This window comes from Streptomyces sp. NPDC008137 (genome assembly GCF_042957035.1).
Lineage (GTDB): Bacteria > Actinomycetota > Actinomycetes > Streptomycetales > Streptomycetaceae > Streptomyces.
The window spans coordinates 56,501-112,734 of sequence record NZ_JBIBHN010000015.1 but is presented as its reverse complement, the minus strand read 5'-3'; the positions used below and the strand labels follow the sequence as shown (position 1 = coordinate 112,734).

Annotated in this window: 48 protein-coding genes and 4 pseudogenes (2 of these 52 running past the window's edge); 22 read left to right on the top strand and 30 right to left on the bottom strand. The window is 71.8% G+C overall.

All coding sequences use genetic code 11. The features are described 5' to 3' along the window. Positions 1-637: the 3' portion of an aldo/keto reductase gene (locus ACFZBT_RS23535; protein ID WP_391106481.1), read on the top strand. Its footprint begins 227 nt before the window's first position; the window shows 637 of its 864 coding nt (coding positions 228-864); the start codon falls outside the window, past its left edge; its stop codon occupies positions 635-637. Positions 638-643: 6 nt separating this feature from the next. On the opposite strand, the gene ACFZBT_RS23530 is transcribed toward ACFZBT_RS23535, so the two are convergent. Next, positions 644-874: a hypothetical protein gene (locus ACFZBT_RS23530; protein ID WP_358609388.1), complete on the bottom strand. Its 231-nt coding sequence runs from the start codon at positions 872-874 to the stop codon at positions 644-646. 180 nt (positions 875-1,054) lie between these two features. Here ACFZBT_RS23530 and ACFZBT_RS23525 point away from each other — a divergent pair, with 180 nt between their 5' ends. Next, positions 1,055-2,776, top strand: a complete 1,722-nt coding sequence (locus ACFZBT_RS23525; RefSeq protein WP_391106479.1) for a hypothetical protein — start codon at positions 1,055-1,057, stop codon at positions 2,774-2,776. A 56-nt stretch (positions 2,777-2,832) separates the two neighbouring features. On the opposite strand, the gene ACFZBT_RS23520 is transcribed toward ACFZBT_RS23525, so the two are convergent. The 6 genes from ACFZBT_RS23520 to ACFZBT_RS23495 all read right to left on the bottom strand — a co-directional run bounded on the left by ACFZBT_RS23520 (position 2,833) and on the right by ACFZBT_RS23495 (position 13,240). Then, positions 2,833-3,474 carry a cutinase family protein gene (locus ACFZBT_RS23520; RefSeq protein ID WP_391106477.1) on the bottom strand — a complete coding sequence of 214 codons (642 nt, stop codon included), beginning with the start codon at positions 3,472-3,474 and terminating at the stop codon, positions 2,833-2,835. Positions 3,475-3,623: 149 nt separating this feature from the next. After that, complete coding sequence (locus ACFZBT_RS23515; RefSeq protein WP_391106475.1) at positions 3,624-4,841, bottom strand: helix-turn-helix domain-containing protein; 1,218 nt, start codon at positions 4,839-4,841, stop codon at positions 3,624-3,626. Positions 4,842-4,963: 122 nt separating this feature from the next. Beyond that, complete coding sequence (locus ACFZBT_RS23510) at positions 4,964-5,920, bottom strand: alpha/beta hydrolase-fold protein (RefSeq protein WP_391106473.1); 957 nt, start codon at positions 5,918-5,920, stop codon at positions 4,964-4,966. 23 nt (positions 5,921-5,943) lie between these two features. After that, a complete protein-coding gene (locus ACFZBT_RS23505; RefSeq protein ID WP_391106471.1) occupies positions 5,944-9,903 on the bottom strand; it encodes a beta-ketoacyl synthase N-terminal-like domain-containing protein in 3,960 nt (1,319 codons plus the stop codon). Then, complete coding sequence (locus ACFZBT_RS23500) at positions 9,900-11,663, bottom strand: AMP-binding protein (protein ID WP_391106469.1); 1,764 nt, start codon at positions 11,661-11,663, stop codon at positions 9,900-9,902. Before ACFZBT_RS23500 ends, ACFZBT_RS23505 begins: the two co-directional genes overlap by 4 nt. Before the next feature lie 50 nt (positions 11,664-11,713). Continuing rightward, entirely contained in the window at positions 11,714-13,240 is a 1,527-nt protein-coding gene (locus ACFZBT_RS23495) for a carboxyl transferase domain-containing protein (protein WP_391106467.1), read from the bottom strand. Between the two features lie 233 nt (positions 13,241-13,473). Between ACFZBT_RS23495 and ACFZBT_RS23490 the strand changes: the two genes are divergently transcribed. Next, positions 13,474-13,725 carry a DUF5133 domain-containing protein gene (locus ACFZBT_RS23490; RefSeq protein WP_391106465.1) on the top strand — a complete coding sequence of 84 codons (252 nt, stop codon included), beginning with the start codon at positions 13,474-13,476 and terminating at the stop codon, positions 13,723-13,725. A gap of 44 nt (positions 13,726-13,769) precedes the next feature. Here ACFZBT_RS23490 and ACFZBT_RS23485 read toward each other — a convergent pair whose 3' ends face one another. After that, the gene (locus ACFZBT_RS23485) at positions 13,770-14,741 is read right to left on the bottom strand and encodes a helix-turn-helix domain-containing protein (protein WP_391106463.1); all 972 of its coding nucleotides are present in this window, start codon (positions 14,739-14,741) and stop codon (positions 13,770-13,772) included. 187 nt (positions 14,742-14,928) lie between these two features. On the opposite strand from ACFZBT_RS23485, the gene ACFZBT_RS23480 reads away from it, so the two are divergent. Together ACFZBT_RS23480 and ACFZBT_RS23475 are read left to right on the top strand one after the other, a co-directional pair. Further along, positions 14,929-15,402: a hypothetical protein gene (locus ACFZBT_RS23480; protein WP_391106461.1), complete on the top strand. Its 474-nt coding sequence runs from the start codon at positions 14,929-14,931 to the stop codon at positions 15,400-15,402. A gap of 149 nt (positions 15,403-15,551) precedes the next feature. Beyond that, complete coding sequence (locus tag ACFZBT_RS23475) at positions 15,552-15,755, top strand: hypothetical protein (protein ID WP_391106459.1); 204 nt, start codon at positions 15,552-15,554, stop codon at positions 15,753-15,755. Between the two features lie 57 nt (positions 15,756-15,812). Here ACFZBT_RS23475 and tgmB read toward each other — a convergent pair whose 3' ends face one another. The 3 genes from tgmB to ACFZBT_RS23460 all read right to left on the bottom strand — a co-directional run bounded on the left by tgmB (position 15,813) and on the right by ACFZBT_RS23460 (position 17,447). Beyond that, positions 15,813-16,796 carry an ATP-grasp ribosomal peptide maturase gene (gene tgmB / locus ACFZBT_RS23470; protein WP_391106457.1) on the bottom strand — a complete coding sequence of 328 codons (984 nt, stop codon included), beginning with the start codon at positions 16,794-16,796 and terminating at the stop codon, positions 15,813-15,815. A gap of 16 nt (positions 16,797-16,812) precedes the next feature. Beyond that, positions 16,813-17,004: a putative ATP-grasp-modified RiPP gene (gene tgmA / locus ACFZBT_RS23465; protein WP_391106455.1), complete on the bottom strand. Its 192-nt coding sequence runs from the start codon at positions 17,002-17,004 to the stop codon at positions 16,813-16,815. A 131-nt stretch (positions 17,005-17,135) separates the two neighbouring features. Further along, positions 17,136-17,447: a DUF1232 domain-containing protein gene (locus ACFZBT_RS23460; protein WP_391106453.1), complete on the bottom strand. Its 312-nt coding sequence runs from the start codon at positions 17,445-17,447 to the stop codon at positions 17,136-17,138. 1,317 nt (positions 17,448-18,764) lie between these two features. On the opposite strand from ACFZBT_RS23460, the gene ACFZBT_RS23455 reads away from it, so the two are divergent. Then, positions 18,765-19,892 (top strand): hypothetical protein, encoded by a 1,128-nt coding sequence (locus tag ACFZBT_RS23455; RefSeq protein ID WP_391106451.1) that lies wholly within the window; start codon positions 18,765-18,767, stop codon positions 19,890-19,892. 3 nt (positions 19,893-19,895) lie between these two features. On the opposite strand, the pseudogene ACFZBT_RS23450 reads toward ACFZBT_RS23455, so the two are convergent. From ACFZBT_RS23450 to ACFZBT_RS23420, 7 genes and pseudogenes are all read right to left on the bottom strand, one after another. Next, positions 19,896-20,366 (bottom strand): annotated as a pseudogene (locus tag ACFZBT_RS23450) (molybdopterin cofactor-binding domain-containing protein); the annotation flags it as partial. Continuing rightward, positions 20,291-21,409 carry a hypothetical protein gene (locus ACFZBT_RS23445; protein ID WP_391106449.1) on the bottom strand — a complete coding sequence of 373 codons (1,119 nt, stop codon included), beginning with the start codon at positions 21,407-21,409 and terminating at the stop codon, positions 20,291-20,293. The gene ACFZBT_RS23445 and the pseudogene ACFZBT_RS23450, both read right to left, overlap by 76 nt. 286 nt (positions 21,410-21,695) lie before the next feature. Next, the gene (locus ACFZBT_RS23440; protein ID WP_391106447.1) at positions 21,696-22,493 is read right to left on the bottom strand and encodes a nitrilase-related carbon-nitrogen hydrolase; all 798 of its coding nucleotides are present in this window, start codon (positions 22,491-22,493) and stop codon (positions 21,696-21,698) included. A gap of 67 nt (positions 22,494-22,560) precedes the next feature. Further along, on the bottom strand, positions 22,561-23,157 hold the full coding sequence (locus tag ACFZBT_RS23435; protein WP_391106445.1) for a TetR family transcriptional regulator: 597 nt from the start codon (positions 23,155-23,157) through the stop codon (positions 22,561-22,563). Positions 23,158-23,176: 19 nt separating this feature from the next. Continuing rightward, positions 23,177-25,240, bottom strand: a complete 2,064-nt coding sequence (locus ACFZBT_RS23430; protein WP_391106443.1) for a discoidin domain-containing protein — start codon at positions 25,238-25,240, stop codon at positions 23,177-23,179. Between the two features lie 184 nt (positions 25,241-25,424). Beyond that, positions 25,425-27,455 carry a glycosyltransferase gene (locus ACFZBT_RS23425; RefSeq protein WP_391106441.1) on the bottom strand — a complete coding sequence of 677 codons (2,031 nt, stop codon included), beginning with the start codon at positions 27,453-27,455 and terminating at the stop codon, positions 25,425-25,427. Positions 27,456-27,572: 117 nt separating this feature from the next. After that, positions 27,573-28,478 carry a LysR substrate-binding domain-containing protein gene (locus ACFZBT_RS23420; protein ID WP_391106439.1) on the bottom strand — a complete coding sequence of 302 codons (906 nt, stop codon included), beginning with the start codon at positions 28,476-28,478 and terminating at the stop codon, positions 27,573-27,575. 136 nt (positions 28,479-28,614) lie between these two features. On the opposite strand from ACFZBT_RS23420, the gene ACFZBT_RS23415 reads away from it, so the two are divergent. The 7 genes and pseudogenes from ACFZBT_RS23415 to ACFZBT_RS23385 form a co-directional block, all read left to right on the top strand. After that, entirely contained in the window at positions 28,615-28,695 is an 81-nt protein-coding gene (locus tag ACFZBT_RS23415; protein ID WP_382487002.1) for a putative leader peptide, read from the top strand. A gap of 205 nt (positions 28,696-28,900) precedes the next feature. Continuing rightward, entirely contained in the window at positions 28,901-30,031 is a 1,131-nt protein-coding gene (sfnG, locus tag ACFZBT_RS23410) for a dimethylsulfone monooxygenase SfnG (RefSeq protein WP_391106437.1), read from the top strand. Between the two features lie 49 nt (positions 30,032-30,080). Then, positions 30,081-31,298 carry an acyl-CoA dehydrogenase family protein gene (locus ACFZBT_RS23405; protein WP_391106435.1) on the top strand — a complete coding sequence of 406 codons (1,218 nt, stop codon included), beginning with the start codon at positions 30,081-30,083 and terminating at the stop codon, positions 31,296-31,298. 11 nt (positions 31,299-31,309) lie between these two features. Continuing rightward, positions 31,310-31,867 (top strand): NADPH-dependent FMN reductase, encoded by a 558-nt coding sequence (ssuE, locus tag ACFZBT_RS23400; protein WP_391106433.1) that lies wholly within the window; start codon positions 31,310-31,312, stop codon positions 31,865-31,867. Next, complete coding sequence (locus ACFZBT_RS23395; RefSeq protein ID WP_391106431.1) at positions 31,864-33,051, top strand: SfnB family sulfur acquisition oxidoreductase; 1,188 nt, start codon at positions 31,864-31,866, stop codon at positions 33,049-33,051. The genes ssuE and ACFZBT_RS23395 overlap by 4 nt, the downstream gene beginning before the upstream one ends. 29 nt (positions 33,052-33,080) lie before the next feature. Then, on the top strand, positions 33,081-34,238 hold the full coding sequence (locus ACFZBT_RS23390; protein ID WP_391106429.1) for an LLM class flavin-dependent oxidoreductase: 1,158 nt from the start codon (positions 33,081-33,083) through the stop codon (positions 34,236-34,238). 84 nt (positions 34,239-34,322) lie between these two features. After that, positions 34,323-35,288: pseudogene (locus ACFZBT_RS23385) on the top strand (BTAD domain-containing putative transcriptional regulator); the annotation flags it as partial. Here the strand turns inward: ACFZBT_RS23385 and ACFZBT_RS23380 are convergent. Continuing rightward, positions 35,252-35,674: pseudogene (locus tag ACFZBT_RS23380) on the bottom strand (ATP-binding cassette domain-containing protein); the annotation flags it as partial. The pseudogenes ACFZBT_RS23385 and ACFZBT_RS23380 overlap by 37 nt on opposite strands. Before the next feature lie 83 nt (positions 35,675-35,757). Between ACFZBT_RS23380 and ACFZBT_RS23375 the strand changes: the two are divergent. Continuing rightward, a pseudogene (locus ACFZBT_RS23375) lies at positions 35,758-36,061 on the top strand (sulfite exporter TauE/SafE family protein); the annotation flags it as partial. Between the two features lie 433 nt (positions 36,062-36,494). Then, positions 36,495-37,445 (top strand): ATP-binding cassette domain-containing protein, encoded by a 951-nt coding sequence (locus ACFZBT_RS23370; protein ID WP_391106635.1) that lies wholly within the window; start codon positions 36,495-36,497, stop codon positions 37,443-37,445. On the opposite strand, the gene ACFZBT_RS23365 is transcribed toward ACFZBT_RS23370, so the two are convergent. Further along, a complete protein-coding gene (locus ACFZBT_RS23365; RefSeq protein ID WP_391106427.1) occupies positions 37,431-38,624 on the bottom strand; it encodes an MFS transporter in 1,194 nt (397 codons plus the stop codon). The two genes, ACFZBT_RS23370 and ACFZBT_RS23365, sit on opposite strands and share 15 nt — an antisense overlap. Positions 38,625-38,841: 217 nt before the next feature. Between ACFZBT_RS23365 and ACFZBT_RS23360 the strand changes: the two genes are divergently transcribed. From ACFZBT_RS23360 to ACFZBT_RS23340, 5 genes are read left to right on the top strand one after another with little or no spacing between them, the layout of a single operon-like run. Further along, complete coding sequence (locus tag ACFZBT_RS23360) at positions 38,842-39,210, top strand: Zn-ribbon domain-containing OB-fold protein (protein WP_391106425.1); 369 nt, start codon at positions 38,842-38,844, stop codon at positions 39,208-39,210. A 29-nt stretch (positions 39,211-39,239) separates the two neighbouring features. Beyond that, positions 39,240-40,430: a CoA transferase gene (locus ACFZBT_RS23355; protein ID WP_391106423.1), complete on the top strand. Its 1,191-nt coding sequence runs from the start codon at positions 39,240-39,242 to the stop codon at positions 40,428-40,430. A gap of 38 nt (positions 40,431-40,468) precedes the next feature. Then, positions 40,469-41,644, top strand: a complete 1,176-nt coding sequence (locus ACFZBT_RS23350; RefSeq protein ID WP_391106421.1) for an acyl-CoA dehydrogenase family protein — start codon at positions 40,469-40,471, stop codon at positions 41,642-41,644. 26 nt (positions 41,645-41,670) lie between these two features. Beyond that, positions 41,671-42,453 (top strand): electron transfer flavoprotein subunit beta/FixA family protein, encoded by a 783-nt coding sequence (locus ACFZBT_RS23345; protein WP_391106419.1) that lies wholly within the window; start codon positions 41,671-41,673, stop codon positions 42,451-42,453. A gap of 25 nt (positions 42,454-42,478) precedes the next feature. Next, entirely contained in the window at positions 42,479-43,435 is a 957-nt protein-coding gene (locus ACFZBT_RS23340; RefSeq protein WP_391106417.1) for an FAD-binding protein, read from the top strand. A gap of 78 nt (positions 43,436-43,513) precedes the next feature. Here the strand turns inward: ACFZBT_RS23340 and ACFZBT_RS23335 are convergent, their stop codons facing one another. Beyond that, positions 43,514-44,008, bottom strand: a complete 495-nt coding sequence (locus ACFZBT_RS23335) for a flavin reductase (protein WP_391106415.1) — start codon at positions 44,006-44,008, stop codon at positions 43,514-43,516. Further along, positions 44,005-45,192, bottom strand: a complete 1,188-nt coding sequence (locus ACFZBT_RS23330; protein WP_391106413.1) for an acyl-CoA dehydrogenase family protein — start codon at positions 45,190-45,192, stop codon at positions 44,005-44,007. The genes ACFZBT_RS23335 and ACFZBT_RS23330 overlap by 4 nt, the downstream gene beginning before the upstream one ends. Before the next feature lie 233 nt (positions 45,193-45,425). Between ACFZBT_RS23330 and ACFZBT_RS23325 the strand changes: the two genes are divergently transcribed. Then, entirely contained in the window at positions 45,426-46,376 is a 951-nt protein-coding gene (locus ACFZBT_RS23325; RefSeq protein ID WP_391106411.1) for a helix-turn-helix domain-containing protein, read from the top strand. A 34-nt stretch (positions 46,377-46,410) separates the two neighbouring features. On the opposite strand, the gene ACFZBT_RS23320 is transcribed toward ACFZBT_RS23325, so the two are convergent. The 7 genes from ACFZBT_RS23320 to ACFZBT_RS23290 form a co-directional block, all read right to left on the bottom strand. Next, positions 46,411-47,277 (bottom strand): 3-hydroxybutyryl-CoA dehydrogenase, encoded by an 867-nt coding sequence (locus ACFZBT_RS23320; protein ID WP_391106409.1) that lies wholly within the window; start codon positions 47,275-47,277, stop codon positions 46,411-46,413. A 160-nt stretch (positions 47,278-47,437) separates the two neighbouring features. Further along, complete coding sequence (locus ACFZBT_RS23315; RefSeq protein WP_391106407.1) at positions 47,438-48,343, bottom strand: LysR substrate-binding domain-containing protein; 906 nt, start codon at positions 48,341-48,343, stop codon at positions 47,438-47,440. Positions 48,344-48,431: 88 nt separating this feature from the next. Further along, positions 48,432-49,541, bottom strand: a complete 1,110-nt coding sequence (locus tag ACFZBT_RS23310) for an alcohol dehydrogenase catalytic domain-containing protein (RefSeq protein WP_391106405.1) — start codon at positions 49,539-49,541, stop codon at positions 48,432-48,434. Positions 49,542-49,579: 38 nt separating this feature from the next. Further along, complete coding sequence (locus ACFZBT_RS23305; RefSeq protein WP_391106403.1) at positions 49,580-50,134, bottom strand: carboxymuconolactone decarboxylase family protein; 555 nt, start codon at positions 50,132-50,134, stop codon at positions 49,580-49,582. A gap of 24 nt (positions 50,135-50,158) precedes the next feature. Next, the gene (locus ACFZBT_RS23300) at positions 50,159-51,163 is read right to left on the bottom strand and encodes a VOC family protein (protein WP_391106401.1); all 1,005 of its coding nucleotides are present in this window, start codon (positions 51,161-51,163) and stop codon (positions 50,159-50,161) included. A 60-nt stretch (positions 51,164-51,223) separates the two neighbouring features. Then, positions 51,224-52,534 (bottom strand): phosphopyruvate hydratase, encoded by a 1,311-nt coding sequence (gene eno / locus ACFZBT_RS23295; protein WP_391106399.1) that lies wholly within the window; start codon positions 52,532-52,534, stop codon positions 51,224-51,226. A 490-nt stretch (positions 52,535-53,024) separates the two neighbouring features. After that, a complete protein-coding gene (locus ACFZBT_RS23290) occupies positions 53,025-54,056 on the bottom strand; it encodes a substrate-binding domain-containing protein (protein ID WP_391106397.1) in 1,032 nt (343 codons plus the stop codon). A gap of 141 nt (positions 54,057-54,197) precedes the next feature. Between ACFZBT_RS23290 and ACFZBT_RS23285 the strand changes: the two genes are divergently transcribed. Continuing rightward, positions 54,198-54,977, top strand: a complete 780-nt coding sequence (locus tag ACFZBT_RS23285) for a fumarylacetoacetate hydrolase family protein (protein WP_391106395.1) — start codon at positions 54,198-54,200, stop codon at positions 54,975-54,977. A gap of 109 nt (positions 54,978-55,086) precedes the next feature. On the opposite strand, the gene ACFZBT_RS23280 is transcribed toward ACFZBT_RS23285, so the two are convergent. Then, a protein-coding gene (locus tag ACFZBT_RS23280; protein WP_391106393.1) for an MFS transporter crosses the window boundary here: on the bottom strand, positions 55,087-56,234 show its 3' portion. 121 nt of this gene lie beyond the right edge of the window; 1,148 of the gene's 1,269 nt are visible here — the last part of the coding sequence; its start codon lies off the right edge, out of view — the gene reads right to left on this strand; the stop codon is at positions 55,087-55,089.

The window sequence follows — 56,234 nt, the reverse complement described above, 5'->3', positions numbered from 1 at the left end:
GCTGATCACCACCAAGGTCGGTGTCGCGCGTACCGGCCCGGGAGGCGAGTGGAAGTTCGACGGACGGCCCGAGATCCTGCGCGACCAGGTCGAGGCGGCCCTGCGCCGGCTGCGGGTCGAGCGGATCGAACTGCTCCAGCTGCACCGCATCGACCCCGACACGCCGCTCGCCGACCAGCTCGGCACGCTGCGGGAGCTTCAGGCCGAGGGTCTGGTCGGACGGATCGGGCTGTCGGAGGTCACCGTCGCCGAGCTGGCCGAGGCCCGGGAGATCGTCGACGTCGTGAGCGTGCAGAACCGCTACAACCTCCTCGACCGGGAGCATGAGCCCGTTCTCGCGGCGTGTGCGGCGGCCGGTATCGCCTTCCTGCCGTGGCGGCCCGTGGCGTGGGGGAAGGCCGGGGCCGAGGCGGAGATCGCCGCCGTGGCGGCCGACCTGGGGGCGACGCCCACGCAGGTCGCGCTCGCCTGGCTCCTCGACCGTGCGCCGGTCGTGCTGCCGATCCCCGGGACGGCCCGGATCGCGCACCTGGAGGAGAACCTCGCCGCTGCGGACCTCGCCCTGACGCCCGCCCAGCGAGACCGCCTCGACGGGTTGGCCGAGGCCGGGCCGGACAAGGATCCGGGCCCTGCCTGAGCAGGCTCACGCCTCGTCGGACGCCCCGTTGTTCCAGTCGTAGGGGCCGCCGCCCTGCCACTCGATCAGCTCGGTGTCGTCGACGGCCGTGTCGGCCGTGGGCAGGCCCTCGCGGTGCAGCAGGTCCAGTACGTCGAAGAGGCTGTAGGCGACGCCCATGCGCTCGCCGTGGATGGTCACCAGTCGTCCGCCGTCCGTCGCGGGCGGCTGCACGACCACAGGGGGTTGACCGTCCATAGCCCCACCATGCTCCCGAAACGACCGGTCCGCAGCTCGGTGGCGTCCAGAAGCGGTACGGACCTCCTCTCGCGCCGGGGCCCGGGCGCGCTGTGCGCCGGTGACAAGCCGCCGTCCGGAAGCTGAGTTCTCATCAGCACTCCCTGAGAGCGGCCGTGCCGCCGCCCTAGCGTCCGTGGCATGGACATGAACCTTGCGTACAGAGGGAAATGGCGCGGTGCAGCGCTCGCGGTACTGCTGACCGCCGGGACACTCACGGCCGCCGCCCCGGGTGCCCGGGCCGACGGGGCGCGGACCGAGACGCCGGTCGAGTCGACCTCCCCCGTCACCGGGGTGACCGAGTCGGTCGTACGGGTGAAGGTGCCGCTGCCGGAGTCGGCCGGGCCTCGTCCGGCCGCGTGCGACTGGCTGTCGTATCTGCGCTACCGCTCGGCCGAAGGGCCGGCCGAGTCGGCCGGCGCGGACCGGATCCTCGTCGCCCAGCCCGGCATCCTGGAAGGAGCCGGGGCGTTCGACAGCGTAGCCCGCAACACCGTCGCCAGGGCCGCGGAGCGAGGCGCGCACATCGAGTTCTGGGCGCTGGACCGGCGCTCCAACTGCCTGGAGGACCGCACGGGCATCGCCTCCGGCGACCAGCACAGCGCCGTCGACTACTACTACCGGGGCAAGCAGGTCGACGGCCGGACCTTCGGCGGCTACGCGGACAACGGTGAACTGGGCTGGATGGCGAAGCTCGGGATCGAGCAGACCGTACGGGACCAGTACGGCCTGCTCACCGCCGAGTTGCCCGACCAGGGCCAGCGCAAGCGGAAGGTGCTGTGCGGCGGGCACTCGCTGGGCGGGGTCGTCACCGGCTACTTCGCTGCCGCCGACTTCGACGGAAACCCGGGTACCACGGCCGACGCCGGGTACAACCAGTGCGCCGGCTACTTCGCCCTCGACACGACCGTCTCCACCTCGCTCGCCGACCTCAGCGGCAACCTGCCCGACGACACCAACCTGCCCGACATCGGCCTCGGATACGGCGTGGTCCAGGCCGGGCTGGACAGCGGACTGCTGTCGCGCACGCTGTCCGCGCCGGTGCTGCTCAACCCCGAGACCATGACGCTGCTCGGCATCGCGGGTCTGGGCGCCCTAAAGGATCTCGACGGTGAGGCCGACCTGCCCGGCTATCTGCCCTCCAACCTCAACATCGAGGCCACCAACCGCTTCCTGTTCGCCAAGGACACCGCCGCGTTCCTCAGCGGCTCGCCGTCCGTGAAGGACTTCCGGCTCACCAACGGGGCGGTGCTCGGGGCGCTGCTGGACGACAACTCCGTGCCGCTGGCGTTCCTGCAGACCAGCGTCGGCTTCTTCGACGGCGGGCCCATCGCCGACAAGAGCTTCCCGGTGGCCAATGGCGGGGTGGGGCAGCCCGGACTGTACGGCACCGCGTACAAGGCCATCCCGGACCGCCCGCAGGGTCCGCTCTACACCTGGCGCGACTACGACCGCGTCGGCGACCCCGACGACCCCGGCTACCGGTCGGCCGACGGCACGCCGTTCACCGGTGCGGGCGAGGAGGTCACCGACATCCGGCAACTGGCCCGCAGCCTCGCCGAGCAGCCGTTGGACTTCACCGAGCAGTACTTCCCGACCAAGCTGGTCACGGACATCCAGCTCTCCACCTCGCCACAGGTCAAGAAGCTCGTCGTCCACCCGGGAGGGCTCACCGCCAACCCGGTGCTCACCGTCCTCGCCGGTGAGGGACTGCTGGCAGGCCGGGTGCCGCCCGAGCTGCGTCCCGTGGTCGCCGACGGCTACCAGCACCTCGACGTGCTGACCGCCGCGCCCGCGCAGAACGACGGCGGGCCCGAGATCGTCTCCACCAGCCTCGCCGGGTTCGCCCGATCACCCCGCTAGACACCGGAACGGGCCCGGGAGGAGACCTCCCGGGCCCCTTGGGCCTGCTGCCGGGACTAGAGCCTGGCCGCGGCGAACGTGGCGGCCGCCTCGGCGTCGTCGCGGTAGCTCAGATGTGCCCCGACGTCACCGCCGCCGTTCTCGCAGACGGGGTCGCCCTGGGCGCAGAGGTCCAGGGTGCGGCTCTGGTAGGTGCCGGTGACGCTCTTGCCGAGGGCCCGGATCGGGTTGCCGAACAGCAGCACCGCGGAGACCTTCGGCTCGACCGCGGCGGGCAGCGTGGCCACGATGGGGCTGCCGACCACCGCGCCGGCGCTGCTGATGCCGATCGAGTTGTCGACGACGTTCGCGCCCTGCGAATAGCCGACGAGAACGAACTTCTGGTTCGGGCAGGCCGCGGCCTGGCTCTTCACATGGTTCACCAGGTCCAGATTGCCCTGCGCCGCGGACGTCGGGGAGAGGTCGGCGGGGTAATTCACCTTGTAGCTGGTCAGGGTTTTGCCCGCTGCTTTCTTCTGCAGCGCGGAAAGCACCGGGTCGCCGACGATGAAGCCGAGCGTCCCGGGCTCGAAGGTGCCGCGTGCCGAGACGAGTTCCACGTCGGAGCAGGCCGCGGCCGAGGCCGGGGGAGCCGAGAGGGTGGCGAGCCCGGCGCCGCCGGCCAGCGAGAGCGCGGCGAGACACAAACGGATACGCATGGGGGATCCTCCGCGGGTGAGGCGCGTGAAGCGCCTGCGAAAAAGGACGGCCCGAACGTATTCGCTTTCCCTCGTCGGGAGTTATGGACGGGATTATGGAATCTCTGCTGTTTTTTGTCGCCGGTTGAGTACGCCGCTGAATGCTGGAGTCAGTTCTGCCGTGTGTACAGGGATTCCGCGCGCAACGCGAGAATGAGGTCGAGGCGGGTGTCCGGATCGTGCAGGGCGTCCCCGAAGAGCTTCTCCAGCTGGCGCAGGCGGTAGCGGACCGTCTGCGGATGGATGTGCAGCCGGGCGGCGACGTCCGGCACGTTGCTGCCGCTGAGCAGCCAGGCCAGCAGTGTCTCGGCGAGGCGCTCGCGCTGCCCCGCCGAGACCGTGTCGAGCGGCGCCAGGACCCGTGACTGGAGCCGCTCCAGCAGCGGCTCGTCGCCGTACAGCAGCAGGGTCGACAGATGGTCGGAGCAGTGCTCCACGCCCTGGCGGGACAGGATGCCACGCCCCATCAGCCCGAGGGCCCGGGTGGCCAGGCGCAGCGACCGCGCGGCCTCGGTGACCGCCACCGTCGGGCCGATCGCGGCGGGCCGGCCGCGCAGGGCGAGCGTGAACGCCCGGCCGAAGCGCCCGGAGCCCTCCGGGTCGGGCACCAGCATGCGCGGCGGCCGGGACTCCATGTCCACCAGCGCGCCCGCCGCCGCCAGCGGCCGGTCCTCCTCCCGCCGGTCCGGCGCCGCCGCGAGCGCCACCACGGCGACCGTCCGGGGCACCGGCCAGCGCGCGCCGTGAGCCAGATCCTGCACGGCCTCCAACGTCACCGGGCCGTCCTCCAGCAGCAGGTCGAGCAACCGCCTGCGGCGGCGCTCCAACTCGTCCGTGCTGCGTAGCTGGGCCTCCGCGTAGCCGGCCGCGGCCGCCTGGGCGACCTCGTGCACGGTCCGGAACGCCAGCTCACCGAGCGCGGCGACGGCAGCGGAGTCGAGGCCGAGCTGCTCCGCCGTGGAGCCCATCAGCCGCCAGGCGTGCAGCCCGCCCACCCGCAGCGCGGACTGCAACGCGTCCAGGCTGCGGCCCTCCAGGGCCTCGCCGCGCCCCAGTTCGTAGTACGTCGCCGCGATCGCGCCCCCGTCGTCGCGGGGATCGGCGATGTGGTCGACGAACAGGGTGAGCGCCTGCACCACCCCGGACCGCAGGTTCCTGCGGTACGTCCCGTCTGCGGGACGCGCGTACTCGGGAACCTGACGGCAGACCTCTTCCTCCACCAGGTCGGCGACGGACGCCAGTTGGGCGCGCAGCAGCTCCGCGAGCTCGGGCGGCACCGGCGGCGTGCCGGGGCGGTCCGGCACGCTGTGCGGGGTGGGCACGGCCATCACGGACACTCCTTTCGACCGGAAGCGGCTCACCCGCGGGCTGTTGCCGGTGGGACGAGTGGGAAGTCCTGTGTTGGACGGACGTCCCCTCCGCTCCGTTCCGTGCCCCGACGGCACCTCCGTCACTCGGGGACGCCCAGCGCACGGGCGAGGATCGGCCACGAGGCTGTGAACTCCGGCTTCCAGTGGGCCCAGTCGTGTCCGCCTCCCCCGTAGAAGTGCGTGGTGGCCGGGACACCCATGAGGGCCAGGGTGCGGGCGAAACCCTGGGTCGAGGGCCACAGGGCGCTCTCCAGAATCCCGGGCAGCGGATCGCCGCCGCCGCCGCCCACACCGCTGCCCTGCGAGACATACAGGGCGGTGCCGCGCAGCCCGGTGGCGCGGGCGCGCGGGTTGAAGTCCCGCCAGGTCAGGAGGTTGAACACCGGATTGCCCCACAGGGACGCGGCCGGCAGGTTCTCCCGGGCCACGATGGCGTCCATGATGGCGGGAACACCGGGGGCCGTGGTGTCGAGGATGCCGCTGTAGGAGGCCGCGGCCCTGAACACGCCCGGGTGGCGGGCCGCGTGGGCCATCGCGCCGTAGCCGCCCGTGGAGACCCCGGCGACCGCCCGCACTCCGGAGGCCCGGTAGTCCCGGGCGAGCAGCGCCGGCACCTCCTCGACCTGGAAGGTCTCGTAGTCGGGGCCGCCGCGCCAGACCGTGGGGATGCCGGTGGGGCCGGCGTCCGGCATCGCCACGATCAGGCCGCGGCCCTCGGTGAAGGCCTCGATGTCCGTCTCGCGGGTCCAGGACGTGTAGTCGTCATGGGCGCCGTGCAGCAGATACAGCACGGGATACTTGCGCTCCGGCCGGGTGCCGAAGTCCGACGGCAGGATCAGCCGGACGGGCGCGCTGCGGCCGAGCGCGGGGGAGGGCACGGACACGTCGAGGGTGCGCGGCCCGAGCCGGGTGGCCGCCCCGGCACGGGCCGTGCCGCTCGCGGCCCCGAACAGGGCGGCGAGGCCGGCGGCGGCCGTCGCTCTGGCGACGGTGCGCCGGGACACTCCGGCGGCGGGCTGCGGCGACAGGTCGGACATGGCGGCTCCTCGGGATTCCGGTTTCAGGGGGCCCGCTCGGCGAGCACCCGGCTCAGATGGGCGGCGATCTCGTCGACGTGCGGCGGGTCGAGCAGCGACAGATGGTGACCGGGCACCGGCACGGCCTCCAGGCGCGGGCACACCTCGTCCCAGCCCAGCGCCTCGTCGTCCCGCTCGTACGCCGGGTCGCGCACGGTGTGCGGCGCGGGCTCGGTGGCCCGGTAGAGGACGACCGGCCCGTCGTAGGCGCCGGGCCGGTGCGACTCCCCGATGCCCAGGTCCAGGTAGGAGGCCCGCTGGTGCTCCAGCGCGGCGGGCGGCACGCCGACGGCCTCGCGCAGCGCCCGCAGCGCGAGGCCGATACGGGCCCCGTCGTCGTCCATGGCCACCAGGTCGTCGTACGGCAACTCCAGCCGCACGCCGTAGGTGTCGGCGACGTGGCGGGCGAAGCCCTCGAAATGCGCCCGGATCCGATCGGCGGGCGTCAGCCCCGGCCGGGGGAGAGGGCGTACGGAGTCGATGAGCACGACCAGCCGCACCTCCCGCCCGGCGGCGGTCAGCTGCCGCGCGGTCTCCTGGGCGACGAAGCCGCCGAAGGACCAGCCGCCCAGCACACAAGGCCCGCCGGGGTGAGCGGCGTCGATCGCCTCGGCGTAGCGCCGCGCCTTCTCCGGCACGGTCCGGGCCTCCTCGATCCGCTCCAGCCCGTGCACCGGCTGGTCGTCCCCGAGCCGTTCGGCGAGCGCGCGGTAGACGGCGACCGGGCCGCCTGCGGCATGGACGAGGAACAGCGGGGGCCGCGAGCCGGTGGCACGCAGCGGGCGCAGCGGGGTGTCCGCGCGGGGGAGGGCCTGCCCGATCCGGGCGGCGGCGTCCTCGACGGTGACGGCGGCGAACAGGTCCCGCAGGGGCAGCGCGACGCCGAACTCGCGCTCCACCGCGGTACGGACGCGGACGGCCATCAGCGAGTCCAGGCCCAGGTCGGCCAGAGCGGTGCCCGGGGCGACACGGGCGGGCGAGTGGCCGGTGACGGCGGCGATGTGCCGGGTCAGCCGGGCCAGGACCGAAGCGGGCTCAGCGACTTCGACCTGAGGTTCGACCGTGACCGGCTCGGCGTGTGCCCGGCCGTCCGTCCACCAGTGCCGTACGTGCCGCCAGCGGGGCCGGGGCAGGTCGACGACCCGGCCGGGCGGCACGGGCAGCCGCCCGCCCGCCACGTACAGGGCGCCGAGCTGTCCCGCGAACGCCTCCGAACCGTCGGCGTCCCGGCGCAGGGTGGCCAGGGCGAGGGCGCCGGGCACGGTGTCGGCGACGGCCCCCGTCAGGACCGGGTGGGGTGAGATCTCGACGAACGCCGTGTGGCCGTCGGCCGCCGCCGAGGCGAGCGCCCGGTCCAGCCGCACGGGCCGCCGCAGGTTGGCCGCCCAGTGCTCCGCGTCGAACACGCAGTCGCCGCGCGGGTCGTCCAGGACGGTGGAGTAGACGGGGACCCGTGGCCGCCGCACCCGGACACCGGCCAGCGCGTCGACGAGCTCCGGCAGCAGCGGGTCCACCTGGGGCGAGTGCCCGGCACCGACGACCCGCATGGCCCGCGCCGCCCGGCCCTGCCCCTCCAGCCGGCGCACGAGCGCGGCCACCGCGGCCTCCTCTCCGGTGACGACCTTCTGCCGGGGCGAGGAGTGGACGGCGACATGCACACCCGGGAAGTCCCGCCCCAGCGAGTCCAGTTCGGCGTCGTCCAGGTCCACCACGGCCATCGCGCCGCCGACCAGCCCGCTCAGCAGCCGGGCCCGTACGGCGATGACCCGCGACCCCTCCGCCACGTCCAGCGCTCCCGCGCACACGGCCGCCGCCACCTCGCCCATGGAGTGGCCGATCACCGCGGCGGGCTCCACCCCGTAGGAACGCCACAGCTCGGCGAGGGCCAACTGCAGCCCGAACAGGACGGGCTGGGCGACCTCCAGGCGGTCGAGACCGGCACCGGACGACAGACGGTCGTACAGGGACAGGCCGCACTCCGGGGCGATGTGCGGGTCGAGTTTCTCGACGGCGGCGGCGAACGCGGGTTCCTCGGCCAGCAGCCGCCTGCCCATGCCCGGCCACTGGCTGCCGTATCCGGAGAAGACCCACACCGGGCCGGGCCCGACGCGGTCGCGGTCACCGGTCACCACCCGCGCCTCCGGCTGCCCGGTCGCCAACGCCCCCAGAACATCGGCCAGTTCGGCACGATTCCGGGCGACCACGGCGGCCCGTACGGGGCCCCGGCCCGTGCGCCCCGCCAGGGTCCGGGCCACGTCGGCGGGGTGCGCGGCGCTGTCGCGCAGCCAGTCGGCCAGTCTGCCCGCCGTGTCGCCCAGACGCTCGGCGTCGAGGTCCGAGAGCAGGTGCAGGCGGGCCGCGGGTTCCTCGGCCGACCGGGCCGGGACCAGGCCGGGCGGCCCCTCCTCCAGCACCACATGCGCGTTGGTGCCGCCGAAGCCGAACCCGGAGACGCCCGCGACAGCGGTGCCGCCGTAGCGCGGCCAGGGCTCCGGCTCGGTCACCACCCGCAGCCGGTCATCGGTGAGGGAACTGCCCTGTGCACAGTGCAGCGAGGGCGGGATGCTGTCGTGATGCAGGGCCAGCACGGTCTTCACCAGGCCCGCGATGCCGGCGGCCGACTCCAGATGACCGAGGTTGCCCTTGACGGACCCCAGCAGCAGCGGCTGGTCCGGGTCACGGCCAGTGCCGAGCACGGCGCCGAGCGCGCCCGCCTCGATCGGGTCGCCCAGCGGGGTGCCGGTGCCGTGCGCCTCGACGTAGTCGACGTGCTCCGTGGCGAGCTCCGCCCGTGCGTACGCGCTCCGCAGCAGCGCCTGCTGCGCGGCCGGGTTGGGTGCCATGAGTCCGTTCGAGCGGCCGTCGGAGTTGACGGCGGTGGCGCGGACGACGGCCAGGACGCGGTCGCCGTCCCGCTCGGCGTCGGACAGCCGCTTGAGGATCACGGCGGCGCAGCCCTCGCCGCGCCCGATGCCGTCCGCGGACGCCGAGAACGGCTTGCACCGCCCGTCCGGCGCGAGGGCCCCCGCGCGCCGGAAGGCGACCGAGACGGCCGGTGAGAGCAGCAGGTTGACCCCGGCGGCGATCGCCGTGTCGCTCTCGCCCGTGCGCAGGCTGACACAGGCGTGGTGCACGGCGACCAGCGAGGACGAGCAGGCCGTGTCGACGGCCATGCTCGGACCCCGGGCGTCCAGGACATAGGAGAGCCGCCCGGCGGCGACGCTCAGGGCGCCCCCGGCCGGCGCCCAGGGGTCGACCGCGGCCGGGTCGGCGCCGGTGAGCTGCCCGTACTCAGGGGCGGAGACACCGACGAACACGCCGGTGGCGGTGCCCGCCAGGGACCCGGCCGGTACGGCGGCGTGGTCGAGCGCCTCGTGCACGACCTCCAGCAGGATCCGCTGCTGGGGGTCCATCACGGCGGCCTCGCGCGGGGTGATGCGGAAGAAGTCCGCGTCGAACCCGGCGATGTCGGCGAGGTAGCCGCCGTACGGGTGCGCGTCCGCGGGCGGGAAGGCGGTGAAGTCGCGCCAGCGGTCCTCCGGGACGCGCCGGATCGCGTCGACGCCCTCGGTGAGCAGCCGCCAGTAGTCCTCCGGGCCGTGCACCCCGCCGGGCAGGCGGCAGCCGACTCCGACGACCGCGACCGGCTCGGCCGTACTGTCCGGCGGCCCGGCTCGGGCGACCGTCTGGGCCTGCGAGGGTCCCGCGTCGCACAGCCGCGCCACCAGTGCCTCTCCGGTCGGCGTCTCCCACAGCAGGGTCGGCGGCAGTTCCCGCCCCGTGGCCCGGGACAGCTCACCGGCCAGGGCGACCGCGTCCCGTGAGGACATGCCGAGGTCGGCCAGGGGCCGGTCCATCGGGACGGCCTCGGGGGACGAGCCGCACCAGGCCGCCAGCCGCTCGGCGATGAGCCGGCGCAGCGCGTCCTCGTCGACGGGCCTCATCCCGCGGCACCCGCCGTCGCCGCCCGGGCCCGGCCGCCGTACGCGCCCTCCAGATACCGGGCCCGGGTCAGCGCCCGCGACACCTTGCCGCTGGAGGTACGCGGCACCGTACCCGGCGGCACCATGACGACGTCGGCGAGCCGCAACCCGTGCCGGGCGGAGACGGCACCGCGCATGGCACGCACCACCGCCGGTACGTCGAGCTCGGCGAGGCGCGCGGTGCGCGCGTGCTCCGCCACGACCACCACCCCCTCACCGGCGCCGCCCGGCACGGCGAACGCCGCAAGCCGGTCCCGGCGCACCGCCGGGTCCGCGTCCTGGGCCGTCGCCTCGACGTCCTGCGGATAGTGGTTGCGGCCGTCCACGATGATCAGGTCCTTCAGCCGCCCCGTGACGACCAGCTGCCCCTCCAGCACCGTCCCCAGATCGCCCGTCCGCAGCCAGCCGCCCGGGCCGGCCCCGGCGTCCGCGAACTCGGCACCGAACACATCCCCCGGCCCCCGGTTCCAGTAGCCGCGTCCCACGTTCGGCCCCTGCACCCAGACCTCGCCGACCTCGCCCTCCGGCAACAGGGTCCGCGTCACCGGGTCGGCGACCCGGACCCGCTGCCCCGCCGGAGTGCCACAGCCCGCCAGCAGCACGGCCCGGGGATCGTCCGGCCGCGCGGGCAGGGCCTTCCCGGCCGCCAGGGCGTCACGGTCGAGCGCGAACCGGGTGAGCGGCTCACCCGGCCGGGCCGCGCAGACGAACACGGTGGCCTCGGCCAGGCCGTACGACGGACAGTGCGTCTCCGGCGCCAGGCCCTGGCCGGCGAACGCCGCGTGGAAACGGTCGGCCGTGCCCGGGCGGACCGGCTCGCTGCCGTTGATGAGCGCGGTGACCCTGTCGAGCCGCAGGCCCTCCTTCTGCTCGTCGGTCACGGTCGCGACGCAGTAGTCGTAGGCGAAGTTGGGCGCGGCGCTCACGACGTCCGGATGCGCGGCGAGCAGCCGCAGCCAGCGCACCGGCTCGTGCAGGAACGCGGCCGGGTCCATGAGGACCGACAGGAGGCCGCGCGTCACCGGGGCCGCGACGCTGAGCACCAGCCCCATGTCGTGGTAGAGCGGCAGCCAGCCCACACAGGTCAGCGCGCGGGCGTCGGCACCGTAGGCGGTCAGCGCCTGGCCGGCGTTGGCGACCACGTTGCCGTGGCTGATCTCCACGCCCGCCGGGGCGCGGGTCGAACCGGAGGTGTACTGGAGATAGGCGGTCGCCCCGGCGTCCGGCGCGACGGGCCGCCAGTCGCGGGCGGCGCCGTCGGGCACCTGGTCCGCCAGGACGATCCGCGGCCCGTCGCAGCCGAGGAAGTCCCGCACCTCGTCCTGGACCCGGCTCGTGGTCACGACCACCGAGGGACGGGCATCCGCCAGCACGCCCGCCAGCCGGTCCGCGTGCCCGGGCAGGTCCGGCGGATACAGCGGTACGGCGACCAGCCCGGCGGCCAGCGCCGCGAGGAAGGCGGTCACGTACTCCGTGCCCTGCGGACACAGCAGTGCGACCCGGTCCCCGGGCCCGGCCCGCTCGGCGAGGCGCGCCGCCAGTGCTCGCACCCGTACGTCCAGACGGCGCCAGGTCAGGGTGCGGTGGACGCCGCGCGAGTGCTGTGCCGGATGCTCGACGAAGGTGAACGCCCGGCGGTCCGGAGTGGTCTCGGCCCAGTGCCACACGTACTCCGGCAGCGTCGGGCACGCGGGCGCGAGCGGGGGGCGGCGGCTGTCCATAGACGGGGCTCCTCACGGCGAGCATCGGCCTAAGAGTCGAAAGGGCGAGGTCAGAGCGGGATGTTGCCGTGCCGTCGTTCCGGCATCGGCGCGCGTTTGCCGCGCAGGGCGCGCAGCGCGCGGCAGACCTGCTCCCGGGTCTCGCGCGGCGCGATGACGGCGTCGACATAGCCGCGCTCGGCGGCGAGATAGGGAGTGCCGTGGGTGCGCTCGTACGCGTCGAGAAGGCGGGCGCGCAGCGCCTCCGGGTCGTCGGACGCGGCGAGTTCGCGCCGGTGCAGCACGCCCACGGCCCCCTCGGCGCCCATGACGGCGATACGGGCGGTGGGCCAGGCGAGGTTGACGTCGGCCCCCAGATGCTTGGAGCCCATCACCGCGTATCCGCCGCCGTAGGCCTTGCGCACCACCACCGTGACCTTGGGCACCGTCGCCTCGGCGTAGGCGTACAGCAGCTTCGCTCCGCGCCGGATGATCCCGGCCTGCTCCTGCCGTACCCCGGACAGATACCCGGGCACATCGGCGAAGGTCAGCAGCGGGATGCCGAACGCGTCGCAGAACCGTACGAACCGTGCCGCCTTCTCCGACGCGTCGATGTCGAGGACTCCGGCGGCGCGCAGCGGCTGGTTGGCGACGACGCCCACCGAGCGGCCCTCGACCCGGGCCAGGGCGCAGATGATGTTCGGCGCGAACAGCTCCTGCACCTGGAGCAGTTCGCCGTCGTCGACGACCGCGTGCAGGATGTCCCGCATGTCGTAGGCCTCGCCGAGCCGGTCCGGGACGACCTCGTCGAGCGCTGCCCCGGTCGGAGCGTGCCCGGGTGCGTACTCCGGTGGCCGTTCCAGGTTGTTGGCCGGGAGGTACGACAGCAGGTCGCGCACCGTGTCGAGGGCGTCCTCCTCGTCGACGGCCAGGAAGTGGGCGTTGCCGTTGACGGTGTTGCTGGTGCGGGCGCCGCCCAGTTCCTCGGCGGTGGTGCGCTCGCCGGTGACCGTCTCGATGACGTCGGGGCCGGTGACGAACATGTGCGAGGCGCCGTCCACCATCACCGTGAAGTCGGTGATCGCCGGGGAGTAGGCGGCACCGCCCGCGCACGGCCCCAGGACGACCGAGATCTGCGGGATCACCCCGGACGCCTTGACGTTGCGGCGCACCAGCTCGGCGTAGAGGGCGAGGGCGGCGACGCCCTCCTGGATGCGGGCGCCGCCGGAGTCGTTCAGGCCGATCACCGGGCAGCCGGTCTTCAGGGCGAGATCCATCAGGGCGACGGTCTTCTCCCCGAAGGCCTCGCCCATGCTGCCGCCGAACACCGTGGAGTCCTGGGCGAACACGCACACCGGGCGGCCGTCGACCGTGCCGTACCCGGTGACCACCCCGTCGCCGTAGGGGCGGCGGGCGTCCTGCCCGGCGGGCCGGGCCCGCACGAACAAGCCGGTCTCGGTGAAGGAGTCCTTGTCCACGAGCCGTTCGATCCGCTCCCGGGCCGAGAACTCCCCGCGTCTGCGCGGCCCGCCCGGAGCCACCGCCCGGTCCCTGCGTGCTGCCAGGCCGGCGACGCGTTCCCCTGTGCTCCCGCTCACCTCTGTGCTCACAACCACCTCCGGAGGGGCTGTCGACTATGGCAGTGAGGCGTGGAGGTGCCGGGTGAATCACCGTTCTGTGTGGGGGAGTTGAGTCCTTCGCCATGAGGTTTCATCCCCCGGTGACAACAGACCGATCAATTCCAGTCATTTCCACCCCGCGTGAGTAAAACATGTGAATGTTTCCGCGTGGTTCGGGCATACGGAGCGAAAAACAGAGAGAGGGGCGCTACGTGCTCGTACCGGACCACAAGGTCGTCAGGGAGTTGCTGACGCGGTACGCGTCGCTGAGGATCGCTCAGGCGGAGAGGCACGTGCCGACGGCGGCACGCCAGCTTGAGGACGTCAGCTACACGCTGTGCGTGATGATGGGGACGTCCGTCATCCACGACGCCATCGCCAAGGCCGACGCCCTGCTGCTCACCAAGGGGCGGTCCGAGGCCGCGGAGGCGGACGGGGAGAACGGCTTGACGCTGGTCGGCTGACATCGTGTGAGGCCCGGCACACGGCCGGGTACCGCCCCGGTGGCCTATGGACGGGCCGCCGGGGCGTTCGTCTTCAGGTGGAACGCCGTGCGGTACGCGTACGGCGTGGTGCCCACCACCTTGCGGAACCGCTCCCGGAACGCCGTCGGCGAGCCGAACCCTGCCTGGCGCGCGATCCGTTCGACCGAGTGGTCCGTGTTCTCCAGCAGGTACTGGGCGCGCCGCACCCGCGCCCGCAGCAGCCACTGCAACGGCGTGGTGCCGGTCTGCTCGCGGAAGCGGCGGCTGAAGGTCCGCTCGCTCATCCCCGCGCGCGCCGCCAAAGTGCCCAGCGTCACCTCGTGCGCGAGATGGTCCTCGATCCACTCCAGCAGCGGCTCGAATGCCGACCCCCTGGGCACCGGCGGGTGCTCGTGCACGATGAACTGGGCCTGCCCGCCCTCCCGTTCCAGCGGCATCACCGACATCCGGGCGATGTTCGCCGCGACGGCCGACCCCAGATCCCGGCGGATCATGTGCAGGCACAGATCCAGCGCCGCCGCCGCGCCGGCCGAGGTGAGGATCTGTCCGTTGTCGACGTACAGCACGTCCGGCTCCACCTCGACCCGCGGGAACCGCCGGGCCAGTTCACCCGCGGCCACCCAGTGCGTGGTGGCGCGCAACCCGTTCAGCAGCCCGGCCTCCGCCAGCACGAAGGCACCCACGCACACGGACGCGATCCGGGTGCCGGATTCGGCCGCCCGCCGCAGCGCCGCCAGCACCCGGGCGGAGGGTGGAGCGGCGTCGGGGGAGCAGCCCGGCACGATGACGGTGTCGGCCTCCGCCAGCGCCTCGAGCCCCTGCTCGATGCGCAGGGTGAAACCGCCGTCCGCGCGCACCTCCGGCGTCTCGGCGCACAACCGGACGCGGTAGGCGGGCCGCCCGTCCGGCATATGGGTCCAGGCGAACGTCTGCTGGGGCGCCGCCATGTCGAACGGCACCACTCGGTCGAGAACGAGGATCGCCACGGAGTGCATGCCGGTCACCCTAGGCGGGTTCCCGCCAGCGGTGTGACCCGGGGACGGGGCGGCGCGTGAGGCAGGGGCGCAGGTCGGGAGAGTTGGCGAGAACCCGTTGGAAGCTGTCGTTCCAGCCCATGGGAGTTCACGTCCCGGATCCCTAGCGTGAGCCCGGCATCGTCGATCGCGTCATGAAAGAGTCGTGGTGACCAAGATCCTGCTGTCCCTCCATGTGCTGGCCGCCATCGTCGCCATCGGTCCCGTGACCGTCGCGGCCAGCATGTTCCCGCCCGCGGCGCGCCGCGCGTCCGCCGCGCTCGGAGGGGCCCCCGGCGCCTCGGCGGTCGGTACGGTCGCGCTGTTGCACCGGATCTGCCGCGTCTACTCCGGCATCGGACTGGCCGTCCCGGTCCTCGGGCTCGCCACCGGTGCCGCGATGGGCGTCCTGGGCAGCGGATGGCTCGTCACCTCCGTCGCGCTGACCGCGGCCGCCGCCGGGATCCTGGCCGCCTTCGTCCTGCCCCGCCAGGAAGAGCTCCTCGGCCGGCTGAACGGCGAACAGGCCGTCGAGCATCGGAACACCGTGCAACTCGCCATGTTCACCGGCATCTTCAATCTCCTGTGGGCGACGGTCACCGTCCTCATGATCGTCCGGCCGGGTTCCACCACGGGAGCCTGAGAGACCGAGAGTCCCGTCACTCCGCATGGCACAGATGTCCGTTCTGCGTCAAGTCATCCCAGGGAATTCACACTCCGGGATGCCGGGCCGCCTAGACTCGTCAGTCTTGCCCCCGCACGGGGTCGACGAGCAGAAAGGCACGTTGCCGGGTGTTCCAGGATTCCCCCATCTACGACCGACTCATCGCGGAGTGCGGCGATGTGCCCACCCAGGTTCGCCGGGAGGCCGAACGCGTGAGCAGGGAACTGGAGCTGGTCATGCGGCCCTCGCAGTCCCCCGGCTACGACCGCCCGCAGTCCCCGGGCACGGGCTGGCAGCGCACGGCCATGCTCCCCGCCCCGCGGCAGCCGTGAGCCGGGAGGCCGTGGTCATGAGACCGCCCGGGGCCGGCGCGTGGCCGGACCCGGTGCTCAACGGACCTTCGTGCTCGAGCCGTTGACATGCGATGACCCCTCGGGGACCGGGCGGGCCAGCCACTCGGCGATGGCGCGCGCGATCGGCTGACCCGTTTCCACCTCGACGAACCCGAACTGCCCCGACTGGTTGCACTCGAGGAACCACCAGGTCCCGTCCGCGTCCTCGACGAAGTCGAAGGCGCCGTAGGCCAGTTCGGCTTCGCGCAGGTACGCCTGGACGCCCGCCGCGATGCACGACGGCACATCGGTGGGGCGCCACGGCGAACCGGGCGCGGCGAAACGCACGTCGACGTCGTCCGGGTCCGCGTCCGCGGCGGTCGCCTTGCGGGCGGCCAGCAGCTGCTCACCGACGACGGTGAGGCGGATGTCGGCCCGCTTGGCGACCCGCCGCTGCAACAGCGTCGGCCCGAACGCGACGGCGGAGAAGTCCGTGTCGGGCGCGACCCGGCTGGTCGGCACCGCCCGGGGCGGGTCCTGCGGATGCGCGCCCGACACCGGCTTGACCACCAGGTCCGGGTAGCGCTCGGCGAACTCGCGGGCGGCCCGCGGGAAGGTCGTGATCAGCGTCGCGGGCACGGGCAGGCCGCACCGCTGGGCGAGACGCAACTGCCACGGCTTGTGCCGGGCCCGGCGGGCCGCGTCCGGGTGGTTCATCCAGCGCGCGTCCGAGCCCCGCAGCATGCCGTAGAGCGCCTGGGCGGCCTCCTCGGTCAGCCACGCGGACGGCTGGGCCGCCCGCCCGGCCGGTGTGCCGGGCCGGCGCACCCAGACCGAGCGCAGTCCCCCGATGCTCACCAGCCGCCCCCCGGCGGACAGATGGCCACGGAAACGGCCGTGCACGAACTCGCCGGACAGCGCGACACCGCCGGTCAGGTCGGCGGGATCGACGCGCACCACCGGAACCCCCGTCGCGTTCAGGTGCACGACCACCATGTCCGCGGTCACGTCCTCCTCGCAGGTGAGGATCAGTACGGTCATCTTCGGCGGCCCGCGGTCAGTCGTCGAAGTGGGTCTTGGAGCCCGCGGTGGACGTCGTGGTGCCCACCTCTCTCAGCAGACCGAAGTCGCTGGCCGCGATTCGGCCGTCGAGGAGCACGTTCAACTGCAGTCCGGTGTCGTACGCATACGGAATAGCAGCTTCCAACTCCACTGCCGGGCGCGCGTAGTTGAGCGCGAACGGTTGCATCGTCTCTCCCTCGTCGGTACTGCGCCGACCAAGCGTTGGTCATTGGGCGCGGCCCCCCGGCCGCTCGCTTGTTTCGGCTTCCAGAGACTTATACGAATCGAACGGGTGGTTGGTTTCCTTACTCTCCGTAGTTATTTCGCGGGTTCCTGGTCAGCCCGGCGTGTCGGCCTGCGATCCCGCTCGCCGAGGGAGCCACGGACGGTACGCAGAGCGAGCAGCAGCACACCGATGTCGTCGAGGTACACCGGGTCGGGCAGCACGTCGGCCGGCAGGACGAAATAGACAACCGCGCCCCAGAAGACCCAGCGCGGCCCTGTGGGCAGGCCCGCGCTTCGCAGATCGCGCCGAGTTCGGACCAGTCTCAGGAAGACGCGGACGGCGAGGACGAGGACGAGGGCCGCGAGAATCGCGGCCAGGGTGATCACCGTTGCGGTCGTATCCACGGGTGCCCTCCTCCTGGCGTGCCGCGACACGGGGTGTCCTTACGTGGATTCCCGTTTCCGGCGGCTGTATTGCGGCCGGGGCCCGACATGTCGGCGAGTCGGCGGATTTTCCCCCTGGGGTGGTCATCCCGGTGGCTCACACGAGTGGCACGGGGTGAAGGGGGCGCCTAGTAATGGTCAGCGTAACGTCGCTCGTCACACGACGGGGGGCGCAGGAGCGGCCGCACTCTTCCCATGGAGGCGAGTATGACCACCTGCTCTTCATCACCCCGCTCGAACGGGTCCGCCATAACCGGCGAGTCGAACGGGGCCGCCCAGCCGTCCGCCGAGACCACCGTCGCCACCGGCGCGTACCAGGTGGAGCAGACGAGCACGCAGCCCGCCGCACCCGCGCCCGAGACGTACCGTGCGGGCACCGAGCCTCCCAGCGCGCCTCACCCGGCGGGCCCGCCCGGCCCGGAACCGGCCGCCCCTGGTGGGGACGCGGCGGACCAGGTGTCGGCGCCGCCGCCTGCTTCTGGCGTGGACGAGGTGGCTTCGCCGTCTGCCCGGCCTGTCGCCCCTGTCGTAAACGGGGCCGATCCGGCACGGCCGGCTGTCGCCGATGCGACCGAGGCGGCCCGGCCCGCTGGTCCCGGTGTGGCCCCGGCGGACCTTGATTCCGCGCGCCCTGGGAGTCCTGCCTCTGCGCCTGCGGCCGCTCTTGCCTCTGCTTCCGCCTTGGGGGAGGAGGCTGCTGTGGCTTTCGACCGGTCCGCCGCCCCCGGTTCGGGTACGGCGCCCGAGCGGTCTGCCGTGCGCGGCCCCGGCGGGGCGGATGCGGAGCCCGCGGACACGGAGCCTGCGGGTCCTGCCGCCCCCTCCCGCCCGAACCCGGTGGGCTCGCCGTCCGTCGAGCCGACGGCCTTGGCGCCGCATCACACGGATCGGCCGTCGCCCGCGCCCGGGGGTCCCCCTCCGAACCCGGTGAACTCGTCGGTGGCCGGGCCCGTTGACTCGAGGCCGGGCCAGGCGGACCGTCAGTCCTCCGCGCCCGCGAGCCCTCGCCCGAACTCGGTGAGTCCGCCGTCGGCCGGGCCCGTTGTCTCAGGGCCTCACCAGGCGGACCGTCAGTCCTCCGCGCCTGAAGGCCTCCGCCCGAACCCGGCGAGCCCCCCGTCGGCCGGGCCCGTTGTCTCAGGGCCTCACCAGGCGGACCGTCAGTCCTCCGCGCCTGAAGGCCTCCGCCCGAACCCGGCGAGCCCGCCGTCCGCCCAGCCCGCCGCTTCTGGGCCCCACCGGCCTTCCGCCGCGCCCGCGGGCCACCGCGAGGAACCGGTGAATCCGCCGCACGCCCGACCCGGCGGCCCCGGCCCGGCCCCGGCCGACGCGGTGGGTGAGGCGGAGCCGTCCGGTGCGCGGCCGTTCGTGATCCGCTCGCTGGACGACAATCCGGTGGAGCTGCGGCCCGGCACGGGACCGGCGCCCGCGCCGTACGGTGACGCGGTCAGCGACCTGGTGCACGCCGCCGTGGTCGACCGGCCCCTGGAGGAGGTCGTCGCCCTCATCACCTCGCTGGGGAAGTCGCCCGACCACGCCGAGGCGATGGTCGACGCACTCCGCACGGCCGGTGTGGAGCGGCGCGTGGAGGACGTGAGCCGGATGATCGCGCTGCTGACGAAGCCCCCGCGGGACGCCGACAGCGCGGACGAGGCGATCCGGGCCGCGGCCGCCCACCGGCCGGTGGAGGAAGTGACCCGGCTCGTGACCCTGCTGCACAAAGAGCCGCACATGCCCCACGTCCGCGAGGAGGCACTCCGCGCGGCCGCCACCGGCCGGTCCGTCGGGGAACTGGTCGAGCTGATCGACCGCCTCGGCCTGGAACGGCTGGACCGCAACGGCCGCGTCCCGACCGGCCCCGCGCATCCCGAGACCGAGACCACGCAGCCGCTGACGCCCGTCCGCCCGGCCAGGCGCCGCGAGACCCGCCGGACCCTCGACTCCGCGCCCACGGACCGCGACCGCGCGACGGAGCGGCTCACCAGGTCCATGGCGTGGTCGAGTTGGCTCACGGCGCTGGCCCTGGCCGTGTGCGCGGTGGCCCACTTCCCGCTGCGGCGCGGCGGAGCGTCCCTGGACCTGCACGCCATAGCCCTAGGCCTGTCCGTGCTGTGCACGGTGCTGGCGCTGCTGCTGGCCCTGCGCCCCGTCGCGCCGGTACTGGCGGGGGCGGTGGTGGTACCCACGGTGCTGGCCGGCGCCCAGGCGTACGGGAGTTCCTTCCCGTCGGCGTCCCTGACCCGGGCCGTGGACCTCGCGCTCGCCCCGCCGTGGTTCGCCGCCGGTGCCGCCGTGTGCACGGCGCTGCTGGCCCTGCTCTCGCTGGTCTTCCGCGCGGTGGCGCCCCTCGTGAGCGGACAGTGGGCGCCGCTGCCGGCGACCGAGGCACGCAGTATGGCGGAGTGACGGCTACGACCGCCGTACCGGACCGGATCCGCACGCAGCGGGTCCGGTCCGGTCGTCGTCCGCCGCCCGGCGATCGAGCAGGCCGGCCAGCACCCGGTCCGGCGTGAGCGGGAGTTCCGGAAGCGGACCGCCGGTGGCGTGGTGCACGGCGTTGCCGATCGTCATGCCGCCGACGAACTGGGAGCGTGCGGTGCCGGCGTTGAGGACGCGCCCGGCGGCGTACACCCCGGGCAGCCGGCCGGCCCGGACCTCGCCAATGACGGTGTCCACCGCGACCTCGGCGAAGTGCGCCCCGCAGGCGTGCCGGGCCCCGGCGCTCTCGGTATCCGCCGCGCCCCACTGCCGTACGGCCCGGGTACTCACTTGGCCACGACTGACACGCGCCCCGCGAAGGCTTCCTAGTGCTCGTCCCGGGACGGGGCCACGGGGCGCTGGGACTTTCCCTTGAAGCGCTCGAACGTGCGGGTGAGCTGCTGCAGCGGAGAGCCGGCGGGGGCAGCGGAGGGCTGCTGCCGCGCGGGAAGGGTCCCGTCGGACTCCTGGTAGGCGGTCAGCGCCTCGTGAGCGCGCTCGGCCGCCTCCCGGTACAGGTCACGGGACTTCGTCATGGCCTCCAGCGCGTCGGCGTACATGGCGACCAGACCACGCTGGCGGTCCAGCTCCTCCTGGAGATTCAGCAGGTGCCAGTCCTCCCGCAGCGCGGTGAGGGCGGCCTCGGCGCCGTCGGGCAGGGGCCTCGGCAGCGCGGCGAACCGCTTCACGGCCTCGACGAGGTCGGCGGGCTCCGAGCCGTCCAGGAAGACCGCACGGACCGAGAAGTCCTCGGCGTCGTAACCCTCGGGTGCCGGGGAGCCGGGCAGCACCACGGCACCGCCCCGCGGCACCTGCACGCCGGAGTCCCGCAGGGCCCAGTTGAGCCCTCGCGACTGCTGCGGGACGGCGCGGTGCTCCACCACCCGGTGCCGCAGGCCCGGCGGGAGCCACCGCGCCACCGGCATGCGGCCCTTCTCGTCCGCGGTCATCGCCTCGTGGACGACCACATGGATGTGCCATCCGCCGCGCACCGCGTTGCGGAGCAGGCGCTTCGTCTCCTTGTCGTCCTGGGGGAGCGGATTGACCTCCCGCAGGGACAGCTTCACGGCGGGGTCCTGGTCCCAGGCGGCCTCCGGCTCCTGCGGCCAGAACAGACCGGTCGGCGACGGCCAGTCGTCGCTCCACGGCTCCTCGGCCTCCGCGACCAGGATCCACTCCTGCCCCGCGCTGTCCGGACCGGGCGTCACACTCAGCCGGGCCCGCACGATCACCCCGGCGCCGACCCGCCAGCGGGCCTCGAAGACCCGCTCCGACGGCCCGGCCTCGGCCTCGGGCAACTCCAGAAAGTCGTCGATGTCCTGACTGTCCTTGCGCTGCTGGAGCGAGCGCCTGAGAACGTCTTCCGCGGCGCCGGAGGCATGGCGGCCGCGCGCCAGCCACACCGTGGCGGGCGTCTGGGGGCGGACGGTGGAGGAGATCGGCATGGGTCCATCTGTGAGCTGGGGGCAGGTGTGCCTGCCAGTATCGTCACCGCAGACCGGCCGGGATAACCCGGGGTCACACCTATGGGCGTACCCCTGATGCGCGCTGCCATGTGAGGTGCCCCCGCGCACGGGGTGTGCGCGCCGCGCGCACACCGACGGTTCACACTCGTGGCCCAGCCGAACCGCGCTCCGGACAATGGACGGCACGAGCAGGGCCCGCCCACCATCCGCATCGGGGCGGGTCCTGCTCGCTTCACCCGGACGGGGTCCGGACGGACGGCAGGTGTCACCGCCCGGCGGCGGACCCTATGGCGAGGACACGATCACGCAGGACGGGGAGTTCGGAGCGGATCCGGGCGACCTCGCTCATGTCGGCCTCCACCGTCACCGTCTCCGCCGCGGTGCCGGCCTCGCCCAGGACGGTCCCCCAGGGGTCGACGGCCACGCTGTGCCCGCCCTGCCGCATACCGCCATGGGTGCCCGTGGCGCAGCAGGCCAGCAGGAAGACCTGCTCCTCCAGGGCTCTCGTGCGGGTCAGGAGCCGCCAGTGGGCGAGCCGGGCCGCGGGCCAGGCGGCGGGCACCACGATCAGCTCCGCCCCTTCGTCGATCAGGCCCCGGAAGAGCTCGGGGAAGCGCAGGTCGTAGCAGATGGCGAGGCCGATCACCCCGAATTCGGTGGGCACGGTGACGATGTCGCCGCCCCCGCCCATCATGGTCGCCTCACCCGTGTCGAAGCCGTACCGGTGGATCTTGCGGTAGCGGCCGCGCAGGTCACCGGCCCGGTCGAAGAGGAGCGCGGTGTTGTAGAGGGTCCCGTCCGCGTCCCGCTCGACGATCGACCCGGCGTGCAGCCAGACTCCGGCGGCACGCGCCGCCGCGGACATGGCCTCGGCGGTGGGGCCGTCGATCCCTTCGGCGTCGCGCCCCCAGTCGTCGTACGACCAGGCGCCGGCCGTCCACAGTTCCGGCAGGACCACCAGATCGTCGCCGGTCCGGCCGCGGACCAGCGAGGACGCCCTGCGGCGGCGCTCCTCGGCGGAGTCCGACGCCTCCACGGACAGCTGTATCAGCGAGGCTCGCATGACTGTCACCTCCGGGAAAACCCGCTCCCTACGAGCCTAAGGAGCCGGACGCGCATCCCGCCTGTTCTCAGGGCTCGCGCACCAGGCCCGCGATGTGCGCGACGACCGTGTCGAGGATGCCCGACCAGGCGTCGTCGTCGCCGAGCACGAGGTAGTTGAGGGTCAGGCCGTCGGTCATGGCGGCCAGGTAGCGCGCCAGCACCGGGGCGGGGACGCGCAGGCGCAGGCCCATGGTCTGCCGCAGCCGGCCGATGAGCTCGATGTACGTCTCCGCGTACAGCTCGTACTGGCGCCGCGCCAAATGCTCGAAACCGGGCTGGCGCAGCGCGTACTGCGTGAGCTCATAGGTGAGCATGTGCTCGTCGGGGTGGGCCCGGACATGCTCCCAGTACGCCTGGAAGCCCGCCCGGACGGTCTCCTCCAGGGTGGCCCTGGGCCACAGGGCCTCCTTCACCACCGTCACGTAGTGGCCGGTGATGGTGGTGATGACGGACTCGATCAGCTCCTGCTTGGAGTCGAAGCAGTAGTGGAAGACGCTCAGCGAGACGCCCGCTTCGGCGGCGATGGACCGGGTCGTCGTCCTGGAGACGCCGTCCCGGGCCATCGCCCTGATCGCCGCTTCGGTGAGCTGTCGCCGCCGCTCGGCGGACGGCAACCGTGCCATGGAACCCCTCTCGTGGGTGTCAGCCGCCGTGGACTGCGACCTCGTAGAGCGAGTAGCCCCGGTCGGTGCCGCGTTCCAGCCCCTGGACGCGTACGTACCTGGCCGGTGTGGCGGCGAATCTCGCGGTGTCCAGGCCACCGTCGCCCGCGGTCGTGGACCAGACGGTCCGCCAGTTCGCCCCGTCGGTGGAGAGCTCGACGCGGTACGACTTGGCGTAGGCGTCCTCCCAGTCGAGGGTGACCCGGTCGACGCGCTTCGCGGACCCGAGGTCGAGCCGGTACCACTGGTCGTCGCTCCAGTCGCTCGCCCAGCGGGTGCCGCGGTCGCCGTCGACGGCACGGTGCGGCTTGTAGCTCGTGAACAGGCTCCACTCCGAGGAACTGGCCGACGTGGCCGCGCCGCGCGCGAGATCGGCCCCGGCCTCGTGCCGCTCGGAGGCCCCCCAGGTGTCGAGGTAGGACTCGGCGCCGCGGAAGAGGTCGTCCACCACGTCCTGGCCGCCGACCCGGCGGATGTCCTCGATCCAGTCCGGGACGAGACCGTAGTGGGCGGCTCCGTCGGTGTTCAGGTCCCAGGTGCGCTCGCCGGTGGTCTGCCGGTCGATGACGGAGCCGCCGTCGACGCTCTTGAAGGGGTACGTGACCTTGTTCGGGGTGTCCGCGCCGCGCGGTCCCGGCCACCCGCCGACGCCGTTCATGTCGGTTCCGTAGCCGTAGCCCACGCCGTACTTGTCGCGCAGGGCCTCCGTGCGCTTCGCCTCCGAGATGAAGCCCTCGGAGCCGTGCATGTACTGGGCGATGAAGCCGCCCAGGCCGTAGACCCGCTCGGTCCAGTCCATGTCCATCCAGCTGTGCGAGGAGAGCACGCCGGGGTAGGACTCGGCCTCGAAGATGTCGAGCACCCGGCCGGTGGCCTTGACGCTCATGTGGTCGATCTCCAGCATCATGCCGCGTTGCATCATGCCGCGGACGGCGTACTCGCCCAGTCCCGTGAGTCCTCTGACGTTGCACTGGGCGTCAGTGCTGTACGAGGGGACCTCCTCGCCCGCCGGAAGCTTCTTCTCGGCCGCGGCCGCCGAGGCGTTGCCGATCGGGTTGTCGTGCTGGGGTCCGGTGCACTTCTCCGTCTTCCAGTACGTGCCCGTCGACAGGAACTGGCCGACGTTGATGGCCGTTCCGAGCGAGCCCGAGTCGAAGCGGACACCGCACAGCGCGTTGTCGAACTTGTGGCACAGGAACATGCTGCGCACGCCCAGCGAGTACAGCTCGTCCAGGCCCTTGTCGATGTCGGCCTTGCTGCACTGCGCGATGTCGAGGATCTGTTTGCAGCCGAACGGCTCCGACGTCTCCACGCCGAGGACGACCGCCAGCTTGCCCTGTTCGACGACCTGACGGGCCTGCGCGCTGTCGGTGACGATCCGGAAGAAACCCTTGCCCGGCCCGCCGTAGATCTTGTCGATGTAGGCCTGCATGTCGTACGACAGCTTGGCCTGCAACCGGATGGACGTCATCTCGTCGCAGCTACGGTCCTTGAAGAAGTAGACAGAGCAGATCACGCCGTTGGTGACGAGGTCGTTCACCAGCACCCGCTGGCCGCCGCGCCAGGCCCGCTCCACCCAGGCGTAGTAGTTCTGCTGGTGCGTCAGCGAGTCATGGGCCGGCCAGTCCTTGAAGGTGGGCCAGCCGTTCGGGTCGTGCTTGCCGTCACCGCCGTTGGTGATGAAGTCGAAGATCGCGAGCGAGCCGTCCGGGTAGTGCTCGGGGCAGTCCTTGAGCGCGTCCGCGACGCCCTGCTCGGAGAACGGCTTTCCGCAGATCAGACGGCCGCCGAAGGCCTCGTTGGAGAAGATGTGGTCGTGCGCGTCGACGAAGCCGCGCACCTCGCCCCGGGCGTTGGTCCCGGTGAAGGGCTCCCCCGTGACATTGACCCCGGAGTCCGGCGCGGGCCGCGCGGTCGGGTTCCACCAGTCGGTTCCGGCCGCCGAACTCGGTGTGGGACCGAGCGCGATCGACAGCACGAGCAGGAGGAGCGACACGACGGTGATGTTCTTGCGTCTGCGGTACGGGCGTCCGGAACCGGTCACAGCCCACGTCCCTTGGTCGGCGGGATGGCGCGGTCGACATATCGGGCTGTCCTTGGCCTTGTGGGCCGGGGAGCGACAGCCCGATTGTCATGACCTCGCCCATGGTGCGACGAGGATGGCCACTACCGCCTTACGAGTCAAGAGTCCGGGACGGATGACCTACTGACAGGTCATCAGAGTGGTGTCAGGAGCGAGAGCCGGATGCGTGTCGGCCGAGCCGTCGGCGCAGGGCCGCGGTGAGTCCGACCGGCGCCACGCGCAGCACCACGGCCCCCTTCGAGTCGCGGGGGAGTGGCTTTGCGTAATAGGGACGGCCGAGCCGGGCGGCGCGGAACCATCGGGTGCCGGTCAGGCCCTTCGGGGGCGGGACGGGAATCCGGCTGTGCGGCTCATCCGTACGGAGGGTCAGCGTCCACTGTCCAGGAGGCAGTCTCCTGACCGGCAGGCGGGCGGTGAAGCCGGTGCCGCTGCCGTCCGGCGAGTACCGCACGGGTGCCTCTCGCACCGAGCCCGAGTCGCCTTCGGCACGTAGGGCCGTGGGCCCGGGGCGGCCTGAGGCTTCGTCGGTCAGGCGTCCGGTGACGACGAGCGTGCCGGGTGCGGACGTGTCCCAGGCGATCCCGGTCACCCGGCAGAGCGGCTCCTCCTCGGTCCGCCGGATGTCCAGCGAGAGGTTCCCGTAGGGAGTGAAGAACGGACGCGCGGTCGTGGGCTCGTACCCGGGTGGGGAACCGGTGGCCACGATCTCGCGCCGCGGCGGGGCGGGCCGCTCGCCGTTCGCGTCCGTCCGGGCCTGCCGCAGCCTGACGGTGCGGCTGACTCCCTCGGCCCGCACATCCAAGTGGAGGTCCCACACTCCGGCGCCGAGCGGCACGCCCGAGTCGACGGTGCTCAGGTCCACCTCGGCGAGGAAGCCGGTGGCCCGGTCGTCGGGCTGGTGGGAGGCTGTCCGGAGGGTCACGGGCACCCGGATGTCCGGGTGCGGGAAGCCGCGCGGGCGCAGGATCAGCCGGGTCGTGGGCTCCAGGCCGCCGAGGGACTCGATACGGGCGTGGCCGGTGAGCCGGAGCACACCGCCGTCGCCCGTCCATGCCGCTTCGGCCAGTTCATGACGGACCGGGAGCCGGTCCGTGGCGTCGAAGCAGGCGTCCGGGACCGCCTTCGCGGGGTCCCGGAAGAAGGGGTGGCACCAGTAGACGCGGCCCTTGTCGACGGTGTTGCCGCGCGCCGCGTCCTCCTTGGCGTGCCGGGCCACGGTGAGGAGATCCTCGTACCGGTCCGCGCGCAGCAGGTGGACGATGAGCCGGTCCGGCGGGGCGAGCTGCTGGAAGACACCGTCGGTGACGTAGCTCAGCGCCCACTGCCGGAACTGCGGATAGAAGCGCTCCCGGGCGTCCTCTTCGCTCTCTCTGTGCAGCAGACCGCGCAGGGGCCCGCACAGCTCCCACTCCACATGGCGGCGCATGATCTGGTCCCGGCGCGGGCCGGGCTCCAGATAGCGGGCGACCGTCTCGAAGCACAGCCGGGTCCCGTCCATGCGGTGGACCAGGCCGGCGGCTGTGAGGGTGAGATTGTTGCCGTTCTGGCGGTTGCGCGAGTAGTAGCAGTCGTAGTCGGCCACCACGGAGATGCCGTCGGCGTTGAGGAAGGCCGCGGCGGTGAACGGCTTGTCCTCGCAGTTGCGGTACGGCGGGAACCTCAGGTCCAGCCGCTCGATCAGCGAGCGCCGGAACAGCTTCCAGCAGCCCAGGGTGCGGTAGGCGGCGGAGGAGAAGACATCGGTGCGGGGCTGGTTGTGCGAGAAGACGGCCGTCGGTACGGCACGTCCGCCCACGGACACCATCCTGCCGAGGACCACGTCGGTGCGGTTCTCGTCCGCCATCGCGACCATGCGGCGCAGGGCGTCGGGGCCCAGGTAGTCGTCGGAGTCGAGGAAGAAGACGTAGTCGCCGACGGCCATGTCCAGACCGGTGTTGCGCGGGCCGCCGGCTCCGCCGCTGTTGGGCTGGTGGACGACCCGCAGGCCGGGACAGGAGCGCGCGAGCCGGTCCAGCTCGTCCGCGGTACCGTCGGTCGAGCCGTCGTCGACCGCGATGATCTCGATCCTGTCCATGCCGAGCGTCTGCTCCAGGACGGAGGTGACACACTTCGTCAGTTCCGGCATGGAGTTGTACGCGGGGATGATCACACTGACGCGGGGCGGATTCGTACGCATGACGACTCCAATCTCCTTGGAGCTTCCGGCGCGCCCCGGCCCGGCCGCCCCGCGAGAGGCGTCCTCCTACGCCGACGGAGTGGGTGAACCACCCGTTCGGCCCAGGAGGGCCCCGCGTCACGACGCGCGGTGCGTATCCGCGTTGCGGACGAACAGCGCGTGCAGATCACGCACGGCCCGGGGGACCGAGACGGCGGTGCGGCGCTGCAGCACCAGCAGCACGTCGGTCTCGTCCCCCGCCAGCGGCCGTACCGTCAGGGTGCCGCGCCGCTCCAGGGGATCGCCGAGGACGCTGAAGTCCGGCAGCACCGTCGCGCCCAGCCCTTCGGCGACCATCAGCTTGCCCATCTCGGCGCCGTCGGTGGAGTACGAGAAGGACGGTGTCCGGCCGCGCAGCAGCCGGTGGACGTAGCGGTGCATGACGTAGCCGGACCGCATCACGATGAGGGGCTCGGCGAGGAGGCTGTCCACATCCACCGTGTCCAGGGCGGCCAGCGGGCTGTCCGGCCGTACGCACACCACCGGCCGGCCGCGCAGCAGCTCGGTCGTCTCGAAGCCGGGCGGCATGTCGTCGCCGTGGAGGTAGTTCACCAGCCCCAGATCGAAGGCGCCCTCCAGCAGCCCGCGGTGGATGTCGGCCTGCTGCGCGCCGACCACCTCGACCTGGGTGGCCGGGTGCGCGGAGCGGAACTCCCGCACGGTCGGGATGAGCAGCGGAACGGTGGCCGTGTTGACGGTGCCTAGCCGCACCATGCGGCTGACGCGGTGCTGGTCGCCGGCCGCGTCGCGGAGCCGGTCCACCGCGTCCAGCACCGTCATGATGTGCGGCAGCAGTTCCCGGCCCTCGTCGCTGACCTTCGCCCCCGACCGCTTGCGCTCCAGCAGGTCCACCCCGAGTTCCCGCTCCAGATTGCGGACGGTCTCGCTCAACGCGGGCTGGGACAGGTGGAGTTCCTCGGCGGCCCGCCGCAGCGAACCGAACCGGGTGACGGCGGCGATGTATTCCAGCTGTTCTATGCGCACGACAGGAGAGTGCGTCCCCCTCGAGGCCGGTTCAAGGGAATCCCTGTCACAACCTCGTGAATACCGACTCTCACCATGTGGAATCACGACCGGGTCTTCTTGACCGGCCGGACCCGCGCTTGGTTGGATCGTCGGCATGAAGCGACCGGACCTCACGCAGCGACGCCACGTCGATCTCGCGCGTGTCTCCAGCTCCTGCTGTCGCAGCCGCGTCTGAGCGCAGCGCACCGAGGGAATCCCTCCCACCCGCTTTCCGCGCTCTCCCCCCCCTGTATCTGAATTCCGGTCCCGGACGCTCTCCGTCGTGCTGACGGCTTTCCCGGGACCGTCGCTCCAGCGCGCCTGAATTCCCTTCGCGAGCACGTTTTCCGTGCGACGCCTGTGTCTTTCGCGTGCCTTTCCACTCTTCCCAGGAGTTCCCCATGCCCGTACCACCCGCATCCGACCCCGTCCGCTTCGCCTACTGGGTGCCGAACGTCAGCGGCGGCCTGGTCACCAGCACCGTCGAGCAGCGCACCGACTGGGGCTACGACTACAACCGCGAACTGGCCGTCCTCGCCGAGAACAACGGCTTCGACTACGCGCTCAGCCAGGTCCGCTACATGGCCAGCTACGGTGCCGAGAACCAGCACGAGTCGACCAGCTTCAGCCTCGCCCTGCTGCTCGCCACCCAGCGGCTGAAGGTCATCGCCGCCGTCCACCCCGGTCTGTGGCACCCGGGCGTCCTCGCCAAACTCGGCGCCACCGCCGACCACCTGTCGAACGGCCGCTTCGCCGTCAACGTCGTCAGCGGCTGGTTCAAGGGCGAGTTCACCGCCCTCGGCGAGCCGTGGCTGGAGCACGACGAGCGCTACCGGCGCGCGGAGGAGTTCATCACCGCCCTGCGCACCATCTGGACCGAGGACCACGCCGAACTCGCCGGTGACTTCTACCGGGTGCGCGACTTCTCCCTCAAGCCCAAGCCGCTGAACACCTCCGAGCGCCCGCACCCCGAGATCTTCCAGGGCGGCAACTCCACCGCCGCCCGCGCCATGGCCGGCCGGGTCTCCGACTGGTACTTCAGCAACGGCAAGGACTTCGACGGCGTCACCGAGCAGATCGCCGACGTACGCGCCTCCGCCGCCGAGGCGGGCCGCACACCCCCGAAGTTCGGTCTCAACGGCTTCCTCATCGCCCGCGACACCGAGGCCGAGGCCCGCGAACAGCTTCGCGAGATCGTCGCCCACGCCGACACCGAGGCCGTGCACGGCTTCCGCGACGCCGTCCAGCAGGCCGGACAGTCCACCGCCGACGGCAAGGGTATGTGGCAGGACTCCGGCTTCGAGGACCTCGTCCAGTACAACGACGGCTTCCGCACGGGCCTCATCGGCACGCCCGAGCAGATCGCCGAACGGATCGTCGCCTACAAGCGGCTCGGCGTCGACCTCTTCCTCCTCGGCTTCCTGCATTACCACGAGGAGGTCGAGTACTTCGGCAAGCGGGTGCTGCCCCTCGTGCGCGAACTGGAGGCCCGGCAAGCCGAGTCGGAGTCCTCTGCCGCCGCCCGCGCCTGACCGCCCGACCCGCACCTGACCCGCATCCGAAAGTGAAGGGGTTCCCACCATGAGCACCGCCGCACCGGCCGACTGGAAGACCGCCACCACCCCGAAGGACGCAGAGGGCTGGCTCGCCCGCGCCGCCGAGGTCGCCGCCGTCCTTGCCGCCGACGCCGCCGCCCGCGACAAGGCAGCCGCCACCCCGTACGCCGAGGTCCAGTTGCTGAAGGACTCCGGCCTGGTCACCCTCCTCGGCCCCGTCGAGCACGGCGGCGCGGGCCAGGACTGGACCACCGCCTACCGCGTCGTCCGCGACGTCGCCAAGGCGGACGGCTCCATCGGGCAGCTGCTCGGCTATCACTACCTGTGGAACTGGGCCGCCCGGCTGGTCGCCACCCGCGAGCAGTGGGAGCACGTGGAGGCCGAGGCCGCCCGCAACCAGTGGTTCTTCGGTGGCGCGGTCAACCCGCGCGACGAGGACGTGGTGGTGCGGGACGAGGGCGACACCCTCACCTTCACCGGCCGCAAGTCGTTCTCCACCGGCAGCAAGGTCTCCGACGTCACCGTGCTCGAAGGCGTCCTGGAAGGCACCGACGACCACGTCTTCGCCATCGTCCCGTCCGACAGCGAGGGCCTGACCTTCCACGACGACTGGGACAACATCGGCCAGCGCCTCACCGAGAGCGGCGGCGTCACCATCGACACCGTACGCGTCCCCTGGTCGGCCGCGGCGGGCTACGTGGACAAGCAGTTCCGGCCGCGTATCTACAACACCCTCAATGTGCCGACCATCCAGCTCGTCTTCGTCAACTTCTACCTCGGCATCGCCACAGGCGCCCTGGAGACCGCCGCCACCTACACCCGGACGAAGGCCCGCGCCTGGCTGCACGGCGGCCACGAGCGCGCCGTTGACGAGCCCTACGTCATCGACACCTACGGCGACCTCACCGCCAAGCTGTGGGCCGCCGAAGCACTGGCCGACGCCGTGGCCGCCGAGGGCCAGAAGCTGCACGACGACCCCGACGCGGTCACCGAACAGGCCCGCGGAGAGTTCGAGGTGCGGGTGGCGGCCGTGAAGGCCCGCGCGACCGATGTGGCTCTGGAGGTCACCAACCGCATCTTCGAGGTGACCGGCGCCCGCGCCACCGCCTCCGCCGAGGGCCTCGACCGCTTCTGGCGCAACGTCCGCACCCACACCCTCCACGACCCGGTGGCCTACAAGCGCCGTGAGATCGGCCGCCACGTCCTCACCGGCGAACTGCCGCAGCCCACCTGGTACTCCTGAAAGGTTTTCCCATGGCCACCATCCTCTCCGTCTCCGGCAGCCCCTCCGCCACCTCCCGCACCGCCCGGTTGCTGCGCCACCTGGACGACCGGCTCGCCGCCCAGGGCCACGAGGTGATCCCGTTCGACGTCCGCACCCTCCCGCCCGAGGCCCTGCTGTACGCCGACTTCCGGCACCCGGCGATCGTCGACGCCACCGCCCTGGTCGAGCGCGCGGACGGCATCGTGATCGGCACCCCCGTCTACAAGGCCGCCTATTCCGGGCTGCTGAAGTCCTTGCTGGACCTGCTCCCGCAGTACGCGCTGGCCGGAAAGACGGTCCTGCCGCTCGCCACCGGTGGGTCCGTCGCCCATGTCCTGGCCATCGACTACGCCCTGCGTCCCGTGCTGAGCTCCATGGGCGCCGCGCACATCGTCCCGGGCTGGTTCACCCTCGACAAGGACATCACCGTGGGCGACGACGGCTCCCTGACCGTCGCGCCCGGCACTGCCGAGGCCCTGGCTCAGGTCACCGACCAGTTCTCGCTCGCCCTCGGCGGCCGCCCGGCCCTGCTGGCAGCCACCGGATGACCGCCGTGACCGTGCTCGCCGGCGACGCCGAGGCCCTCGGCGTCGCCGCCGAACTGGCCGCGGACTTCCGCAAGGACGCCGCCGAGCGGGACGCGGGGCGTCGGCTTCCGCACGCGGAACTGGAGCGGCTGTCCGCCTCCGGGCTGCTGGGGGTGACGGTTCCCGCGGAGTTCGGCGGCGCGGACGTCCGTACCGGGACGCTCGCCGAGATCTTCAGGCTGCTGGCATCGGCCGACTCCAGCCTCGCCCAGATCCCGCAGAGCCACTTCGTCTACGTGAACGTCCTGCGCCGCCAGGGCACGCGCGCCCAGCAGGAGTTCTTCTTCGGCGAGGTACTGCGGGGCCGGCGGTTCGGCAACGCCCAGTCCGAGGCCGGTACCAAGCATGTGCAGGACATCCGCACCAGGCTCGCGCTACGGCCGGACGGCTCGTACCTCCTCGACGGCGTCAAGCACTACTCCACGGGCGCCCTGTTCGCCCACTGGATCCCCGTCCTGGCCCGCGCCGACGACGACACGCTGCACGTGGCGTACGTGCCCCGCGACGCCCCCGGCCTGACGGTCGCCGACGACTGGGACGGCATGGGACAGCGCACCACCGCCAGCGGAACGGTCCGCCTGGAACGGGTGTCCGTGCCGGCCGACCGGATCCTGCCCCACCACCTCACCTTCCACGGGCCCCAACTCCACGGTGCCGTTGCCCAGTTGCTGCACGCCGCCATCGACGCGGGGATCGCCTCCGGCGCGCTGGCGGAGGCCGTGGAGTTCGTCCGCACGAAGAGCCGCCCCTGGTTCGAGAGCGGGCTGGAGACGGCCGCCGAGGACCCGCTGCTGATCCAGCGGTTCGGCGAACTCGCGATCCGCCTCCGGGCGGCGGAGGCCCTGTTGCGGGAAGCCGCCCGTGCGGTCGACGCCGCCCGGGGCGACCTGACCGACGACTCGGCGGCCGAGGCCTCGATCGCGGTGGCCACCGCGAAGGTCACCGCCGCGGAGACCGCCGTCGAGACCGGCAGCGCCCTCTTCGAGGTCGCCGGCACCCGCTCGGCCCTCGCCTCCCTGAACCTGCACCGCCACTGGCGCGACGCCCGCACCCACACCCTGCACGACCCGGCCCGCTGGAAGGTCCAGCACGTCGGCCGCTACGTGCTGAGCGGTACCCGGCCGCCCCGGCACGGCCTGCTCTGACCCGCCCCCCTCACGATCGGAGACCCCGCATGTCCCTCACCTTCCACTGGTTCCTGCCCACCAACGGCGACAGCCGCCATGTCGTCGGCGGTGGCCACGGCACCCCGGCCACCGCCTCCGGCCGGGACCGGCCGCCGACGGTCGCCTACCTGAGCCAGATCGCCCGCGCCGCCGAGGACCTCGGCTTCGTCGGCGCCCTCACGCCCACCGGCGCCTGGTGCGAGGACGCGTGGCTGACGACGGCGATGGTCAGCCAGAACACCGAGCGGCTGAAGTTCCTGGTGGCCTTCCGGCCCGGCTTCGTCTCGCCCACCCTCGCCGCGCAGATGGCCTCCACCTTCCAGCGGCAGAGCGGCGGACGGCTGCTGCTCAACGTCGTCACCGGCGGCGAGAGCCACGAGCAGCGCGCCTACGGCGACTTCCTCGACAAGGACGCGCGCTACCGCCGTACCGGCGAGTTCCTGCGGATCGTGCGGGACCTGTGGGAGGGCAAGACCGTCGATCTGCACGGCGAGCACCTCCAGGTGGCGGACGCGACGCTGGCCCGCGTGCCCGACCCGGTCCCCGAGGTCTACTTCGGGGGCTCCTCGCCGATCGCCGGAGAGATCGCCGCGCGGCACGTGGACGTGTACCTCACCTGGGGCGAACCGCCCGCGCAGGTCGCCGAGAAGATCGCCTGGATCAGGAAGCTGGCGGCCGAGCAGGGCCGCACCGTCCGGTTCGGCATCCGGCTGCACGTCATCACCCGCGACACCTCCGAGCAGGCGTGGGCGGAGGCCGACCGGCTGCTCGACGGCTTCGACCCGGAGACCGTGGCGTCCGTGCAGGCCGGGCTCGCCCGCAGTGAGTCCGCCGGGCAGCAGCGCATGCTCGCCCTGCACGGCGGCGGCAACCGGGACGCCCTGGAGATCCACCCCAACCTGTGGGCCGGCATCGGCCTGGTGCGCGGCGGGGCGGGCACGGCCCTGGTCGGCAGCCACGACGAGGTCGCCGAACGCGTCAAGGAGTACGCGGCCCTCGGCATCGAGGAGTTCGTCCTCTCCGGCTACCCGCACCTGGAGGAGGCCTACTGGTTCGGCGAGGGCGTCCTGCCGAGGCTGGAGGCACAGGGCCTGTGGAAGCATCCCTTCCCGCAGGTCGCGGCCGCCGCACAGGTCCCCTTCGCGGGGGCCGGAAATCCACGATGACGCAGATGATCGCCGACGACGCCGAGGCGGTCGCCGTCGCGGCCGCGGGGCGCGGCGGCCGGGCGCCTTGGCTAATCTGCACGGGTGACCACTGACCTGACCCTGCTGCCGCGTGTCGCCTATCGCGGACAGGAGGTCACCGCACCCCGGCTCCGCGGCCTCCTCGCCCTGCTCGCGGGCGACTTGCGCACCGGCTGCAGCACCGAACGGCTCGTGGCGGGGCTGTGGCCGGACGCGTTGCCGGAGCGGCCGGCAAAGGCGGTGCAGGTCCTGGTGTCCCGGGCGCGGGCCCAGCTCGGCGCCGACGTCATCGCCGGCACACCGACCGGATACCGGCTCACCCTCACCGAGGACCAGGTCGACAGCTCCGCCCTGCTGCGGCACGCCGCGACCGGCGCGGACCGGGCCAGGGCCGGGGACCACGCCGGGTCGCTGGCCGCTGCCGAGGCCGGGCTCGCGCTGTGGGAGGGGACCGCGGACCAGGACGGCCACAGCGACGACCCCGTGAGCGCGCTGCGCACCGAGCGCGCACCCGTGCGCGGCACCCTCGTCCGCGCGCGGGCGCTCGCGCTCGCCCGGCTCGGGCGGCACTCGGAGGCCGCCGGGCCCTTGGCCGCCATGGCCGCTGAGCATCCGCGCGACGAGGAAGTGCTCGCCGAACTCCTGCGCGCCGAGGCCGCGACGGCCGGCCCGTCGGCCGCGCTGACGCGGTACGAGGCCTACCGCCGCGAGCTGCGCGACGAACTCGGCACGGGCCCAGGCGCCGGGCTCAAGGCCGTACAGCGGGAGCTGCTGCGCGGCGAGGCGCCCGTCGTCAGACACGGTGTGCCGCACGAGCCGAACCCCCTCCTCGGCCGGGACGAGGACATCGCCGCGGTGGAGCGGCTGCTGCGCGCCTCCCGCGCCGTCACCGTCGTCGGGCCGGGCGGCCTCGGCAAGACCCGGCTCTCGCACGCCGTCAGCCGCCGGGCCGAGCAGCCTGTCGTGTACTTCGTGCCGCTCGCCGGTGTCACCGAGGACGCGGACGTGACGGCGGAGGTGGCCTCCGCGAAGCGTTCCAGCAGTTCGGCGGCCGCCCGCCGCCCCTCCCCTCTGGGCAGGTGGTGCAGGTCGGCCATGAGGAGCATGTTCTCCTCGCCGGTGATCAGGCCGTCGACTGCGGAGAACTGCCCGGTGACGCCGATCGCGGCCCGTACCGCCTGCGGGGCGGTGGCGAGGTCGTGGCCACCGACGTGCAGCTCGCCGGCGTCGGCGGTGATGAGCGTGGAGAGGATCTTGACGGCGGTGGTCTTGCCGGCGCCGTTCGGACCGAGCAGGGAGAAGACCGTACCGGTCGGCACTGCCAGATCGATACCGTCGAGAACCGTCTTGTCCCCGTAGGCCTTGCGCAGCCCCTGGGCCGCGATGGCGAGTGAGTGCGAGGTCGTTGTCGTCATGCCGCAGAGCTTGCGGCAGGGCGCCTTCAACGCGGTTTCACGATGGTTTCAGCGCCCTGGAACCGGCTGGCCTCGTGGTCGGGATGCGACAGCGGTGGTGACCGCGCCGGTCGGCCTCTCCGGGGCGGTGTTCCTGCTCCCGGCGCGGCTCGGTGTCCTCGCCGTGCCCGACCCGGCTGTCCACCGAACCCGCTCTACGACGTGGTGGCGGGCCGCGGCGCCCGGCTGCGCTACCGACACTGGGGTGCCCTGCCCGGTGTCGTCCTCGGAGCGGTCATCCGCGGGTTCGCCCTTGCGGGCCCGAGCGTCTTCCGCCTCCTGGTCGCCGCGCCGATGCCACCGCCCGGCAGCGGGCTCGTCGTCCGGCCCCCGCGCCCCACTGTCCCTGGCCCACCGCGGCAGCATCGCTCCCGACTGTGCGGCCTCAGAGGCCTACTCGACGGCTACCGCGCAAGGGAGCCCGGAGACACGTGGCGCGAATCCCCGAACCTCATCCGTCACTCGCGTTTCGGACACCGGTGTTTCGGACAACTCCTGCCGCCCGACGGCGGCTTCAACGCGGCGTTCATGCGTGCGGGCCCTTGCCGTGTCCGGGGCCGTACGCGTCCGGAATCGCTCGCGTTCGATTCCCGATCCGGGTCGTTATGCCGTGCACCGCCGAGCCACCCAGGCGCGGCATCGACCCTGAGGAGGGCTGCAGGTGACTGTGACCGACACCTCGACCGACAACGAGAAGACGCCACCCCCTCCACCACCGGCCACCATCAACTTCGAGGGCAAGTTCGGCAAGAACCCGCTGGCAGACGCCGGCTTCGGCGCGATGTGCCGGCGACTGCCCTCCGTCCTCGTGCACACCGCCCGGATGGCGTGGGCCGTCGACAGGCCCGGCGTCGTGCTGCTCCTCGCCTGCCAGTTGCTCACCGGCACCGCTGCCGCCGTCGTCCTGGCCTTCACCGCGCAGGCCATGAGTCACATCCTCGGCACCGGCCTCGTGTCCGAACGCCTGCACGCGGCGCTCCCCGCCCTGATCGTCGTGACGGCTGCCGCCGCCATCGGCCGCGTCAGCGGCGCCCTTTCCACATACGCCGACGGGAGGATCACCCCGCTGCTGATGACCGAGGCGGACATCGCGCTCGTGACCGCCGTGTGCCGCGTGGAGTCGAGCGCGTACGGCGAGGACGGATTCGCCGACCGGCAGGAGGCCGCCGAGATCGGCGTCACCCGCACCCGGCTGATGGTGCAGGACGCCCAGCGGTTCATGTCCGCGCTGGCGCTCGTCCCTCAGAACTTCGCCTGCTGGCCCCTGCGCGCCCGCGAGAACATCACCCTCGGCCAGCCGCGGACGCACGACGACGGACCGGTGTGGGACGTCGTCGACGCCGTCGGCATGCGCGAGGCGATCGAGAAGCTGCCCCAGGGGCTCGACACCCTTCTCGCCAAGGAACTGTGGGGCGGTGCCGAGTTGTCCGGCGGGCAGTGGCAGCGCCTCGCGTGCGGCCGCGTGCTCTACCGGAAGACCCCGCTCCTGATCCTGGACGAACCGACCTCGCAGATGGACGCCCGAGGCGAGCACGCCATCTTCCTGGAGATCAAGCGCATCGCCGCCGAGCGGATGACGATCGTCGTCACCCACCAGCTCGAGAACACCAGGCTCGCCGACCGCATCCTCGTCATGGACCGGGGCCGGGTCATCGAACAGGGGACGTACGAGGACCTGGCGAACGCCGGGGGACTCTTCGCGGAACTCGTCTCCCTGTCACAGGACCGGTGAGGCCGCGGTGGAGCGCTTGCCGACGGCAGGCGCGAGGACGATCGCCACGGCGGTGAAGGCGAGGACGACGATCATGGCGACGCGCAGCCCGTAGTGCTCGCCGAGGAAACCGAGACACGGGGGCCCGACGAGGAACGCGATGTAGCCGATCATCGCCACCAGGCTGACACGCGCGGCCGAGTCGGGCCCGGAGTCACCGGCCGCCGAGAGGGTGACCGGGAAGCCGAGCGAGGCTCCCAGGCCCCAGAGGAGAACGGCGGCCCCCGCGAGGACGGCGGAGTCGGCGAAGACGACGACGGCGATTCCCAGAGTCGCGCAGACGGCGCTGGCCCGGACGACGAGGGCGCGGCCGAGCCGGTCGATGAGGAGTCCGCCGCCGAAGCGGCCGATGGTCATGGCGGCGGCGAAGCCCGTGTAGACGGCCGAACCCAGGGCGGGATCCGTGCCGTGGCCGTCGACCATGAGCAGGGGCAGCCAGTCGTTGGCGGAACCCTCGGCCAGCGCCATGGCGAGGATGACGCCGCCGATCAGCAGCAGCCGCGGGTCCTTCCAGACCCGCGACTCGGCCGGCGCCGCGTCGGGCCGTGAGCCGCCGTCACCCCGGGTCCTGCCGACCGCGTGGGGGATGGCCCGGAAGGCATGAGCGAACATGACCGCCGTGACGGCTGCCATGCCGGTCAGGTGCCACTGCACGGGCCAGGAGACGGCGGTGCACAGGATGCCGAACGCGGCCCCCACGACAGTGCCCAGGCTGAAGAACCCATGGAGCGTGGGCAGTACCGTCCGCCCCGTGATCCGCTCGACGTCGGCGCCGTCGATGTTGATCGCCACCTCCCCACCGCCCATCCCGGCCCCGAAGAGGAACAGCCCGGCGGTGGTCGCCGGGGCGGAGGAAAGCATGGTCCCGCCGCCGATGACCGCCGTGCTCAGAATGACCAGCAGCGTCGCGACGCCCATGACGGGCCGGGTGCCGAACCTGGCCACGAGCGTTCCGGAACCGAGAATGCCGATCATCGAGCCGACGGACAGCCCGAACAGGACGATGCCCATCTGCGCCGTCGAGACATCGAGTTGGTCCCGGATGTCGGGCGTCCGGGTGACCCACGAGGAGATCGACAGGCCGGGTATGAGGAAGAAGAGGAACAGCGCCGCTCGGCGGCGGCGCGTGGCCAGGTCCATCAAGAAACTTGCTCTTTCCAGGGGTGTGCCGGACGTCCGATCGTAGTCATGAGGAGAGCCGGGTAGCCCGCTCCGACCTCCGGGAACGGATCGCTTTCCACGCACAAAGATGCGCCAGGTCGTCGTTGACCGGCGTCCCTGGGCAGGGCCAGGGTGAAAAGGACATCGGATTCCGGTCACCTTTTTCCGGTCACCGAACTGCGTGCGGGAGGCCGCGATGCTCCAGACAGAAGCCCGGCAAGACACCGAACTCGGGAGAAGACTCTTCTTCCAGCGCTGCCTCTGGTGCGGCACTCCGGCCTACCGGCGGTCGTACTGCCGTGCGTGCGGGGCCGTGGCCTTCCGCCGGGAACCCAGTGCGGGCGCCGGAGTCGTGGTCCGCCGCAACGGCCAGGTTCAGCAGAACACGTGGTTCGTCGCGATGGACGAGGGCTTCAACCTGCTCTGCCAGGTCACCGGAACGGCGCCGGTCGTCGTGGCGGTGGGCGCCCGGGTGACGGTCGTAAGGGGCGTCGCTCCCCACGGCCAGGGCCTTCCCGTGGTCGAACTCAACCACCCGGCAACGCCGTTGCGGCAGTGGTGGTGACAGGACACCCGCTCAAGAGAGGAGGGTGCGTGAGCACCCAGGACAACAGGCCGGACGGACGGGGCGCACTGGGCAGCCTGCGCATCGCTGACTTCTCCCGGGTTCTCGCCGGCCCCTACGCCACCATGCTCCTCGCCGACCTGGGCGCCGACGTGGTCAAGATCGAGCGGCCGGGCACCGGGGACGACACCCGGGCCTGGCGGCCTCCGGCGGACCACGACGGTACGTCGACCTACTACCTGAGCGTGAACCGGAACAAGAGGTCGGCCGTCCTGGACCTGGCCACGGACACCGGCCGCGAACAGGCGCGGGCCCTGGTCGCCGAGTGCGACGTGGTCGTGGAGAACTTCCGGCCCGGCACGATGGAACGGCTGGGCCTCGGCCACGAGGAACTCCGTGCCCGGCGCCCGGAGCTGATCTACTGCTCGATCAGCGGCTTCGGCAGCGGCAAGGGCGCGGCGATCCCCGGTTACGACCTGCTGGTGCAGGCCGCCGGAGGCCTGATGAGCGTGACCGGGGAGGTACACGGGGAGCCGATGAAGGCGGGTGTGGCCCTCGTGGACGTGATCACCGGGCTGCACGCCTCACTCGGCATCCTCGCCGCACTCCGGCACCGGGACGCCACCGGCGAGGGACAGCTCGTGGAGGTGAACCTGCTCAGCTCCCTGCTGTCGGCCATGGTCAACCAGGCCTCGGCGTTCGCCGTCGCCGGCGTGGTCCCCGGCCGTATGGGCAACGCGCACCCGAGCATCGCCCCGTACGAGACCTTCCCCACCGGGGACCGTCCGCTCGCCCTCGCCGTGGGCAACGACAAGCAGTTCGCGGCCCTCGCCGAGGCCGTCGGCGAACCCGGTCTCGGCCTCGACGACCGTTTCCGCACCAACGCCGACCGCGTCGCCCACCGCACCGAACTGAAGGCGATCCTGACCCGGTTGCTGAGCACCGAGGGCGCGGACCACTGGTCGGCGGTCCTGCTGGCCGCCGGAGTACCGGCAGGCCCGGTCAACAACCTGGACGAGGCGTTCGGCTTCGCCCACGAACTCGGCCTGCCCGGCATCGTCGACCTCCCCGCCGACGCCTCCGGCGCCGCGGGGGACAGGCCCTCCCGTCAGATCGCGCACCCCGTCGCACTGAGCGCGACGCCCGCGCGCTACCTGCTGCCCCCGCCCCTGCTGGGACAGCACACCGACGAGATCCTCCGCGGCAACTCCGGCCGCTGACCCAGCCCCCATACCCCATCGTTTCCAAGGAGCCCACCATGAGCCGCAAGCCGATCAAGGACCCCCTCGACCTGCTCGACATCTCCTCCGTCCTCTCCGACGAGGAACGCGAGATCCAGTCCACCGTCGCCAGGTTCCTCGCCGACCGGGTGCGCCCGCACATCGGCGAATGGTTCGAGAACGCGCACTTCGCCCGCGAACTGGCGCCCGAACTGGGCAAGTTGGGCGTACTCGGCATGCACCTCGAAGGCTACGGCTGCGCCGGCACGAACGCCGTCAGCTACGGTCTGGCCTGCCTGGAGCTGGAGGCGGCCGACTCCGGCTTCCGCAGCTTCGTCTCCGTACAGGGTTCGCTGTCGATGTACTCCATCTGGAAGTGGGGCTCGGAGGAGCAGAAGCGGGAGTGGCTGCCCCGGCTCGCCGCCGGTGAGGCGATCGGCTGCTTCGGCCTCACCGAACCCGACTTCGGCAGCAACCCCGCCGGCATGCGCACCCGGGCCGTCCGCGACGGCGACGACTGGATCCTGAACGGTTCCAAGATGTGGATCACCAACGGCGGCATCGCCGACGTGGCCACCGTCTGGGCACAGACCGAGGACGGCGTCCGCGGCTTCCTCGTGCCGCGCGGCACCCCCGGGTTCACCACCCAGGACATCAAGCAGAAGATGTCCCTGCGCGCTTCCATCACCTCGGAGCTGTACTTCGACCGGGTACGACTGCCCGACTCCGCGCGGCTGCCGCTCGCCGAGGGCCTGCGCGGGCCGCTGTCCTGCCTGAACGAGGCCCGCTTCGGCATCCTCTTCGGCGCGGTCGGCGCGGCCCGCGACTCGATCCAGGCGGCCGTCGACTACGCCGACTCCCGGGTGCAGTTCGACAAGCCGATCAGCGCCTTCCAGCTCACCCAGAAGAAGCTCGCGGACATGAGCGTGTCCGTGGGCAACGCGGCGCTGCTCGCGCTGCATCTGGGCCGGCTCAAGGACCAGGGCCGCATCCGGCCCGAGCAGATCAGCGTGGGCAAGCTCAACAACGTCCGGGAAGCCATCGCCGTCGCGCGGGAGTGCCGCACGATCCTCGGCGCCAACGGCATCTCCCTGGAGTACTCGCCGCTGCGCCACGCCAACAACCTCGAGTCGGTCCTCACCTACGAAGGCACCAGCGAGATGCACACGCTCGTCGTGGGCCAGGCGATCACCGGCTACCCGGCGTTCCGCTGAGCGCCGCAGACCGAAGGAAGACGACCGTGAACATCGTCGTACTCGTCAAGCAGGTCCCGGACACCGGCGCGGAGCGCACCCTGACCGGGGCGGACCACACGCTCGATCGCGAGGGCGCCGACCTCGTCCTGGACGAGATCAACGAGCGCGCCGCCGAGGAGGCCCTGACGCTCAAGGAGGCGGTCGGTGCCGAGGTCACCGTCGTGTCCATGGGGCCCGACTCGGCGCTCGACGCCTTGCGCAAGGTCCTGGCCATGGGTGCCGATCGCGGGATCCACATCTGCGACGACAGGCTCCGGGGCGCCGACGTGGTGACCACCGCCAGGGTGCTGGCAGCGGCCGTGCGGACGGTGGAGGACGTGGACCTGGTACTCGCCGGCAACGCCACGACCGACGGGCAGGCGAGTGCCGTCCCGGCCATCGTGGCGGACCTGCTCGGCCTGCCGCAGGTGACGCAGGTACGGGCGCTGAACGTCGAGCCGGGGAGAGTGCGCGCGGAGCGCGAGACCGAGAGCGGCGAGGCGACGCTGGAGTCACCGCTGCCCGCGCTGGTCAGCGTCACGGAGAAGATCAACGAACCGCGCTACCCGTCCTTCAAGGGGATCATGGCCGCCAAGAAGAAGCCTGTGGAGACGGTCGGCCTCGACGACCTGTTCCCCGACGCGGACGACCCCGGCTTCCCGGTCACCCGCACCCGGGTGGTGGAGGCCGTCCCGCGTCCGGCGCGGGCCGCCGGGATCCGTATCACGGACGACGGCTCGGCGAGCCGGCAGCTCGCCGACTACCTGACCGCCCAGAAGCTCGTCTGACCCCCCGACCAGGAAGCAGCACCCCATGCCCCATGTCCTCGTCCTCGTCGACCACGACGGGGAACGTGTCCACAAGTCCACCTACGAACTCCTGGCCGCCGCACGGCGGTTGGGTGACCCGGCCGCCGTCGTCGCCGGAACGCCCGGTACCGCGGCACGCCTCAAGGAATCCCTCGCCCGTCATGGCGCCACCTGCGTCTACGCGGTCGAATCCGACGAAGCGGACGAGTTCCTCGCCACGCCCCTCGTCGACGCCCTGGAACTCGCTGCCGGGGTTGCCTCACCCATGGCCGTCCTGGTCTCCGCGACCACGGACGGCAAGGAGGTGGCGGGGCGTCTCGCCGCGCGACTGGACGCCGGGCTGCTGATCGACGCGGTCGATCTGGACTCGTCCGGGGCGGTCACCCAGATCGTCTTCGGCGGATCCTGGACCGTGCGCTCAGAGGTCACCCACGGCTTGCCGGTGATCGCCGTGCGGCCGGGCGCCTTCGAAGCGGAAGAACATCCCGTGGAGGCGGAGGACCGGAAGCTCGCTCCGCCGCCCGTCGACCAGGCGGCGTCCGCTCGCGTCATCGAGCGCAGGGCCGTGCTCGCCGGCGGCCGTCCCGCGCTCACCGAGGCGACCGTCGTCGTCTCGGGAGGACGGGGCGTCGCGGGAGCCGACGGCTTCACGCTGGTCGAGGAACTGGCCGACGTCCTGCGCGGCGCGGTGGGGGCCTCGCGCGCCGCGGTCGACGCCGGCTACTACCCGCACCAGTACCAGGTCGGGCAGACCGGCAAGACCGTCTCACCCCAGCTGTACATCGCCCTGGGCATCTCCGGGGCCATCCAGCACCTCGCCGGGATGCAGACCTCCAAGACGATCGTCGCGGTCAACAAGGACCCCGAGGCGCCCGTCCTCGCCCTCGCCGACTACGGGGTGGTGGGCGACCTGTTCGAGGTGGCACCGCAGCTCACGCGGGAACTGGCAGCCCGCCGCTGAGCACGGCGTCCGGACAGCCTCGACAAGAGCTCCTCGGCCCTCGCGGGTGACGGAGCCTCCGTCGAGGCTGTCGGCCTGTCAGACGGCCAGGCGCCGGAACCGGCTGCCGTGGAACACCAGCGGGGCCCGGTCGGGTTCGGCCTTCAGCCCGTGGATCTCCAGCAGGACGATGGTGTGGTCGCCGCCGGGGAACTCCGCGTAGAGCGAGCAGCCCAGCCAGAGGCCGGAGCCGTGGACGTACACGCTGCCGTCCTCGTACGCCTCCCAGCCGACGTCCGCGAAACGGTCCCCGCCCCTGCCGGCCAGTGACCGGCAGATCGTGTCCTGGCCCTCGGCGAGGACACTCAGGCCGAGGCGGCCCCGCTTCCGCAGTTTCGGCCAGGTCGACGAGGTGTCCTGGACGCAGACCGACACCAGCGGGGGCTCGAGGGAGACCGGAGTGAACGTGCTCGCGACCATCCCCACCGGCGTACCGGCATCGAGGGCGCACAGAGCCGTCACCCCGGACGGGAAACAGCCGAGCGCCTGGCGCAGCACGGCGGGATCCGCCGGTGTCGCCACGAGCGGGCTCATCGGAGGTCCTCCCGGCCAGCGAGGACGGCGCCGAGGCGTCGCAGGGAGCCGTTGTTGCCGGCCACGTGCTGGGAGACGCAGCGCACATCGCGCCAGCGCCGCTGGATCGGGTTGCCGCTGTAGAGCCCCGAACTGCCCGACAGGGTCATGATCTCGTTGAGGATCCGGCTGCCCTCGTGGTGGATGTGCTGGTGACTGCCGGTGTAGCCGAACCATTCGGCCGGGGTGGGTTCCTCTCCCGCCAGGGCCCGGTCCATGACGGTGCGGCCGGTCTGCTCGAGCAGCGCCGACAGCGCCACCGTGCGCAGATGCAGTTCGGCGAACTTCTCCTGGAACACGGGGTCCTCACCGATGACCACCCCGGGGTTGAACGCCGGCCGCTTGGTGGCGGCCAGTTCCGCGAGGTCGCCGAGCGCGCCCTCCAGGCAGCCGATGACGACGGCGTCGTGCGAGGCACCGGTGGCGGTGTAAGGCAGGTCGTAGAAGGGCGCGGGGATGTTGTTGCCGCCCGTCAGCGGGCCGGTGAAGCGCTCGGGCACGAAGACGTCGTCCATCGTGAAGTCCGTGCTCTGTGTGGCACGCAGGCCCACCGCGTCCCAGGTGTCGAGGAACGTGACCTGTCCGGGGCGGAGCAGCGCGATGCGCAGGTCCGGGCGGCCGTCCGGCAACGGGGGCGCGCCCTCGACCACGAAACCCGCGAGCATCCAGTCAGGGGTGAACGATCCACTGGCCAGCGGCCAGCGCCCGCTGAGCCGGTAGCCGCCCTCGACGGGGACCGCCCGGCCCTTCGGGGCTATCGCCCCACGGAGCAGAAGGTCGGCGCCGTCGCCGAACACCTCCGTCTCGAGCGTCTCCCGGGGCAGCGACCGTACGAAGAACCAGGCCATGGAGGCAGCCTGGACGGTCCAGCCGGTCGACCCGTCGGCCTCGGAGATCTCCCGGACCACCCGGGCGCTCTCCACCAGGCCGAGCTGTTCACCGCCCCAGGCCCGGGGCAGGCTCATCCGGAACACCCCGGCATCGCGCAGCGCGGCGATGATCTCGGCCGGTACGGCCCGGGCCGCCTCGGCCTCGGCGGAGCGTGCCGCGATCTCGGGCAGGTGCGCCCGGACGCGGCCGAGCACACTGTGTTCGCCTGCATGGTCATGAGATCGAGATGGGGTGGATTCGAGCAGTGTCGTCATGGTCGATCCTTGTCAGTGCCTGAGGTCGAAAGACCGGACTCCCGCGGAGTGCCTCGAATGATGTGGGGCTCGGCGCAGGTCCCGCTTGCGTCCCGGAGCACAGGTAATTTGCACCGCTGAGAACTCTTTCCTCCCCACTGGTCACAGACCGGCCCGTGTGACTTACACTCCCTCGTCAGGAATGCCGTCCGAGCCCGTTCCTCGGGGGCCGGACGCGCCGGGAGGAGAGCCGCATGCCCCGGATCACGACGCCGAGCGACGGCACGGCCACCGAGAGACTGGAATGCTGGCGGGACACCGTCAGCCGGAACCTCGTGCCCCTCGAGGTCCTGCCGCGCGCGAACACCGACTTCAGTGCGTCCCTGCACGCCGTGCGAGTCGGACAGGTACAGCTGTCGGTCATCTCGGCCGAACCGCACAGCATCGCGCGCACCCGTCGGCACATCGCCTCCGACGCCCCTGACTTCTTCCAGCTCACTCTGCAGCTCACCGGCCAGGGCGTGCTCACCCAGCGCGACCGCCAGGCCCGGGTCAGGCCGGGCGAACTGGTCGTCTACGACACGCGTCGCCCCTTCACCTACGAGCTGGACCAGTCTCACACCGGCCTCGTCCTGATGTTCCCGCGGACCATGCTGCGGTTGACAGCACGTGATCTCGACGGGGTGACAGCGACTTCCGTGCCCTGTCACGACGGCCTCGGCCAGGTGGTCCTGCCCTTCCTGCACGGGCTGGCGGCCCAGATGGGGCACCTGGAGTCCCACATCCTGCCCCGGCTCGCCGACAACGCGGTCGACCTGGTCGGCACCCTGCTCGCGGAGCGCGCCGACGCGGAGCGGACAACAGAAGAGGACGGGCCCGGTCTTCTGACCGAGCGCGTCCTCGCGCACATGGAGCAGCGGCTCGCCGACCCCGGCCTGAGCCCCGACGGGATCGCAGCCGCCCACCGCATCTCACGCCGCTACCTGTACAAGTTGCTGGCCGCGCAGGGGTTCACCGTCTCGGGCTGGATCCGGGAGCAGCGTCTCAGCCGGTGCCGGCGCGACCTCACCGACCCGGCGATGGACCACCTTCCGGTCGCCGCCATCGGCGGTCGTTGGGGCTTCGCGGACCCGGCCCACTTCAGCCACGCGTTCAAGGCGGCCTACGGAATGAGTCCCCGGGAGGCGCGTGCCCTGCGAGAGTGACGTCCACCGGAGGGACTGGAGGGACGCACCGGTGTCAGGCCGGCTGGTAACTGAAGAATCCCCGCCCCGACTTGCGGCCCAGCAGGCCCGACTCGACCATGCGGCGCAGCAGCGGGGGAGGGGCGTACAGCGGCTCCCGGTACTCCTCGTACAGGGCCTCGCCGATCGCCGCAACGGTGTCAAGGCCTATGAGGTCGGCCAGGCGCAGCGGGCCCATCGGGTGGGCGCAGCCGGCGGTCATCCCGGTGTCGATGTCCTCCGCCGTCGCCGTACCGGAGCCGACCATCCGCACGGCCGCCAACAGGTAGGGAACCAGCAGCGAGTTGACCACGAAACCCGCGCGGTCCTGAGCGACGATCGTCTTCTTGCCCAGGATCTCGTCCGCGAAGGAACGTACGCGCAGTTCGGTGGCCTTCGAGGTGTGCAGCGAGGGCACGACCTCGACCAGCGGCATGACCGGGACCGGGTTGAAGAAGTGCAGCCCGACCACCGTCTCGGGGCGTCCGGCCGCCGCCGCGAGCCGGGCGATGGGGATCGAGGAGGTGTTGCTGGCCAGGACGGCCGCCGGATCCCTGACCACCTCGCCCAGCTGCCGGAACAGCGCTGTCTTCGCCCGCTCGTCCTCGACGGCGGCCTCGATGACCAGATCCGCCCCGCCCAGGAGGGAGAGGTCGCCGGTGACCGAGATCCCGGCCAGGGCGTGCGCGCGGTCCTCGGGCGCCAGGGCACCGCGCCGCTCCGCCTTCAGCAAGGAGTCCGCCACGCCCGCGAGTCCGGCCCGGGCCCTGTCCTCGGTCACGTCGCACAACGTGACGTGCAGGCCGGCCCGGGCACACACCTCGGTGATGCCCCGGCCCATCTGGCCCGCGCCCACGACGCCCACGTGCTTGATCGCTGTCATCTCATTCTCCGCCTGTCCTCCGCCGTCCGGCGGTCGATCGACGCCGCCACGATGTGTGCCGATGTGTTGAGCGTAGGCCGGGTACACCCCCTCTGACCTGCTCGAACAATGCGTCATCCGCGTACAAACATGCGCCGGTCCGCGGGCGGGGCCCGGCGTCTCAGACCGCGGCCGTGGCGGCGGCAGCCTCCCGCAGCCGGCGGATCACGCCGCGCACCGCGGGCGAGGTCTCCCTCTTGCGGTAGGCGCCGACCAGCCGGGTGGTCAGCGCCACGTCGGCCAGCGGCCGGTACGCCACTCCCGGGATCTGCACGCGGCGCAGCGAATCGGGGACCAGGGCCACCGCGAGACCGCCGCCCACCAGCGTCAGAGCCGCGATGTAGTCCCGCACCGGCGGAGCGCACCGCGGACCGAACCCCCCTTGCTCCGCCACCTCGAGGATCTGGTCACGGCAGCCGTACTCCTCGTCGAAATGCGGGGCCACGAAGCACTCGTCGCGCAGCTGCGCCGCCGGTACCGCGTCGTACGCCGCGAGCGGCGCGGCGGCCGGCAACGCCAGGACCACCTGCTCCGTGAGGAGGCAGGTGGCCATGACGTCGGGTGGGTACTCCGGCCGCCAGCGCAGAAAGCCGACGTCGATGTCGCCGCAGGCCAGCGCCTCAAGCTGAGCTGGTGTCTCCAACTCGCGGACCTGTACCGTCAGTTCGGTGCCGGGGGCCGCGCAGCGGGTGAGGACGTCGGTCAGCACCCCGGAGAACGCGGCCGAGGCGACGTAGGCGATCTGCGCGTGTCCCAGCTCCCCGCGTCCGGCACGCCGGCCCACCGCCTCGGCCCGGGCGGCCTGGGCGAGGGTCGCGCGGGCTTCTTCGAGGAAGAGCCGCCCGGCGCTGGTCAGGGCCGGGCGGGTGCGCCGTCCGCGGTCGATGAGCCGTACGCCCAGATGTGACTCCAGCGCTCGGATCTGGGCGCTGAGCGCGGACGGCGCGAGGTGCAGCCGGTCCGAGGCCCGCGCGAAGTGCAGTTCCTCCGCGACGACGACGAACGATGCCAGCCAGCGCAGTTCCACCGGTACCTCCTGAGCCCTGCCGGGACACCCCGCGGCGGCGTCAGGGCAGAACAGGTCCGCCGCGGGGTGAGTATGCGCGACCGGCCCCTCAGGGGATCACGACGTAGTTGCCGAATCCGCCGTCGAGGTCCGTGCCGCGTCCCGAGATCGCCTCGTTGACCTCGGACAGCGGGAAGGGCTTGGTGATCAGGTACGACAGGTCCAGCGCTCCGGTCGCCACCATGTCGGCGACCTCCTGGCCCTGCGCGGTGGTGAACCAGTTGGAGCCGATCAGCTGCACCTGCTCGTCCATCAGCCACTTCACGTCCACGGGCAGCCGGTCGGCCACACCGCCGACATTGACCACCCTGCCGCCGCGGCGGACGCCCTGCATGGAGTCGAGCATGGTCTCCACGGGGGCCTTGGCACCGAGTGCGCTGATGACGAAGTCGGCCCCCTCACCGCCGGTGCGGGACCTGGCCCACTCGCCGGTGGAGCCCTCGCCCAGCCGCATGACCTCGATCCGGTCCGGGGCCAACTCCACGACCCGCTTGAGGAGTTCCTCGTTGCGGCCGGTGCCGAGGACCCGTGAGACACCCGAGGCCAGCGCGAGAAGGGTGGAGGCGACGCCGAGCGTGCCGGTGATCCCGTCGATCAGCGCGACCTGTCCGGGGCCGGCCGCGGCATGCCTGAGAGCCCCGTACGACGTGCCGATGTAGCCGAGCTTGCCGGCCTGCTCGAACGTCATGTTGTCCGGGATGTTGACGATCGCGTGCTGCGGTGCGGTCATGTACTGCGCGAAGCCGCCGTACGGGTACAGGTCGAAGATCCGCTGGCCGTCGCGGGACGTGCTGAAGTAGCCGTTCAGAGTGAAGTAGCGGCACCGGCTGAGCTCACCGCCGCGGCACACCTGGCAGCTCCCGCAGGACCGCAGCGGACTCACGTAGACCCGGTCCCCGGGCTTGGTGTTGAGGACGGCCTCACCGACCGCCTCGACCACACCCGCGGGATCCAGCCCGAAGATCGAGGGCAGCTTGGGCAGGGGCTGGTGCGGATACCAGGTGGGCCAGTTGTTGATCACGTTGGCCATGTTCGGCACGATTCCGCATGCCTTGACCCGCACCAGCACATCGGTCGGCCTCGGGGTGGGCACGTCGATCGTGTCCACTCTCATCGGCTCACCGAGCCGGTGCAGTCGTGCGGCGAGCATTTTCGCCATTGAAATACTCCTGAGAAGACGAACCGTACGGAGCCGAATTACGGGGAAGCGGGAAACGGGTTCGGGTAATTGTCCTCGAGGTCGATGTCCAGCAGGCCCATGATGCGGACGCCGGAGTTGTACCAGGCGATGGACAGCGACAGTTCGACCATCTGCTGGTCCGTCAGATGAGCTGCGGCGGCGCGCCAGGTCTCCTCCGACACGTCGACCTGAAGCGTGGACTCCTTGGCGAGCCGCATGACGGCCCTCTCCGTCTCGTCGAACAGGCCCGAGGACTCGAAGTCGGCCACCGCGGCCAGCTGTTCGCCGGTCAGCCCGGCCTTGAGCCCGTGCGACTGGTGGTGTGCGACCTCGTACGCGGACCGGGTCGCGTGGCCCACGGTCAGGATGGCCAGCTCGCGCAGCCTGGGGCTCAGGTCGGCGGCGCGCAGCGAGTTGGCGTAGGTCAGGAAGGCGTCCAGCTGGGCCGGCGCATGGGTCAGGGCGAGGAAGATGTTCGCCGTCGGTACCTTGCGCTCGGCTTCCAGCCGGTCGTACAGGGGCTTCTGCGACTCGTCCGCGTCCTCGCGGCGCGGATAGGGGACTCGTGCCATGTCGTCTCCTCGGGGGACGGAAGGTCAGTGCGGGGACTGGTCGAGCAGGAACCGCTCGAGCGTCATCGGATTCGGCGGCTCGGCGGGCGGCGTCTGCCGCACTCCCGCGAAGGGCGACGCCTCGAAGTACCACTTCTCCAGTGCCGGGAAGCCCCAGCGGACGTTCGTGCTGAGCGATCCGGCGTCCCAGCGCACGGGCTCGATCTCGGTGTCGATCGTCTGGTAGTGGGCGTTGAAGACCTCCACCCGGTGCCCGTCGGGATCGCGGAGGTAGGTGAAGAGCATCCCGCCGGGGCCGTGCCGCCCCGGGCCCCGCTCGACGCCCTCGCCGTAGCCGAGGATCCCCGCCCAGTCGCAGGCGGTGAAGATGTCGCGGCTCTCGGAGACGGTGTAGGCGAAGTGGTGGAGTGCGGGGCCGGTGTTCTCCACGAGCGCCAGGTCCAGGGTGGTCCCCTTGCGGTACATGAAGGAGCTGAGCAGCTTGTCGCCGTGGGCCAGGTACTCGGAGTTCCGGAATCCGAGCTCGCCGTAGAACGCGGTCAGCTCGTACGTGTTCGGCGCGAAGGTCTGGAAGTGGTCCAGCCGCTGCGCGTGGGCTCCCCGGTAGTGCTCGAAGTCGATGTGCAGCCTCGGTCGTGTCTCCATGTGCGCGCAGAGTTCGAGCGGCGTGCCGACGGGGTCGGCGACATGCAGTGTGCGGCCCTGGTAGGGGAGGTCGACCCACTCCGCGGGCAGACCCCGGTCGCGGAACCACGTGTAGGCGATGTCGAGATCCTCGTCGAAGAAGACGCGGAACCCGATCCGCCGGCAGGTGCCGGCCCCCTCCTCGTCCAGCTCCAGTACGAGGCTGTGGTGGCATGCCTCGGCGAGACCGCGGAGGTAGCAGGTGCGCTCGTCCTCGTCGCTGACGACGAGCCCGAGGGCCTTCACGTAGAAATTCCGGCTCTCCGCGAGGTCGGCCACGGTGAGACGCACATGGGAGGCGCGGGTGATGTTGAAACTCGGGCGCAGATTGACGGGTGGCAGCATGCTGGTCTCCGTGCTCCGATCAGCTCTTCATTTCGATGACTTTAATACTTCTGGACGGTTTTACGGCTTGGTCGTGGAGGGCCTGGAATCGGAGAATGTGAAAGCGGACCAACCACTGAATTCCGCGGATTCACCGAGGGACTCCTCGATGCGCAGCACCTCGTTCCACTTGGCCATCCGCTCGGAGCGGGTGAACGAGCCCACCTTCAGCTGGCCCGCGTTCCACCCGACGCTCAGATGCGCGATGGTGACGTCCTCCGTCTCACCGGACCGGGCCGAGACGATGGTGCCGAATCCGGCGTCCTGCCCGGCGCGCAGCGCCTGGAACGACTCCGTGACCGTGCCGGCCTGGTTCGGCTTGACGAGGACGGCGTTCGCCGCGCCGCTGGTGGCCGCCGCCTCCACCCGCTTGGCGTCGGTGACCAGATAGTCGTCGCCGATCACCTGGCAGCGGTGGCCGTGGCGCCGGGTGAACTCCACCATGCCGTCGGTGTCGTCCTCGCCCACCGGGTCCTCGACGGACAGGATCGGATACTGCTCGATCCAGTCGCCCAGCATGTCGAGCAGTCCCGCGGTGTCCAGTGTGCGGTCGTCCAGGGCCAGGGTGTAGCGCCCCCCGCTGCCGAACTGCGAGGCCGCGACGTCCAGCGAGATGCCGACCTGCTCCAGGGGCTCGAACCCGGCCGTCTCGATCGCCCGGGTGAGCGTCTCGAGGGCTTCCTCGTTGGAGTCGAACGCGGGCCAGTGGCCGCCTTCGTCGGCCACGCCCTGGGCCTTCCCGGCCCCGCGCATCAGGCTTCCGGCGGCCCGGTAGATCTCCGCGGTCCAGTCCAGGGCCTCGGAGAAACTCCGTGCCGCGGGGCACATCACCATGAAGTCCTGGACGTCGACGCGGCGGTCGGCATGGGCGCCGCCGCCGAAGATCTGGATCTCCGGCAAGGGGATGCGGACCGGCCGTTCGCCCGCCAGATGCCGCCACAGCGGTACGCCCGCCGACGCGGCGGCGGCGTGCAGCACCGCCATGGACGTGGCGACGATCGCGTTGCCGCCCAGACGAGAGCGGTCGGGGGTGCCGTCCAGGTCCACCAGGAGCCGGTCGACGGCTTCCTGATCGGTCGCGTCGCGGCCCAGGAGGGCGGGCGCGATCTCGCCGTTCACCGAACCGACCGCGCGGCGCACGTCCAGGCCGCCGAAGCGACTGCCGCCGTCCCGCAGATCGAGCGCCTCTCCCTGGCCCGTCGAGGCGCCTGCCGGCGCGATGGCACGGCCGGTCGCGCCGTCCGCCAGACGCGCTTCGACCTCCACGGTGGGACGCCCCCGGGAGTCCCACACCCTGCGGCCGTGGAGTTTGGCGATCCGCGCGTCTGTCATGGCGGGGCAACCTTTCGAAGATCGGACGATCGGGGCACCGAGCGGTGCCTGGGTCTGCCGTCAGGGGAGGGGCGCCCGGTGCCCGGAGGAGGTGTACGGGAGGTCCGCGCGCATTCGAGGGGGCGCGGTCCGTGACCAGGGGAGGACGAGGGACCCTCATCCACTGCGGCTCTGATCGTGCTAACGATAGCGCAATCGTGCGCAGCGTCGAGGATTCTGTCAAGAGGTAAGTGGCTCAGGGTTCGGAGGTATGGTGCGCGATTCACTCCCCCTTGGGATGGCGGCCCTTCGGTGCTATCGTTCGCACAGCCCGTCCGTGCCAATGTGACACTGCGGCAGGAACTCCGGCGAGCCCGAGCCGTCCTGGACGGACGGACAGCACAGGCGGCACGGGCTCGCCGGTCCGCGCCGAGCGGACGCTCGACGCACACTCGTGCGCCCCGCCACGAGGCCGTCCCATGGCGCGAAGGAGACGAAGCGACGCCCTGACTCAGGCGGCCCCGGACGAAGCCTTCCCGCCCGGGCGTGCCGTGCTGCCGCGCAGCACGAGTGAGCCGGGGGAGACCGAGGTGTACGGGCCGTCGTTGCTCGGCTCGGTCTTGAGACGGCGCATCATCCACAGCGCGCAGCCGGTGGCCATCTCCTGGATCGGCAGGCCGATGGTGGTGAGTCCGGGGCCCCACCAGGAGAATCCGGGCTCGTCCCCGAACCCGACCACGGACAACTCCTCGGGCACCTTCACGCCCTGCCGCGACAGTTCTTCGAGAACGCCGAGGGTGAGCTGGATCGATCCCAGTACGAGCGCGGTGGGCGCGTCCGGCCCTCGCAACAGCCGGCGCACCGCTTCGCGGCCGTGCTCGATCGACGACGGCGGGCCCAGTACCGCGCGGCCCGCATCGTCCGGCAGCCCTCCGTCGCGCAGGGCACTGCGGAAGCCGCGCAGGCGCTCCGCGCCCGTGGGCAGCTCTTCAGGGCCGCCGAGGTAGGCGACGCTGGTGTGGCCCTGCGCCACCAGGTGGGCCGTGGCCCCGCGCATCGCCTCATGGTCGTCCACGCCGAACCACTGCGAACCGAGGGACGGGTGGCGGCGCAGGAGCTGCAAGTGCGGCAGGGCGCGCAGGAGCTTGACGGACTCGCTGTGCGGGCGCGCGGTGGGCACGATGATGACGCCGGCCACGCGGTTCGCGGACAGCTCCCGCAGGTGGCGCAGCTCCGCCGTCCGGTCGTCGTCGGTCTCGGAGAGCATCAGCTGGAAGCCCTCGGCCTCCATGTTCTTGGACAGCTCGTGCGCGATGGTCGAGTAGAAGCTGTTGCGGATGTCCGGGATCACCAGGGCGACGACATTGCTGGACGCCCCCCGCATCATCCGGGCCGCGCGGTTGCCGACATAGCCCATGTCGGAAGCGGCTTGCCGGACGCGGAACTTGGTCTCCTCGCTGATGCGCGGATCGTCGGCGAGTGCCCGCCCCACCGTCGACACGGAGACTCCGAGGCGCTCGGCGATGTCCCTGGTCGTGATCACGTGAAGGAGTCCCCTCGACTTGCTGTCCCATGCCTGTCACTGTGCGTGTGCCAACGATAGCAGCGACGCTGACGTGCTAACGTTAGCACTGCTGAATGGGCCGTGCAGCCGCCTTCGGCTGCCTAGTTCGCGGAGGTGTCCGTGCGGATCGTCAGGTATGCCGTCGACGGCGTGCGTTACTACGGAGAACTCGAATCCGGCGATGTCGCCATCACCCGGTTCGAGGGTGATCCTTTCACCGGGCTTTCTCCCACGGGGCACCTCGACCGGGTCTCCGAGGCCGTCATTCTCCCGCCTGTTGAACGGCCCCGGATTTTCGGGTTCGCCTACAACTACGCCTCACATGTCGACGAGACCGACCGTGAGATTCCCGAGGTTCCGGTGTGCTTCATGAAGCCGAGCACGGCGGTGGTCGGGCCGGGGGAGGCGATCGTGTATCCGGCCGACGGGGAACTGATCCATTTCGAGGGCGAGTTGGTCGTCGTCATCGGAAAGGAAGCCCGTCATGTGAAGCCCTCCGAGGCGCATGATTACATCCTTGGCTACACCTGCGGCAATGACGTCAGCGACCGCATCGTCCAGCGCAAGGAGAGCGCGTTCGGAACGCTTCTGATCGGGAAGGGCCAGGACACCTTCGCTCCCCTCGGGCCCGTCATCGCGACCGGACTCGATCCTTCGGGACTCTCCCTGGTCACCCGTGTGAACGGCACCGTCGCGCAGTCCGCGAGCACCGCCGACCTGCTGCTGCCGGTCCCCGAGATCGTCAGTTACCTCAGCCGCTATCTGACGCTGCTGCCAGGAGACGCGATCATGACCGGCACGCCGTCCGGCGTCGGTCCGATCCGCCCCGGGGACGAGGTCGAGGTGGAGATCGAGGGCATCGGCGTCCTGCGCAATCCGGTCGTGGCCGAGACTCGTTGACGGGCGTCTGATCGCAGGGACGGGCGCCTGATCGTCGGCGCCGACATGCCAAGGGCCTGCCCACCGCCGAGCGGTGGGCAGGCCCTTGGCATGTCGGCAGGGTGGGTCGCTAGCGGATCGCGTTGTTGAACCGGTCGGGACGGACGAAGGCCAGTGCGGCGACGCCCGCCAGCGGGAGGAGCGTGACCTGGAGCAGCCCCGCCCGGCTCCAGCCGAAGCTCTCGACCAGAGCGGCGAAGAGCAGGCCCGAGAACGCCGCCGGGCCGTAGTAGCTGCTGACGAAGAGCCCGGAGGCGCGTCCGATCTGCGACGGGCGCACGGCCCGCTGCATGGCGCTGTTGGTGTTGGGATAGACGAAGCCCAGCCCGAAGGCGCCCATGAGGAAGGCGAACACGCACTGCAGGCCCACCGCGGCATGGGTCTCGTAGATGCACATGCTGATGACCGAGACGGCCAGCAGGCTGAGAATCAGCAGGTTGCGCTGGTTCACGCGGTCGCCGAGCCAGCCGCCGAGCAGGGCCGTCATGCCCCCGAAGCCGAGGAAGCTCATGGCCAGCGCGGCCTGCTCGGCGGAGTAGTGCAGCGAGCTGATGAGGTACGTCGGATACAGGCCGAGGAACCCGTAGACGGCCACGCCGCTGACGACGGAGTGGACGGTCAGGGCGATCGTGTTGCGGTTGTAGGCGGAGACCGGCATGTACTCGTAGGTCTTCGTCGAGGCGACCTGTTCGACCGAGTGCTCGGTCAGGCCGGCCTTGACGAGGAACAGGGAGGCGGCGGCGATCAGCAGCCCGGCCGTGCCGAACAGGTAGAAGGGCGCGTGCCAGGTGCCGTGCAGGGTCATGAGCTCGACGCCGATCAGCGGGGCGATGAAGACACCGACGGAGTAGCCGACGCCGATGACGCCGAAGGCGAGGCCGCGCCGGTGGACGAAGAAGGCGCCCATCGCCGCGAAGATGGCGGCGGACTGCATGCCCTCACCGAAGCCCGAGACGACCCGGTACAGGGTCATGTCGGCGAACCCTGTCGCCAGCGGCGTGGCCATCGTGCCCAGGGAGTAGATCACGATGCTGACCAGCAGGACCGTCCTGCGGCGGAAGCGGTCCAGGAGGTAGCCCGCGGGCAGGCCGGCCAGGGCCATGCCGAGAGTGAAGTTCGTGGCCAGCAGCCCGCCCTGCTCCAGGGAGAACCCGTACTCCGCGCGGATGGCGGGCAGCAGGGGAGGAAAGACCTGGCGGTCCATCGCGTTGACCATGT

What these genes read in the sequence shown, in the direction of transcription:
- ACFZBT_RS23530 (WP_358609388.1), bottom strand. Translation starts at nt 874, where the DNA reads ATGGACGGTCAACCCCCTGTGGTCGTGCAGCCGCCCGCGACGGACGGC.
- ACFZBT_RS23525 (WP_391106479.1), top strand. Translation starts at nt 1,055, where the DNA reads ATGGACATGAACCTTGCGTACAGAGGGAAATGGCGCGGTGCAGCGCTC.
- ACFZBT_RS23520 (WP_391106477.1), bottom strand. Translation starts at nt 3,474, where the DNA reads ATGCGTATCCGTTTGTGTCTCGCCGCGCTCTCGCTGGCCGGCGGCGCC.
- ACFZBT_RS23515 (WP_391106475.1), bottom strand. Translation starts at nt 4,841, where the DNA reads ATGGCCGTGCCCACCCCGCACAGCGTGCCGGACCGCCCCGGCACGCCG.
- ACFZBT_RS23510 (WP_391106473.1), bottom strand. Translation starts at nt 5,920, where the DNA reads ATGTCCGACCTGTCGCCGCAGCCCGCCGCCGGAGTGTCCCGGCGCACC.
- ACFZBT_RS23505 (WP_391106471.1), bottom strand. Translation starts at nt 9,903, where the DNA reads ATGAGGCCCGTCGACGAGGACGCGCTGCGCCGGCTCATCGCCGAGCGG.
- ACFZBT_RS23500 (WP_391106469.1), bottom strand. Translation starts at nt 11,663, where the DNA reads ATGGACAGCCGCCGCCCCCCGCTCGCGCCCGCGTGCCCGACGCTGCCG.
- ACFZBT_RS23485 (WP_391106463.1), bottom strand. Translation starts at nt 14,741, where the DNA reads ATGCACTCCGTGGCGATCCTCGTTCTCGACCGAGTGGTGCCGTTCGAC.
- tgmB (WP_391106457.1), bottom strand. Translation starts at nt 16,796, where the DNA reads ATGACCGTACTGATCCTCACCTGCGAGGAGGACGTGACCGCGGACATG.
- tgmA (WP_391106455.1), bottom strand. Translation starts at nt 17,004, where the DNA reads ATGCAACCGTTCGCGCTCAACTACGCGCGCCCGGCAGTGGAGTTGGAA.
- ACFZBT_RS23445 (WP_391106449.1), bottom strand. Translation starts at nt 21,409, where the DNA reads ATGCCGATCTCCTCCACCGTCCGCCCCCAGACGCCCGCCACGGTGTGG.
- ACFZBT_RS23440 (WP_391106447.1), bottom strand. Translation starts at nt 22,493, where the DNA reads ATGCGAGCCTCGCTGATACAGCTGTCCGTGGAGGCGTCGGACTCCGCC.
- ACFZBT_RS23435 (WP_391106445.1), bottom strand. Translation starts at nt 23,157, where the DNA reads ATGGCACGGTTGCCGTCCGCCGAGCGGCGGCGACAGCTCACCGAAGCG.
- ACFZBT_RS23425 (WP_391106441.1), bottom strand. Translation starts at nt 27,455, where the DNA reads ATGCGTACGAATCCGCCCCGCGTCAGTGTGATCATCCCCGCGTACAAC.
- ACFZBT_RS23415 (WP_382487002.1), top strand. Translation starts at nt 28,615, where the DNA reads ATGAAGCGACCGGACCTCACGCAGCGACGCCACGTCGATCTCGCGCGT.
- sfnG (WP_391106437.1), top strand. Translation starts at nt 28,901, where the DNA reads ATGCCCGTACCACCCGCATCCGACCCCGTCCGCTTCGCCTACTGGGTG.
- ACFZBT_RS23405 (WP_391106435.1), top strand. Translation starts at nt 30,081, where the DNA reads ATGAGCACCGCCGCACCGGCCGACTGGAAGACCGCCACCACCCCGAAG.
- ssuE (WP_391106433.1), top strand. Translation starts at nt 31,310, where the DNA reads ATGGCCACCATCCTCTCCGTCTCCGGCAGCCCCTCCGCCACCTCCCGC.
- ACFZBT_RS23395 (WP_391106431.1), top strand. Translation starts at nt 31,864, where the DNA reads ATGACCGCCGTGACCGTGCTCGCCGGCGACGCCGAGGCCCTCGGCGTC.
- ACFZBT_RS23390 (WP_391106429.1), top strand. Translation starts at nt 33,081, where the DNA reads ATGTCCCTCACCTTCCACTGGTTCCTGCCCACCAACGGCGACAGCCGC.
- ACFZBT_RS23370 (WP_391106635.1), top strand. Translation starts at nt 36,495, where the DNA reads ATGTGCCGGCGACTGCCCTCCGTCCTCGTGCACACCGCCCGGATGGCG.
- ACFZBT_RS23365 (WP_391106427.1), bottom strand. Translation starts at nt 38,624, where the DNA reads ATGGACCTGGCCACGCGCCGCCGCCGAGCGGCGCTGTTCCTCTTCTTC.
- ACFZBT_RS23360 (WP_391106425.1), top strand. Translation starts at nt 38,842, where the DNA reads ATGCTCCAGACAGAAGCCCGGCAAGACACCGAACTCGGGAGAAGACTC.
- ACFZBT_RS23350 (WP_391106421.1), top strand. Translation starts at nt 40,469, where the DNA reads ATGAGCCGCAAGCCGATCAAGGACCCCCTCGACCTGCTCGACATCTCC.
- ACFZBT_RS23340 (WP_391106417.1), top strand. Translation starts at nt 42,479, where the DNA reads ATGCCCCATGTCCTCGTCCTCGTCGACCACGACGGGGAACGTGTCCAC.
- ACFZBT_RS23335 (WP_391106415.1), bottom strand. Translation starts at nt 44,008, where the DNA reads ATGAGCCCGCTCGTGGCGACACCGGCGGATCCCGCCGTGCTGCGCCAG.
- ACFZBT_RS23330 (WP_391106413.1), bottom strand. Translation starts at nt 45,192, where the DNA reads ATGACGACACTGCTCGAATCCACCCCATCTCGATCTCATGACCATGCA.
- ACFZBT_RS23325 (WP_391106411.1), top strand. Translation starts at nt 45,426, where the DNA reads ATGCCCCGGATCACGACGCCGAGCGACGGCACGGCCACCGAGAGACTG.
- ACFZBT_RS23320 (WP_391106409.1), bottom strand. Translation starts at nt 47,277, where the DNA reads ATGACAGCGATCAAGCACGTGGGCGTCGTGGGCGCGGGCCAGATGGGC.
- ACFZBT_RS23310 (WP_391106405.1), bottom strand. Translation starts at nt 49,541, where the DNA reads ATGGCGAAAATGCTCGCCGCACGACTGCACCGGCTCGGTGAGCCGATG.
- ACFZBT_RS23305 (WP_391106403.1), bottom strand. Translation starts at nt 50,134, where the DNA reads ATGGCACGAGTCCCCTATCCGCGCCGCGAGGACGCGGACGAGTCGCAG.
- ACFZBT_RS23300 (WP_391106401.1), bottom strand. Translation starts at nt 51,163, where the DNA reads ATGCTGCCACCCGTCAATCTGCGCCCGAGTTTCAACATCACCCGCGCC.
- eno (WP_391106399.1), bottom strand. Translation starts at nt 52,534, where the DNA reads ATGACAGACGCGCGGATCGCCAAACTCCACGGCCGCAGGGTGTGGGAC.